Source organism: Komagataeibacter sucrofermentans DSM 15973 (assembly GCF_040581405.1).
GTDB classification, from domain to species: Bacteria; Pseudomonadota; Alphaproteobacteria; order Acetobacterales; family Acetobacteraceae; genus Komagataeibacter; species Komagataeibacter sucrofermentans.
Map to the genome: position 1 here is coordinate 1,847,976 of NZ_CP137157.1, position 47,025 is coordinate 1,895,000.

The window sequence follows — 47,025 nt, forward strand, 5'->3', positions numbered from 1 at the left end:
CAGGGCTCCGGCATCCGGGTGGCCCAGACTGCGCGCGCCATGGGTGCGGGCACGGCCCATGCGCGGCAGCAGGTCACGCGTGGCGTCCGCCGCCTTCTGCGCGGCATCCGCCGCCGCCTGCCAGGCATCGGGCAGGGAATGCCCCTGGTCGCACTCACGTTCCAGCGTTTCGACAAAAGGAACCAGCGCATCCATGAGCGTCTTGTCGCCAACCCGCGCCCGGCCCAGTTGCATGATACGTTCCATGGCGTACCGGGCACCGTGAGCCAGTTGCGGCGCATCGGGAACCGATACATCATCCAGCGCCGTACTGAAGGCACGCAGGCCTTCACCCCACAATGCGCCTGACGTGCCGCCCGCGCGGTCGGCCCATGCATCTGCCGCCGCCGCCAGCACGGTCGCAGCCCCCGCGTGGGCCTGGGCCGCCTGCCGCGCCGCCTGACGGGCCGCAGCCGACCCACGCGCCATGCCCTGCCCATGGTCGCCATCGCCCGCCACGGCATCGATACGGCCCAGTTCGCCCTCTGCCGCAGCCAGCGCCTGCGCCAGCCGCGCCATGGTTTCCGCCACGCACAGACCACCACGCTGGCCAGCCGGGGTTGCGGCCTGCGCATGGACAACAGGGGGCTCTTCCTCCATCACGCCATCAGTTGCGCCGGGTTCACCCATAATGCCCGCATGGCGCAGCACGGCCGTCTCGACCGGCGCGCGCCAGTAGCGCTCCAGTTCCTCATCCAGCCATGTCATGGTCAGCGAACAGCCCGCCATGTCCAGACTGGTCACGTATTCCCCCACCAGCGGCGCGATAACACTCAGGCCCGCCTGCGCCAGCAGGGGCGCAAGCGCCTCCCACAGCACAAACAGTTCTTCATGCTTGGTGCTGCCCAGCCCGTTGAGCACGATCGCAACCCGCCGGGGCGCATCATCGGGCAACTCCTTCAGAATACGGTCAAACAGCACATGCGCCAGTTGCGCGGGCGGCGGAATGTCCTGTTCATCTATGCCTGGTTCACCATGCACGCCAAGGCCAAGCGCCATGCGGTTTTTGGGCACGTGGAACAGCAGGTCCGCCTCACCGGGCAGGGTGCAGCCTTCAAACGCCACGCCAAAGGTGCGGGTCTGGCTGTTGGCGCGCCGGCCCACGGCCTCGACCGCATCAAGGTCAAGCCCTGCCTCGGCTGCTGCGCCCACAATCCGGAACACCGTCATGTCACCCGCAATGCCGCGCCTGCGGGCCATGTCGCCCACGTCGGCGCTGGCCACGTCATCGGTCGTGGCCAGCAGGCGGGTGTCGATCCCTTCACGGCGCAGGCGTTCGGCTGCAATGCCGAAGTTCAGCACATCGCCTGCATAATTCCCGAAGCCCAGGATCACCCCCCCGCCGCGCTCGGCCCTGCGCGCCACGGAATAGATGGCCTGCGTGGAAGGCGAGGCAAAGATGTCCCCCGCCACCGCCGCATCGGCAAAGCCTGTGCCGACATAGCCGTTAAAGGCGGGGTAGTGGCCCGAACCACCCCCCACAACCACCGCCACCTTGCCCGCCCGGCCCGGTTTTGCCCGCACGACCCCACCGCGCACCATGCGCACGATGTCACGGTGGACAAGGCTGTAGCCATGCAGCGCGGACTGGGCGAATTCGGCAGCATTGCCGCAGATTCTGGTCATTTTCATATATCCTCAGCTAACGGGAAACGTCGCATCAGGGCGTGGTCATGCCTCACGGTGCAGGTAGCGACGCGCCAGGGAATCAAAGGAGATGGCCAGCACGACAATCCCGCCGCTGACCACCGACTGCCAGTAAGGCGAGATGCCAAACAGCACGATGATGTTCTCGATCATGCCGATGATGACGGCGCCCAGCACCGCCCCCACCGGGCTGCCCAGCCCGCCTGTAGTCGCGACACCGCCGATGACGGCGGCGGCAATGGGGGCCAGCACCCACGTATCACCAATGGAGGGCTGCGCCGTGCCCAGCCGCGCCACCATCAGGATGCCTGCAAGGGCGGACAGGAAGCCCGCCGTGGCGAAGGCGGCGATACGGATGGCATCCACCCGCAGGCCCAGCATGCGCGCGGCCTCGGGGTTGCTGCCAATGGCATAGACGTAGCGCCCGATGGGCGTGCGCACCATGACAAAGGCCACCACCCCCAGACAGGCCAGCAGCACGATGAAGGGCACCGGCACGCCATAAACCAGCCCCCGGCCTAGAAAGGAGATGTCACCGGGCACGCCGGTAATCGCCACCCCTTTGGTCGCCACCAGGATCGCGCCGCCATACACGCCCGCCATGCCGATGGTCAGCACCAGCGAATGCAGCCGCAACTGCGTGATCAGCACGCCATTGAGCATGCCGCACGCAGTGCCAAGCAGCAGGCACAGCACCAGTGACAGCCACGGGTTCAGCCCCGCCTGCACCATCAGCATACCGCCCGCAATACCGGCAAGGCCGCCAATCGCCCCCACCGACAGATCGAGTTCGCCAAGGATCATCAGGATCGACTGCCCGATCGTGACCAGCCCGATAAAGGCCAGCGCGCGGGCCATGATCATCATGTTGAAGCCGGTCAGGAAATGCGGCGACAGCAGGCATGACACGCCAAAGATCAGGACAAGGGCCGCAATGACGCCACCGAGCGGGTTGCGCATGCAGCGTGCGGCCAGCCTGCGCAGGGGGGGCAGGCGCGGCGGGGTGGGCGGCGTGGTGGGGAATGTGGTTTCAAGCGACATGACGAACCTCCGGCGCGCCGATAATCGCGCCCACAAGTGTATTGATGTCGGTCGTGGCCTGATCGAACGAACCGGTGATCCGTCCGGCATGCATGGTGATGATGCGGGTGGCGCAGCGTTGCAGCTCCGCCATTTCAGACGAGACGAGAATGATCCCCACCCCTTCTTCCGCCAGTTGCTGCATGATCCGGTAGATCTGGAACTTCGTGCCGATGTCGATGCCCTTTGTCGGTTCATCAAAGATCAGCACGCGCGGCCTGCGCGCCATGGCGCGGCCGATGATCGCCTTCTGCTGGTTGCCACCCGACAGGTACATGATCTTCTTTTCCGCCGATGACGTGCGCACATCGAAGCGCTCGATGGCATCGGCCACCACGCGCCGTTCCCGGCCCGATGAAATGACGCCACCGCCCACGATCTGGTCCATGACCGATACGGCAATGTTCTCGCGCACGCTCAGCAGCGGGAAAATGCCGTGGTGCCGCCTTTCCTCAGGCAGGTAGAGCATGCCCATAGCCACGGCCCGGTCTGGCCTGCCGCGCGGGATCTCATGCCCGTCCAGCACGCACCTTCCCGCTGTTGCGCGGTGGTAGCCAAACAGGGTCTGCATAAGTTCAGACCGCCCTGCCCCCACCAGCCCGGCAAAGCCGAGTATCTCGCCCCGGCGCAGGGTGAAGGACGCATCCGTAAAGCCGGGGCCGGACAGATGCGCCACATCGATGATGACATCCTCCGTGCCCGACGCGACGCCGGGCTGAAAGCGCTCATCAAGCTGCACGCTGTTGCCGGACATGAGGCGGATCAGTTCGCCTTCATCAAGCTCCGCCATGGAATGGGTGCCCACGCTGCGCCCGTTGCGCAGCACGGTTACCGTATCCCCCAGCGCGAAAATCTCCTCCATCCGATGCGAGACAAACACGATCGCGCATCCTTCATCGCGAAGCGTGCGCAGGATGGAAAACAGGTGTTCCGTCTCGCTCGATGTAAGCGAGGATGTGGGCTCATCAAGGATCAGCACCCGGAAATCCCCGGCACTGGCCGCGCGCGCGATCTGGAGCAACTGCTGGTCGGGCACGCTGATATGCCCCACCTTCTGCCCCGGCCGGGCATGCATGCCAAAGCGGGTCATGAGCTTCTGCGCTGCCGCTTCCATTGCCGTGCGTGATACGGTCATGCGCCCGAAACCGGATCTGGCGAAGGGCATGAACATGTTTTCCGCAACCGTCATGGTGGGGAACAGGCTGAGTTCCTGCGGCACATACGCCACGCGATCAAACAGGGCGTGATCGGCCAGCGCGTCATGGCCCTCTATGTCCACGCGCCCCGCATCCGGGGTGACAAGACCGGTGAGCACCTTGATGAGCGTGGATTTGCCTGCGCCATTTTCCCCCGCGAGGATATGGACCTTGCCCGCTTCCAGCATCAGGTCGATATGGTCCAGCGCCACAACGCCGGGATAGGTCTTGCGCAGGGATGAAACGTGGAGAACCGTCATGGTCGTTACTCCATCAATATCCGGGAAAGATCAGATGTTCTTTTTGGTCAGGACATCTATGCCGGTATCTATGTATTTGGGCGTTTTCTGGCCCAGCGCGCGCTGCCATGCGGCAATGACCGCCCAGTAGCCCTGCATTTCGGGCCGGCTGGAGGCGGATGAATCCGCCACCCCGTCACGGATGAGCGCGATCATGTCGTTCAGGTTGTCCAGCCCCACTTCCTTGACCTTGCCCGTGCGCCCGCTTTCGCGGATGGCCTGGCCAATGCCCACCGGGCCTGCTGCATCGCACGCCACCCACCCGGCAAGATCGGGATGGGCCTGCATGATGGCGGAAGCCTGTTTCTGCGCGGTTTCGATACTGTCATTATCAATACCGGTCGCGACCACCCTGATCTGCGGATATTTGGCAAACGTCGCCCGTTCGCATTCCGCGCGGCGGGTATGGTTGGGGGCGGTCGGCACGCCGATCATGATCGCAACCTCGCCCTTTTCCCCGATCAGTTCCGCAAGGCGCCGGGCTGCGATCGTGCCCTGTTCACAAAAATCGGCTCCGACCGCCGTGATGTCCATCCCTTCGGGCGGGAGGGAGTCAAACACCGTCATGGGCACCTTTTCATCCACGGCCTCGAGCATGGTCGCGTGGTTGCCCTTTTCATCCAGCAGGTCGAGGATCAGCCCGTCAGGGTGGGTTGCGATCGCGCGCTCGATAATATCGTTCTGTGAAGAGACATCTGCCGTTTCTGGCGCACGGTATTCAATTTCCACCTTGCGCCCCGTTGTCTTTCCCAGCAGGTCGGCCGCTGCCTGGGCGCCGGTATTCACCTTGTCAAACCACGGGTGAACGGTTTTGGGGATCAGCACAAAACGCAGCGGCGCGTGATCATCTGCCGCGCGTGCCGCCATTGGCGCAAGCACCAGTGCTGCGGCAAGAAGAAAAGCTGTTTTCATTGTTATTGTTCTTTCGCTTTACTGCTCATCCGGCTGCACTTGCAGCCAGCATTCAGCAGGTGGTAACGGCAGGCTCAGCGTGGGTATATTTCTCGCCCAGCGCATCAATACCTGCCACATTGCGGGCTGATGGGCCCTGCGGGTCAAAGGAACAGGCGAGCCACGCATTGACGATGCTCTTGGCAACCTCCGGCCCGATCACGCGCGCGCCCATGGTAATGATGTGGGCATTATTGGACAGGGCGGCCCGTTCAGCGGAATAGGTGTCATGGGTCAGGGCCGCGCGGATGCCGGGTATCTTGTTGGCCGAAATACACACCCCGATCCCGGTGCCGCAGCACAGGATGCCCCGGTCGAATTGCCCTGACATGATGGCCTGCCCCACCCTCTCGCTCAGGCTGGCATACAGTTCGCTGCCACCGCCGGGGGGGGCGGACATGTCCAGCACGTCGTGCCCGCCGCGCTCTTTCAGGTACTGCGCAAGCATTCCCGCCATGCCGTTACCGGCGCTATCGCCACCAATGGCTATACGCATCGTTTTTCTCCCATTTGAGTAATGGAGTATCTTTTTATTAAAGTTTTACCGCGTCACTGGCGCATAATCGCGCCACCTGCAGTGTAACGCCATGATCGAGCAGGCGGTCACGCGTTGCGTGATCAAGGCCGTCATCAGTTATCACCACATCGAATTCGGACAGGTCCGCCAGGCGGTTCAGCGCGTTACTGCCAAACTTCGTGCTGTCGGCCATCAGCACGCGCCTGTCCGCACTGCGCATGAGCGCGTGCTTGGCTTTGACGATATCCTGCTCCTGATGATAGGCGTTCACGCCATGCACGGCGGATACGGACATGAACAGGGTGCCCACCCGCAATGCCCCGATCGCCTGTTCGCACATCAGCCCGAAAAATGCGTCAAAGGTGGGGTGATACCGTCCGCCCAGCGCCATAAGGCTGATGGCGGGCATGGCCGCCAGAGTGGAGGCAATGCCAAGGCTGTTGGTGACCACCGTCAGGCCGCCCATCGTGGCCAGGTGATCCACCATGCAGCATGCCGTGGTCGAATCATCCAGCGCGATTACATCACCGGGCCCGATCATACCGGCCGCCAGCGCTGCCATGGCCTTCTTTTCACGCATGGCGCGACGCCTGCGATACAGCATGCTGCTTTCGGCAATGCCGTTGGGCAGGGTTGTTACCCCGCCATGCACCCGGCGCAGCAATCCCTGTGCCGAGAGCGCCTGCAGGTCACGATGGATGGTCATGCGGCTGGTTTCAAACCGCGTGACCAGTTCATCAATCTCCACATTGCCACGGTTCATGACATAATCGACCATGGCGCGCCTGCGGGTGGCAACCGTGCCGGTTTCAGCCAGATGCAACATGTTCATGTACCACACTCCCGATAATCTGCCTGAAATCAGCGACACTCCACGCCGCGCGCCCAATAAAGACGCCATCTACATTGGCAAGCCGTGCATAGCCCGATGCATTGGCGCGTGTAACGCTGCCGCCATACAGCAGCGGTACTTCATGCCCGATTTTCTCCCCCGCCATCTCCACCAGCACCGCGCGCAGGCGTGCATGGGCATGGGCGACAAACGTGGCATCGGCTGCCTGCCCCCCTGCCCCGATGGCCCAGACCGGTTCATACGCCACCAACACCTGTGCCAGACGGACGGGCGGTACACCGTGCAGCGCAATGCGCAACTGGCGGGCCAGCACCTCATGCGTTACACCAAACGCATGTTCCTGCGCCGTATCGCCAATACACACCAGCGGGCGCATACCGTGGCGCAGCACGGCATGGACCTTCAGGTTGACGGTCCAGTCCGTTTCACCAAAATGGTCGCGGCGTTCGGAATGGCCGATTTCCACCAGTGTCGCGCCACATTCGGCCAGCATGACGGGCGAGATTTCCCCTGTCCATGCCCCTTCATCCTCCCAATGGGTGTTCTGTGCCCCCACCTGCACGGATGTGCCCTCCAGTATGGCGCAGACATCCTTGAGCGATGTAAAGGCCGGGATAACAAAAGGCTGCACCCCCACGGGCGGATGGAAGGCAGCCAGTGCGCGCGCGGCCTCGATGGCGGCGGCTGGCCCCTTGTTCATTTTCCAGCTGGTGCCAATCCATAACGGTCTGGAATGCATCACGGGTCTCCATATCTGGCAGGATGCACATACATAACAGTTTACATGATATATATATCATAAGTGGCGTTATCGTTGCGCCGCGCCTGTCATGAGAATGTTCACGTTCTCATGATCTGCAAAAATATATGCAATAATACCCTATCGTTCCAAAATAAAATTCAGGAACACAAAGTATAGGGTGAATGTCGCAATCAGCCCATGATGCCCATGCTGATCGGGCCATCGAGCAGCATGTTTTCGGTAATGCAGCGGTCAGCACCGAGCGGGCGTTCGGCACGCCGCCCCTTGCGGGCCAGGGCATCATGATAGAAACAGGTTGCTTCATCTGGCGGAAGGTTGCCATCCGTGACATGGCGCATGGCCTGCACCAGCAGCATCGGGTCATCGGCATCAACAATCTTGCGCCCGAACAGGGCCGCCCGCGCGCCACAAGCCTGAGCCTGATGCAGCAGTTCAAGGCAGTCACGCGTCGTGCCGCTGCTGCCCCCCATGATCCCTACCACCATGCGCGGATCGAATGCGCACAGTTCGGTCAGCGCAGCCGCGCCATTGAAGGGAATTTTCAGGAACTGCGGCCGTTCCGCCTGCCGCAGGCCGGCAAGGGCGCGGATAATCATGTCATTGAGGAAGACACCCCGATCCGGTTGCGCAATCCGCCCTTCATTGGGGTTGAAGACTTCAAGGAAATAGGAAAAACCATGCGCCTGCGCATCCTCGCGAAAGCTGCGGAAACATTCCAGCGCATGGGCATCGTGTTCCGCATTGCCATTGAAGGTCATGGAATACAGGCCAAGCCGGGTCTGCGCACCGGCCAGTGACGCGCTGCGAAACGGCACGGAACGCTGGGTGACATAGGGGCTGCCCCGTCCGCGCCACAGGTCGGTGGTATCATTGGCACGGATGGCAGGCTGCACGCGGCTGTCGTTAAAAGCGCCTTCGCGCACCAGCGTTTCCAGGGTGGAGGCTGAGACCAGCATGATATCGACCACATCGAGTTCCAGCATGGCGCGGATATCATCCAGATATTCATCCCGGCAGCGATAGGGCGACAGCGCGCCCATGGCGCGGTTACGCCCCATGGCGCTGATGCCTGCCGCCATATCGGCATCCTTGGCATCGGCCAGGATAAAGTCGGCACGCGTGTCGATCCCGGCGGCCATGCGGGCGATCTTGGTTTCATAGCGGTTCATTGTTCAGGCTCCGATCGGTTCGGGCTGCATGGATTTCGGGGCGGCCATGCGGGCGGCGAGATGATGTCGCGTTTCGGCTTCCTGCCAGGCCTCACGGGCCTGATGCCGGATCGTGTCGGCATCCCACCCAAGGGTTTCGCCCGCGATGGCGGCCACTTCGTGCGTGACTTCGGGCGTTAACGCGCCGGACAGGGCAATGGTGGTGCGGCGGTAGAGAATATCCGCCACATGCCGGACCTGTTCATGGCGTGCGATGAACATGATTTCCCGGCTTGTATGGGATGGCAGGCTGCGCAGGGGCGCATCGGGCGCAAGACCGCAGAACCGCGCAATTTCCTCCGCCAGCGTGCCGTAACGGCCAAACAAAACGCGCGCCCGTTCACGCGCAATGGTGCTGGTCGTGGCCAGACGGTCAATATGGGCCTCAAGGTCCGCAGGGCGGGGATAACCGCGACCGCCCCCGATTGGCAGCGACCGGGTGGAGACCTGCCGCACCCGGCCCAGACGGGGCAGGATGGTGTCCGCCACTTCCTCCGCCAGCCCGCGAAACGTTGTCCATTTGCCCCCTACCAGCGAGAACAGCGCAACCGTTCCCAGCCGGTCCTCATGCACGATATGGTCACGGCTGATCGCGCCAGGGTCGGACGCGTTACCCGCGGGCAAAGGGCGCACGCCACTGTAGCGGTAAATCACGTCGGACGCATCAAACCCGAAACCGGGGAACAGCGCGCCCAGCATATCGAGCATGTAGGACTGTTCCGCATCGGTGCAGATGGCCGCGTCCGGATCAGCAATAGGGATATCGGTCGACCCCACCAGCACGTGGCCCAGAAAGGGATAGGCCAGGCAGATCCGCCCGTCCGGTGTGCCGAAATACACCATGTTCCCGCCCAGTTCGCGCAAAAGCCCCTCATGGCGCAGCACCAGGTGCGACCCCTTTGTGCCGCCGATATAACGGGTGGGCACGCCAAGGGCGGCATTGACCTGATCGATCCACGCCCCGCCCGCATTGACCACGACGGGCGCACGCGCCCGCCATGACTGCCCGCGTGGTCGGTCATGCAGGCTCACGATGCCATCATGAAAGAACTCAACATGGGTATAGGTCGCGACATGACAGCCGTCCTGCGCCTGCACTGCATCGTGCACGCATTCATAGCCCAGCCGTTCGGGCTGGCTGATTGCTGCGTCATAATACTGCGCACAGGCCATGACGGTGCTGCTCATATGCGGCCAGCGCGCCCGGGCCTGCCGGCCTGAAAACAGGCGGTGCCGGGGCATAACGCGGGCATGACGGCCAAGGAAGTCATAGATGAGCAGGCCCAGTTCGAGCACCAGCGCCCCCCGGTCCGTCATTTTGCCGCCCAGGCGCAGGAAGCGGCGTATGGAAGGCACGATCCCGCCAAACCATGAGCGGACGGGCACGGTGGTGGGTAATGGATGAACGACATGCGGCGCATTGCGCAGCAGCAGGTTACGCTCCAGCGTGGATTGCGCGACCAGGCGGAACTCCCCGGTTTCAAGATATTTGATCCCGCCATGGATCAGGCGCGAGGGGGCGCTCGACGTGCCGCTACAGATATCTCCCCGGTCCACCAGCAGCACACGCACACCCTGCACGGCCAGTTCACGCATCAGCCCTGCGCCATTGATCCCGGCGCCGATGATGATGACATCATAATCCTTCACCGGAGGCAGGACGGTATTCATGAAGGAATTCCCCCCATGGCTGTCGCATGATGGGCGTGCAGATGCATGGCGGCAGGATGGGCCCCGGATACAGGCTCCGGCTGTAACGGTGCCGGGGGCGACATATCATACAGCGCGCGCCAGAACGGGCGCATGACCTGCGCCAGCGCCACATAACGATGATAGATGCCATCATACACCGCCACCTGCGCCGGTTGCGGGCCATAGGTCCGCAGCGACACATCCAGCCCCGCCACGGCGTGTTCAAGATCGGGCTGCATGCCCACCGCCACCGCCCCGGTCAGGGCCGCACCGAGTGCGCCTGCTTCCCGCACGGAAGAGACATCGACCGGCCTGTCCAGCACATCGGCAAACAGTTGCGCGATTGCAGGCTGGCCGCTGCCGCCACCAGATATGCCCACGCGCGCTACCGGCCCCGTCTGGCACAGTGCGCTGACATGCATGCGATGGTTGAACACCATGCCTTCCACCATCGCCTGCAACAGATCGGTCCGGTCATGCCATGACTGCACGCCAAAAAATGATGCGCTGGCAGGGGCTGCATAAGGGGAGCCGAACAGGAAAGGATGGAAAAGCGGAACCGTGCGCGCGTGACGGGCAGCGCTCAGGCGCTCTTCCACCTCGCGCATCAATATCGTCGTGGCATCCCCGTTTCCAGGCAGGAGCAGGCGTGCCATCCATTCCAGATTGCTCGACGACGCAGGCGAGATTGCCATGCAGTTCCACAATCCCCGGCGGTAGCCTGCGCGACAGGCCCAGCCCTCCCCTGTAACGGGCCTGTCGCGGAAGACCTCGTTTATAGAAAACGTACCAGCCGTAAGCGACATGTCGCCCGGCCGTGTGTGACCCATGCCCACGGCGGCGGCCGTTACATCATGCAACCCCGCCGAAACCGGCGTGCCCGCCAGCAGGCCCGTTGCTGCGGCGGCGCTGGCCGTGACCGTTCCGGCCCGTGCGCAGGAATCCAGCATGGGCGGCAGGCAGTCACGCATGGCCTCCAGGCCGAGAATATCCAGTATGGCGGCACTGTACTGCTGCGTATGCAGATCGGTAAAGGCCGTGCTGGCCTCGGTTATGTCTGTTGCGACTTCTCCCGTCAGGCACAGCCGGATCCAGTCCTTGGCAAACAGGATGGAGCCGATGGCATGATAGCGGTCCGGCTCATGCGCCCGTATCCATGCCAGCAGGGTATTGGCGGAATAGGCATAAGACCGTTGCCCCGCCAGCGGCACAAGCTGATCCAGAACCCCGCTTTGCCGCCAGTGGTCATGCAGGTCAGTCGCGCGGCTATCGAGCGACATGATCCCGCGCCCCAGCGGGTTGCCCATGCGGTCGAGCAGGAACAGCCCGTCGCCATGCGCTGTTACGCCCACTGCGGCAATGGCCTGACCGTTCAGGCCCGCATCATCGAGCGCCATGCGGATGGTTGCGGCCACGCCCTGCCAGACCTCGCCCATGTCGCGTTCGACATGGTGCGGGCGGTCCATATGCTGGGCCACGCGACTGCGCCCCGTGCCCACGATTTCACCTTCAGGGGAAAAAATGACCGCCTTGGTGGCGGTCGAGCCGCAGTCAATTCCGATAATGAAGTTCCGGCGCATCTTCGACCTCCTGCTATCGAGCAGCATGATGACGGATTCACTATGTTATATATAACAACTATAGTGTTATATATAACGCATATTAATGTGATCCCAGAGGCCGGGAACCGGACCGGATTGTGTGCAGGAGGCTGGCCAGCCATTGCGATGGCCACATTGAATGTGACACGCGTAACAGGTATCCCTTACGTTACGCGCCTACCTGTTGACCCTGCGGATGAAGATCGATTGCCAGTATGACCGACAACACGGGCCTGTCACATTCCCCGGCTTCCACGCGCCCGGCCCGACGGGGCGACAACACGGCACGCCAGCAACGCATCCTTGACCTGCTGCTTGAAACGGGCAACGCCACCATTGACGCGCTGGCCGCCCATTTTGATGTCAGCCGCATGACCATTCACCGTGATGCCAACGCGCTGGCACAACAGGGACTGGTGGAAAAGCTGCATGGCGGCCTTGCCCTGCGCAACCGCACCGCCACGCAGAAAACCGTAACCTACCGCACGGCCCTGGCCAGAGAGGGCAAGCAGGCGATCATTGCCCGCGCCATATCGCTGATCCGGCCGGAACAGGTTCTGGTGCTGGATGATTCAACCACCGTAGCCGAGATGCTGCCCCTGCTGCCCGCGCTTGCCCCGCTGACCATCATTACAAACGCCATGGGCGTGATCGAGGCACTGGCCCCCTACCCCGACCTGCGCCTGATCTGCCTGGGGGGTGATTACAACCGGCCCCGCAATGCCTTTTTCGGTTTGATATGCGAACAGGCGGCGCAGGGCCTGCATGCCAATACAATGTTCCTGTCCACGTCCGTCATCCACAATGGCACGGCCTTCCAGAGCAACCCGGACATCATCAAGATCAAGCGCGTGCTCATGGAAATCTGCGACCAGACGGTTTTGCTGGTGGACAGTTCAAAATTCCGCAAAGGCGGCCTCTACCGACTGGCGGGCCTTGATACATTTGATCATGTACTGACGGATGCCCAGATCGAACCCGCCATGTATGAAAAACTGAAAGCTGCCAATATACCACTGGAAATCTGCCAGCCCCGCGATCGATCCTAGAGGCGGCCTGCATTCACGGATTTTATTTGAATTCACGGCTTAAAGGAGCGCATGAGCCCTTAGGCCGCGGCATGCTGGTTTACGCTCATCGCGGCGATGTGCGTCAGTTTCTGGTCAGCAGATTTTTCTTCTTCAAGTGTGCGTTCCAGAACGGCCGCGCAGTCGGCACGGCCAAGCTGCCGGGCATAGGCGACAAGGCTGCCATAACGGGTTATTTCATAATGCTCGACAGCCTGCGCCGCCGAGAGCATGGCAGCATCACGCACCTCGGGATCATCGCAGTCGCTGATGATATCCTTTGCCTCGGCAAGGATTCCATCCATGGCCTGACAGGTCACGCCTTTAACAGGCTGACCATGCATCTGGAATACCTGCTCGAGCCTGCGTACATGCTCCTGTGTTTCGGTCAGATGATGCTGGAACGCGGCCTTAAGGTCCGGTTCAGTCGCCTTTTCCGCCATGGCGGGCAGGTTTTTCACGATCTGGTTTTCGGCATAATAGATATCCTGAAGCGTATGCACGAACAGATCATCAAGGGTTTTTATCGGTTTTGAAAACAGGCCCATTGTTCTTCTCCATTTTCAAAAAGATATTCGTTACCTGACTGGCGTGGGGCAGATCGGAGACTGCCAACCTCCGGGAACGCCAGCGCTATTGCTGGCGCCCCCGGTCTTCAACATATAGTCAGCTGTTTTTATGGCTCTGCTGGCCAGCTTTTACATGCTGTTCATGCGTGCCGCCCCGGGTGCCGGTAGTGTGCTGGCCCTCGTCTTTCCCACCATGCGACGTGCCGGTGTTCTTGTGGCTCTGCTCACCGGCCTTGACATGCTGTTCATGCGTGCCGCCCCGGGTGCCGGTGGTGTGCTGACCTTCGTCTTTCCCACCATGCGATGTGCCGGTGTTCTTGTGGCTCTGCTCACCGGCCTTGACGTGCTGTTCATGGCTGCCGCCCTGATTTGCCATTGGTCCATTCCTTTTTGCTGATAGAGAACGGTCGTTCATCCGACCGTCACATCACAAACCACTCGACTTGAATTCAGTTTCAAAAATTCAGCAGAAAAATTATTTTTAAAAATAAAAACAAACAGGACCAACCATATATACTTAAATTATATTATTGTAGTGGAACGTTATAATTGATGATTATTCTCCACAAACGCACGCATGTGTCACAGGCATTCTGATACAGGCTGATACAGATGGCATCAGCATGAGGATGGCGAAAGGTCGCTTTCAGGGCATGCCATCAGTCTTTACCTGCATGGCGCAGGCCTGTACCCACGCCTGCTGCCCCGCTCACTCCCGGCGCGTTTGCAATATCATTGTCGAAAAATTTTCCCATAACAGTTCCAGTATTCATCCGATGTATATTGATATGGATTCATTCTCACGACAACGGGATAAAGAATTACCGGTATTATAATGGCCGCCAGACAGACGCCAGTGAAAATTCCATACACCCGTTTTCACGCATGACGGCGCAACCAGCGGCCCCCTCATGCCTTAAACCCTGTAACTGCCCCAGACAAAACCAGATACCGCCGGAGCGATTTCCCATGACCCGTGAGTCTGTCGCCATCCCGTGTCGCCTTCAGATCAATGGCCAGAGTTACGCTGCTGACCTGCCGCCATCCGTCACGTTACTCGATCTGCTGCGCGAGCGGCTTGACCTGACCGGCACGAAAAAGGGATGCGATCATGGCCAATGTGGGGCCTGCACCGTGCTGGTAAATGGAAAGCGGGTCAAAAGCTGCCTTATCCTCGCTGTCTCGATCCCGGATGCCGCAATCACGACCATTGAGGGGATCAGCCAGAACGACCGGTTACACCCGATGCAGCAGGCCTTTATTGATTCAGATGCCTTCCAGTGCGGTTACTGCACGCCGGGACAGATCATGTCGGCCATTGCCCTGCTGGAGGAAGGTCATATCCATTCCCGCGCGGAAATCCGTGAGTTCATGAGCGGCAATCTATGCCGTTGCGGCGCCTATAACGGCATAATCGACGCCATCGAACGGGTCGTGCGCCAGCAGCACCCCAACCCGGCCGGAGCGGCGGCATGAGAAGTTTTTCGTATTCCCGCCCCTCTACCTTCGCTGAAGCCTGCCATGATTCCGAACACACGCGCTTCCTCGCAGGCGGGACGAACCTGATCGACCTCATGAAATCAGATGTCGAACGCCCGCGTCATGTGGTTGATATCGGCTCCCTGCCGATGCGCCATATCGAGGACCGGCCCGATGGCGGGCTGCGTCTTGGCGCACTTGTAACCAATGCCGATACAGCGGCCCACCCCCTTGTGACCGACCGCTACCCCCTGCTCGCCTCGGCCATCCTTGCGGGCGCCAGCCCGCAGATCCGCAACATGGCCACCAATGGCGGTAACCTGAACCAGAGAACGCGCTGCCATTATTTTTATGATCCGGCCATGGCTTGCAACAAACGTTCGCCCGGCACGGGATGCAGCGCACGGGGCGGTCGCAACCGGATCATGGCCGTGCTGGGCACCAGTGACGCGTGCATCGCCACCTTCCCCTCAGACATGTGCATTGCCCTCGCCGCCCTCAACGCCACGATCAACCTGCACGGCCCGAATGGCGAGCGCGTGGTTGGCATGCGTGACTACCATTGCCTGCCCGGTGATACGCCATGGCGCGATAACATCCTGCAACCGGGTGAAATCGTGACCGCCATCGACCTGCCGCCCGCGCCGTTCGGTCCGCACCATACCTATCTCAAGGTGCGTGACCGGCTGTCCTTCGCGTTTGCAATCGTCTCGGTAGCCGTGGGCCTGCGCATGAAGGATGGCCAGATCGAACGTGGCAGCATCGCGCTTGGTGGCATGGGCACAAAACCGTGGTGCGTGCCGCAGGCCGAGGCGCTGCTTGAGGGCCAGTCGCCGTCGCATTCGCTTTTCCGCGATGTTGCCGGGCGGTTGCTACACGGAGCCGTGGCGGACCGTGACAATGCCGCCAAGATCCGGCTGGCGCCGCGCGTGATCGAACGTGCGTTGTGGCAGGCTGCATCCGGCACGCCGCAATCCCAGACAGACAAGACCATTCGCTGAAGGATAGTCGCCATGAACGTCCTACCCACGTCTATCGGGCAACCCGTCTCGCGGATCGATGGTATTGCGAAAGTGACCGGACAGGCCAAATACGCCGCCGAACCCCACCCCCCGGGCATGCTGTATGGCGTTATTGTCAACAGCCCCATTGCACGCGGGCGGATTGAAACCGTTCATGATGCCGAGGCGCGACAGGTAGTCGGCGTGGTCGAGGTCATGACCCACCTCAACCGGCCCCATACCGCATTGTTCGAGAAATCCTACATGGATGGCCTGGGCGTGCCCGGTGCGCCCTACAGGCCGCTGCATGATGGTGAAATCCACTTCAACGGGCAGCCCGTCGCCGTTGTCCTGGCCGAAACCTTCGAGGCCGCGCGTGAGGCGGCCATGCTGGTCAGGGTCGATTATGAGCGGTGGCCGCATAATGCGGATTTTGAGGTGGCCCTGCATCAGAAATACATGCCATCGAAAACACGCAGCAATTACGTACCACCCAAACCCCGGGGGGATGCGGCTGCAGCCTATGCCATGAGCACCGTGCAGGTCGAGGGCCGCTATCATCTGGCCCCCGAACATCACAACCCGATGGAAATGCACGCCACAACTGTCATCGTTGAAGATGATGGCGCGTTGACAGTCTGGGACAAGACGCAGGGCCCGCAGGCGGTGCAGGCCTATCTGGCAAGCGCCCTTGCCCTGTCAAAGAAGCAGGTGCGCGTGCGTAACCCTTACGTGGGCGGCGCATTCGGCTCGGGCCTGCGGGCGGTGTATAATGTCTTCCTCGCCACGCTGGCGGCGAAAATGCTGAAGCGCTCGGTGCGCGTGACCCTGACGCGACCGCAGATGTTTACCCACACCTTCCGCCCCGAAGCCGTCATGGATATCGCCCTTGGCGCCAGCCGGGACGGAACGCTGCAGTCCATGATTGTCGAAGGGGTAACCGATACGTCGCGCTTCGAGCACAATATGGAAAACATCGTCATCTGGGGGCTGATCAATTACAGGTGCCCGAACGCCACGGCTGATTACAAGGTCGCACCGCGCGACACCTATACGTCCAGCGACATGCGGGCTCCCGGGGCTGCAACCGGCGTCAACCTTCTGGAAATGGCCATTGATGAAATGGCCCATGCCTGCGCCATGGACCCGCTGGCCTTCCGCCTGCACAACTACTCCGATATTGACGCCATGCATGACATGCCCCTGACCAGCAAGGCCCTGCGGGAGGCAATGGCCCAGGGCGCGCAGCATTTTGGCTGGTATGACCGCTCCATGGCGCCCGGCAGCATGCGTGATGGCCGGGAACTGATCGGCTGGGGCATGGCAACGGGCATATGGGATGCCATGTTCTCCCCCACTTCCGCCCGCGCGCGGCTGGGTCAGGATGGGCGGTTGCATATCGCCACTGCCGCTTCCGACATCGGCACCGGAACCTATACCATTCTGGCGCAGACCGCAGCTGACGCGTTCGGCATGCCGCTTGAGCGGATCGATATCGAACTCGGAGATTCCTCCCTGCCCCAATGCCCGACGGAAGGCGGATCATGGACAGCGGCCTCAGCCGGGGCGGCTGTGTGGCTGGCATGTCTCAGCCTGCGCAGGAAACTGATCGACATGCTCGCCAGAAGTAACAATGCCCCGGCATGGGTCAAGCAGGACACCGTGACGCTGGAAGGCGGCATCCTGCATGACATGACTGAAAACGGGCCGGTCAGTCTCTCTCTGCCCGATGCCCTGTCCCTGACGGGACACGACATGCTTGAAGCTGAAGAGACCGCGAAACCGGGACTACGTGGAAAAATCAGCCAGATGCGCAAGGCGCGTTTCACGCACAGCGCAGTTTTTTGCGAGGTGCGCGTGGACCCGGAACTCGGCACCGTGCGCGTAACCCGTCTGGTCAATGCTGTTGCCGCCGGGCGGATCATGAACCCGAAAACAGCCGCAAGCCAGATACGCGGCGCCATGGTGATGGCGACCGGCATGGCGCTGCATGAAGACTCCCTGATGGATGAGCGTGTTGGCCGTTTCATGAATCACAATTTTGCCGAATATCACATCCCGGCCCATGCCGACGTTCCGGACATGGACGTGCTGTTCGTGAACGAGCACGATGATGAGGTCAGCCCCCTCGGCGTCAAGGGCGTGGGGGAAATCGGCATGTGCGGCACGGCAGCCGCCATTGCCAACGCCATTTTCCATGCGACCGGCAGGCGGTACCGCAATCTGCCGATAACCCCGGGGGGATGAAGCCGGAGCATTGTCGTCACGGTGGGCGGTAACTTTATGTCCATATCAACAGAATTACGGCTGCCGCCGCCTGCCGAGCAGACCACCCTGTTTGAGGCAGCCCCTCCCTCCCCCTTTGCAACCTGACCGCTAAGCTATACTTCCAAGGTAGCTGGAGAACTCACGTATGAGAGCATGTTTTTCACTATTTGCTTTGTAAATAATATGATAATTTTCTGTTATGCTTTTTTTGCACTTTATTTCAGACAGACTTCCATTCTTAAGTTCATCCAGAACAAGAACCTTGGGCAGCAGGGCAATGCCCACCCCGCTCATGGCGGCGCCAATAATGGTCATGTACTGGTCAAACAGGGTTCCGTTGACCGCTTCAGGGGAAAAGCCCTGGTTTTCAAACCAGCATTCCCACATATCCGGCCGGGACGTGAAATGGAGCAGGGGCGCTTCCCCCATATCCTCCACACGCTTGACCCGGAACCGGGCCAGCAGGGTTGATGAGCATACGGGTATGATGGGCACGGACAGGATTTCACGCACCACCATTTCGTGGTCATCATCCGTTGGCGGGCGGATGCAGACGTCAATATTATCCTGTCGCATGTCAGACAGGAGGTTGACGTCCACATCCGGGTGCAGGACATGAAAATCCTTCAGGGCCGGCAGCAGCCAGCGTGCGCCGAGTGTTGCATCAATACCCACATTGATGGACCGCCCGCTCGGGCAGGCCCGGAAGCCCAGCGTGGCCTGCGATATGAGGGTAAGGGCGCTACGGATCTCGACAGCGTATAATTCGCCCGCACGTGTCAGCCTGACGGTCTGCCGGTCGCGCACGAAAAGGGGAGATCCCAGCCGTTCCTCCAGCATACGGATGTGGCGGCTGATGGCGCTCTGGGTCAGGTTCAGTTCACGCGCGGCGGCGGTAAAGCTCAGATGGCGTGCTGATGCCTCGAACGAGCACAGGAATGTAATGGAAGGCAGGAAACGGCGTATAAATGTCATGACCCGGTCCTCTGTTCATGAACGCAGCTGCACATGCGCACGGCGGCATGAAAGCTGTTTGCGTATGGCGTAGATGGCCAGGAAAAACAGAATCGTAATAAAACAGGACACTACGGTCGCGCGCTGGTCCGGCCGGATGAACATGGCAAGGAACGTGACGGCACTGAACGCAATGACCAGCGCCGTGCGCAGGACATGACCCAATGCCTGCCGACCTGCCTTGGCCCTGAACAGGGTGTAATGCGCGGTCGAGATCATGACATACACCACCAGCACGACCGCCCCGCTACAGTTGAGCAGGAAGGAAAACACGCCGCCGGGTGACAGGATGGAAGAAAAAGCCACCACCACGCCACACAGGCAGCTGGCAATGACCGCCTTGCGCGGTGGCGTGTCATCGGTGGAGCGGAACAACTGCGGTGCATCCCCTGACCGCGCCATTTCGGCCAGGATGCGCGATGTAATGTAAATGGAAGAATTGAGGCATGACAGTACCGCCACCAGCACCACACACTGCATGATCATGACCGTATGCGGCACCCCGATGCGCGCCAGCGTGGTCAGGAAAGGGGAATGCCCGGGCATGACATCCCTCCACGGCGTGACCAGCAGGATCAGCAGGAGCGAACACAGGTAAAAGGAACAGATGCGCAGGCCGACGCTATAGGTGACGCGGGCGATCGTCTGCTGGGGACTGGCGGAATCCCCTGCCGCGACCGTGCCAAGTTCCGCGCCCAGCATGGTGAACAGGGCCGTAGGAATGATGCCCAGTATAACGACAAACCCCTTGGGGAAGACCTGCATGTTCTCCCTCAGTGCCGGGTTGGCGTGAAGGGAAAAACCATGGTTCCATACAAGGAACACCGAGCAGAGACCAATAAAGAAAATAATGGCCAGCACTTTTACGAGCGAGAGCCAGAACTCGGTCTCACCAAATACGTGCACGGCACCAATATTGATAAGCAGCAGCCCCATGACAATACCGACCGCAAGACACCAGATGGGCAGCGGAATCCAGCCATGAAGGATGACGGCGCCGGCAATCGCCTCACTACCGATGGCGACAACCCAGAAAAACCAGTAAAGCCAGCCCGCCAGATACCCCGCGCATGGCCCGTGGCCCAGCCGGATATAGGAGACGAACGACCCCTGATTGGGAAAGGCCACAACCATCCGGCCCAGCATGGTCATGACCGCCATCACAAACAGTCCGGTTACCAGAAAGGCCACAATCGCGCCTGGCCCCGCCTCCGCTATGGCGGAACTGCTCCCCACAAACAGGCCACCGCCTATGGCGCCGCCGAGGGCGATCATCGAGATATGCCGCTGCTTGAGTTTGGATGATACTGCCACCGGCCCCTGCAATTCAGCATTTCCCTTTACAAGATCATGACCAATGGCAACCGGGCGGGAAACTGGCATCTCCTGGCCACCATCATGTTGTTAAACTGTAACATTGCATACCCAGCCCCCCCTGCAAACAACGTTTCATAATGAGATCATAACATTTAGGAATGACCACGAACGCAGGCAGGGTAATACGGATGGCGTGGGCGAAGAGGTCCGGTGCGGTTGGGCAGATCAGTGCGCCCGCATCGCGGCAAAATGCGAGGCAAGGACTTCCAGAGATTTTTCCTGTATTGTTTCATACAGTTCAAACGGATCAATCACCTTACGGCCCAGCGCTGCCTCCAGCACGGCACGCGATCCGTGGCTGTCGTAGCCCTGGCGGCTTCCATCGCCAAGGTTGGAGCGGAAAATGCCCGCGGCACTGATGGGCAGAAAATCCTCATACGTAATCGGAATGGCCTGCACCCATCGGGCCGCCAGCCAGTCGGGCAGTGTCGTGCCGGTGGCTGCGTGTGCGGCGGCTTTACCTTTTTGTGTCAGGACATAGCGGAAATAGGCAAGCTGCTGCTGCCGGAGGTCTTCCGGATCATCGGGAAAATCCCGGAAAGCCTTCCGCAGGCGCGCGTCATGGTCGTGGCCTGCGGGGTGCTCGCCCGCGCGTGCCTTGTGCAGGCAGGCATCATACAGGGCGCGGCCTTTGGGGGTCAGGGCCATGCCACGCTGTTCGATCTCGCCAAAGCGCGCAGTATGCGTGCCACGCTGTATCGTGGCGCCATCAGGGAAGGAAATGACCTCCTCCAGCGCCTTGAAGCTGGTCTGCCGGAGCAGGATGGCCTCCCTGCGGTGAGGCGGGCCTTCTATGTAGTCCTTGGCGTCGATGCCCCGGCGCACCATTTCGGCCTGTGCGGCATCAATATCAAGCACGCGCGGGGTCAGGTGGTTGATATGCGGCCCCTGAAAGGCCGCGACATCTGCCACAAGCCGATGGGCCGCATGCATCTTGCGGTAGGTCTCGATATCGACAATGGCCTGACTGTGCCAGCGGAAAATGGCCAGCATCTCGGCTAGGAATTCCTGTGCTTCATCTTCCGCCACGCCGCCGTTACGCTCGGCGTTTTCCAGCAGGGCCAGTCCACGTTCCGATATGATCTGACGCCGCTGCAGAACCTTTTGCGCCTGCGCGCGCAGGACGGGATCTTCAATCAGTTCAAGCCTGAGCAGGGAAGTAAAGATACGGAACGGGCACGCACGCAGGGCGACCTCATCCACCGGGCGGAATGCGGTTGAATGCACCGGCACGCCAGCGGCTGCAAGATCGTAATACCCGACCGGATACATGCCCAGCACCGCAAAAATACGGGCAAGCAGGGCAAGCTCGCTGGCCGTGCCCACGCGCACCGCGCCATGCCGCTCAAGGTCAAGGCGTGCGCATTCATCCATATCGGCAAGGGACTGACGCAGCGCCGGATCGTTATGCAGGACCGTGGCGTTAACATGCGCCACGATATCCAGAAGCGTGCCGTAAAGAGGCACCTCCTGACGGTACATGTCCGACATGCCCGCGGCAAACAGACCGCGCAGTGAATCTGTCGTTACAAACCGGTTCATTCCCTGCTCCCGTCAGAAGATGTGGTCCAGACACACAGGCCCCGCCCTTCAGGCCGAAGGGCGGGGCACTGGCCGTGTCAGACGTCGAATTTGACGCCCTGCGCCAGCGGCAGGGTCCTGCCGTAATTGACGGTGTTTGTCTGCCTGCGCATGTAGCCTTTCCAGGCATCCGAGCCGGATTCACGCCCTCCGCCGGTTTCCTTCTCGCCACCAAAGGCCCCGCCGATTTCCGCGCCGGATGGCCCGATATTGACATTGGCGATGCCACAGTCGGAGCCTGCGGCCGACAGGTAGCGCTCCACCTCGCGCACGTCGTTGCTGAAAATGGAAGACGACAGTCCCTGCACCACGCCGTTCTGCAGCGCGATCGCCTCTTCCAGCGTGTCGTATTTCAGCACGTACAGGATCGGCACGAAGGTTTCTTCCAGCACCGGACCAACCTGCTGCGGCATTTCAACCAGGGCCGGGCGGGCATAAAAGGACGCCGCGCCATTCACATCAACCCGGCCGCCGCCATGCACCACGCCGCCAGCCTTGCGGGCGGCCTCGAGGCTGCGTTCCATTGCGCTGAAGGCGTTGCCGTCAATCAGCGGGCCGACCAGTGCATCAGAAGTCAGCGGACAGCCGACGCTGATATTGGTGTAAACCTGCTTCAGCCTGGGCACCAGCGTGTCATAGACATCCTTGTGCACGATCAGGCGGCGCAGCGTGGTGCAGCGCTGGCCCGCCGTGCCCATGGCGCCAAAGGCCACGGCACGCAGCGTCATGTGCAGATCGGCCGAGGGGGTGACGATGGAGGCATTGTTGCCGCCGAGTTCCAGAATGGAGCGACCAAAGCGCTTGGCCACGGCCTCGCCCACGGCACGGCCCATGCGGGTGGAGCCGGTGGCGGACACAACCGGCACGCGGGCATCATCCACCAGCTGGCGACCAGTCGCGGCATCACCGATCAGCAGGGTGCTCAGCCCTTCGGGCACGCCGCCATATTCCTTGACCGCGCGCTCAAACAGCGCATGGGTGGCAAGGGCGGTCAGGGGCGTTTTTTCAGAGGGCTTCCAGATAATGGAATCACCACAGACCAGCGCAAGAGCCGCATTCCATGCCCAGACTGCCACCGGGAAGTTGAAGGCGGAAATGATGCCAACGGGCCCCATGGGGTGCCACTGTTCCATCAGGCGGTGGTCAGGGCGCTCGGACTGGATGGTCAGACCATAAAGCTGACGGGACAGGCCGACTGCGAAATCGCAGATATCGATCATCTCCTGCACTTCGCCCAGCCCTTCGGACAGGACCTTGCCCACCTCGATCGACACCAGGCGGCCAAGCGGCTCCTTGTATTCACGCAGGATATTGCCAAGGATGCGCACCAGTTCGCCGCGCTGCGGGGCGGGCACGGTGCGCCATTGGGCAAAGGCCCTGCTGGAGGCTGCGATGATGTCATCCGTCTGCTCGGAGCTGAGCGTGACCACGCTGGCAATGGTCTCGCCCGTAACGGGGCTGCGCACCTTCAGGCTACCGGTCGTCCAGGCGCTTTCAGGCACGCCGACCTGCCCGAGGAGTGTCCGGATCTCGGCGGAGAGTGTGGTCATGTTGCTTTTTTCCTTCCCGGAATTGAAGACAGGATATTGTTCTTACAGGCGATCAAAAACGGCATGCACCGCCGTTGAGCCAAAACGATAGATGTTTTCGCGCGCGATGCGCATGGGGGGCAGCCTGATATCCGTAAGGGGCAGCGGCATGTCGGCATCCGTCAGTTCACCGCAGATGCGCCGCGCGAGCGCCTGCCCGAACATGGTGCCCGGTGAAATGCCACGCCCGTTGAAGCCACTGATGGACAGCACCTGATCATCAAGCCGGTGGTAGCGTGGCACGGAATCCAGCGTCATGCCAATACGGCCATACCATTCCGATTCAAACGGGATGTCGCGCAGCATGGGGTAGATGCTGGTCAACGCCCGGCGCGCCCACTGGCGGTGAATGTTGCGCTCGATCATGCCAAGCGAGCCGACGCTGCCAACAACCAGCCTGCCCGCCTGGTCCAGACGGAAGGATGTCAGGACCTCGCGCGTGTCCCATGCACCCTGCTTTTTGGGCAGGATGAGGTCCAGATACGCAGGCGGCAGGGGGCGGGTTGCGATATTGAAATAAGGCAGGTGGATCTGCTCTTCGCGAATTTCTGGCCATAGCCTGTCGGTATAGGTATTGGTCGCGACAATGACCCATTGCGCCTTCACGCTGCCCCGGGGCGTACGCACAAGCCAGCCCCCGTCCTCGCGGTACACGCTGGATACAGGGCTTGCGGTATGGATTTCAGCCCCTTCCGCCATGGCGGCGGCAGCCAGTCCGCGCGCGTAGGAAAGAGGCTGGATCGTGCCTGCGCGGGCATCGAGCAGGGCACCCCTGAAGGCATTGCTCCCCGTAAGCCTGCGGGTCTCGCCTTCACCAAGCAGGGTTACGGGCGCGCCAAGCTGCTGCCATTCCTTCTCGCGCTGCTGCAGGTTGCGCACGCCGGCGCCATCTGGCGCGCAGTGCAGGGTGCCGGTTGGCTCCGCCTCGCACATGATGCCGTATTTCTTTACCAGCGAGAAGACGACTTCCGGCCCCTGCCCCAGCAGGGAGAGCACACGTTCGCCATAGGTCCGGCCCAGCGTGCGCACCACATCGGATGGCATGAGCCACAGCCCGGCATTGACCAGCCCGACATTGCGCCCCGAACCGCCATAACCGATTTCCTGGCCTTCGAGCACAACAACTTTCCTGCCCGCGCCGGCAAGATGCAGCGCTGCGGAAAGCCCCGTATAGCCGGCGCCAATAATGGCGACATCGGCTGTGGTCTCCTGCGTCAGGCACCCGGTAACCGGCGCGTCACAGGCACTTTGTGCCCAGAGGCCATGGCTACGGGGGTCATTTGTTACACCCATCTATTGCATCCTGATTTCCTGTGATCATTCCATCACGAATCATCAATACACAAGGAGAGAGCCTTGCCTGGGGGGTATTGTTTCTTGATTCCTTTAAAAGGCAAAACGTTATTGCATTATGCACTCATGATGAAACGGAATGACCCAACCCCCTGCCCGATCAGGGTTTTGCCTGCGTGGTCGTGCGCCAGGGCATCTTGTTATTATTCCGTTATGTCATGAAGTCAGTGATTTATAATGATTGACCCCCCACGGAAAACACCGAAAGCTCCCCGAAATAATCCGAACCCGCAACGGTTCGATGAGCCCTGTCGGGATGACTACAGACATACGGGAATGGCGGTAATGTTATCAGAAGAGCTGAAGAAAGCGGACAGACTGTCACATATTGGCGTTTCTGAAATCCTTACGATCACGCAAAGGGCAGTTGCCATGCGGGCAGCAGGCCGCCCCATGATCATTCTGGGCGCGGGGGAGCCGGACTTCGATACGCCAGACAACATAAAGGAAGCCGCATGCCAGGCCATCGCCCGCGGCGAGACCGGATACACCGCACTGGGCGGCACGCCACGGTTCCGCGAGGCCATCCGCCATAAATACCAGCATGAAAACGGGCTGACATTCGACCTGGCCGAAATCATGGGCGCAACTGGCGCCAAGCAGGTCATCTACAACGCCATGGCCGCGACCCTTGATGAAGGCGATGAAGTGCTGGTTCCCGCCCCTTACTGGACCAGCTATATTGATATCATCCGTTTCTGCGGTGGCGTGCCGGTGTGCATTCCCACGCAGGAGGAAAACGGTTTCTGTCTCACGCCCGCGCAACTCGAGCGCCATATTACACCCCGCACGCGCTGGCTGTTCCTAAACTCTCCCTCAAATCCCACCGGCTCCGCCTATACCGAGGCCGCATTGGGGGAACTGGCCGCGATCCTGCGCCGCAACCCGGCGGTGAATGTCCTGTCTGACGATATATATGAGCATATTGCCTATGACGGCTTTGTGCCCCGGAACATCCTGCAGGTGGCTCCGGATCTGCGGGGGCAGGTGCTGCTGGTCAACGGTGTTTCCAAGGCTTACGCCATGACGGGCTGGCGCATCGGTTTCGCGGCGGGGCCACGGGCCATGATCGATGCCATGCTGGTTGTGCAGAGCCAGACCACCTCGTGCCCGTGCTCCATAAGCCAGGCCGCAACGGTCGAGGCGCTGACCGGCCCGCAGGACAGCGTGCGCACATGCGTGCAGGCCTTCAGCCAGCGCCGTGACCTGGTGGTTGACAGCCTTAATGCCATAGACGGCATTCACTGCCTGCGGCCAAAGGGCGCCTTCTATGCCTTTGCAAGCTGCAGGGACCTGATTGGCAGGCGCACGCCGCACGGGCAGGTCATTGCCAGTGACAGTGACTTCATGGCCTACCTGATGGCGCATGATGTTGCGGTTGTTCCCGGCTCCTGTTTCGGCACGGAGGGGTATTTCCGTATTTCCTATGCCGCCTCCGCCGAGAACCTGCAGACTGCCATGGCCCGCATTCAGTCCGCCTGCGCGCAACTGGCGCAGCCCTGAGCGGATGCAGCCCCCGAACGCCCCGAGAGCCACCATGGCAGAAGAAAACCGCGCCATCTCCTACCTGCAGATCATCCCCGTTTTCTGCGCCGTGTTTCTGTCGGTCCTTGACTACGCCATTGCCAATATCGCGCTGCCCCAGATCTCGGCGGAACTGGCCATTCCGGCATCGCTGTCGGTCTGGGTGGTCAATGCCTACCAGCTTTCCAACGCCATGCTGCTGCTGCCTGTCGCCCGGCTATCGGACCGGCTGGGGGCAAAGCGGCTGTGTGTCGCGGGACTGCTGATCATCATTGCGGGATCTCTCCTGTGCGCAATGGCGCACACGTTTCCCGTGCTGGTGGCCGGGCGGCTGATACAGGGGGTTGGAGGGAGCTGCATCATGTCGGTCAGTTCCGCGCTGGTGCGGCAGATCTATCCCCATGCCAGGCTGGGACAGGGGCTGGCCATCAATGCGCTGGTCATCGCCTTTGGTTTTGCTGTCAGCCCGGGGGTGTCTTCCGCCATTCTCTATCTGGCCAACTGGCGGTGGCTTTTCCTGTTCAATATTCCCTATGCGCTTTTACTGCTGTTTCCGCTTTTCCGTTATGTGCCGCTCAGGATTGTCAGCCGTGCGCGGGTTGATGGCCTGCCGCTTGTGCTGACCGCGTGCTGCCTGGGCGCACCGCTGCTGTCGTTTGATATGCTGGCCCATGGCGGGCATGCCGCCCTCGCGGGTCTCGCGGCCGTGGTGATGGGGGCCTGCGCCACGGTGCTCATCCGCCGTGAGCGCGGCAGTGAAGCGCCCGTGCTGCCGGTTGACCTCTTATGCTCCCGTGATTTCCTGGCAGCTTTCATGGTGTGTTTTATTGGGTACATCACGGCCAATTTCTTCATGGTTTCAATCCCGTTTACCCTGACCACCTATTTCCATCGCACTGTCATTCATAGTGGCCTGCTCATTACTTTCTGGCCACTGGGCATGGTTATGGGTGGCCCGCTCGTGGCGCGTGCAGCGGATCGGGTGCAGGCAGGGCTACTTTCATCCTTCGGGCTGGCGCTGGTGGGCGCGGGGTTTCTGTGCCTGTATTTTCTGCCATGCAATACGGCCGACCCGGCGCTCTGTGCCCTGTTCCTTATGGCAGGGGTTGGTTTTTCCTTTTTTGTCTCGCCCAATAATAAGGCCATGATGGTGGCGGCCCCGCTGCATCGCTCCGCAAGTGCCAGCGCCATGATTTCGGTGGGCAGGATCATGGGGCAATCGGTTGGCGCTGCGTGCGTGGCCTATGTCATGCAGGCTTATGCAACCGAACGGGGTGGTCACCTCTGCCTTGTGTTTGGCGTGCTCTCGGCATGGCTGGGCGTTCTGGTCAGTGTCAGTCGGCTCAGGCGGCCTTAGCGCAGCGCGGCCGTCATGACTCCTTGCGTGGCAGTAGGCCCGCCTCCTCCCGGCACAAGGATAAAGGCACGGAGATCATTCCATTTCATAATGATCTTATACCGAAAAAACGTTTTGGATATGCTATGAAATATGCCATTTTAAAATTGGATTTTGTATTTATTGAAGAACATAAGTTTATTTAATTTTACTAAGGAATTAAGTAAAACCCGCGTTCTATTCCTATAGTTATACTTAAAATACCCCATCTTCTCTGTCTTACCTGCGTACCCAATGCCGAAAGTGGTCCATTTACCCACAGGGAATAACGACAAATGAACAACCGCGTGTTTCTGTCCAGGCTGCTTCTGATGACAACGGTCCTGTCCGGTCTGTCGTTACACCAGAGCCGCGCCGCAACGGTCGGCCGTGCGGTCAAGCCTGTTGGAAAAGTGGTGGCAGGCCATACCATGCACGCAGCGCAGCCAGCCAGGCCGCGTGATACCGGGCCTGTCCGGTCGCATGCAAACGAGAGCCTTGCCGTATCGGCCCATCGTACCGTGCGCGGCGCACATATGCTGGTCAGCAAGAAAATAATGGAAGCAGCACCCCCAGGCACCAACCCCATGGCGGCCCTCAACACCATGGCCGGCGTCAACTTTCAGTCAGCCGATGCGCAGGGTGTCAGCACCTATAGTTCGCAGTTCTTCATGCATGGTTTCCAGCAGCAGGAAATCGGCATGACGCTGGATGGCATGCCGCTCGGTGAGATGAGCTACCGCAACTATAACGGCCTGAACCCGGTGCTTGCCGTCTCATCGGAAAATGTGCAGGGCATTGATGTATCGCAGTCCGCCGGTGCGGAAAGTGTAGCGGCAACCAACAACCTTGGCGGCTCGCTGGCCTATACCAGCAGCGACCCCAAGCACAAGCTCGGCGGAAGCATCAATCAGGGCTTCGGCAGCTTTGATACCTTCCATACCTACGCACGCGTTGACAGCGGCGACCTGAACAAGACCGGCACGCGGTTCTATGCCTCTTACATGCGCAATGACCAGCAGCGGTGGAAAGGCTATGGCGAGCAGTTCTACCAGCAGGTCAATGCCAAGCTGGTGCAGCCCATCGGGCAGAGCAGTTCCGTTTCAGCCTATTTTGACTGGAGTGACCTGCATGAGCTGGAATATCAGGACATGTCGCCTGATATCATCGACCATCTCGGCCCCAACTCCGATGACTTTTACAACGGTCGCGCAAGCGGTTACCTGACGGCATACAACGCAGCCCTGGCTACCCAGACAAAGGGGAAAAGCGGCGGCTACCCCGCGGGCTACAACAAGCTGAGTGACCCGACCGATGCCTCCTATTATGAAGGTGCCACCAATGAAAATGACATCATCGGTTACCTCAAGGCCGATCTGGCGCTGACCAACAGCGTGCGCTGGACCACGACGGCATATGGTCATGGTGAATCACAGCAGACAACCTTCACCACTCCCTATGTTGGCTCCCCCAATGGCTCGCCGCTGAGCGAACTGGTCAAGCAGCCCTCCATCCGTCGGTTTGGCGTGATCTCGCAGGTCACATACGATGTGGCACATAACCATATTGGCGGCGGCGTATGGTATGAAAACAACGATTACCAGTCTCCCATGTATCAGTATGCCGAGCCCAATGTCGTAAACGGCGTGATACAGGGCAGCCCGCTTAACCCGCTGGGGCATTTCAAGAATCCGTTTGCCGAGATCTTTAACCAGAATTACAACACCAACACCTTTACGGCCTTCGTGCAGGATACCTATCGCCCGATCCGTAACCTGGCCCTGCATTTCGGTTTCAAATCAGTGCTTAATACGACACGGGTGGGTGATGGTTACCTTAACCAGAGCTACTATGGCAATATTGGCAACATCACCAGCGGCGAGAGCCAGACAGTCGCCAAGCCTTTTCTGCCGCATATCGGCGTAGACTGGACATTCCTTAAACATCATGAACTGTTCATCGATATTTCAGAGAACGTCCATACTTATGCTCAATCAGGCTTCAAGCTTTCAAACTCGCCTTTTGCCGTTACGCAGGATGCCTATAACAATTCGCGCAACAGCATCCGGCCCGAGACGGCATGGACCTATGCCATCGGCTATCGTTATCATGACAAACTGCTGAACGCTTCGGTTTACGCCTATCGCACCAACTTCAATAATCGCCTGCAGCAGATTTCGTCCGGCCCGGCTGTCAACCCTGTGTCCTCCGTGTCCAATGTGGGCGGGGTGACCATGAACGGCGTGGATGCGGCCCTGACCATCACGCCACTGCGCAACCTCGCGATCACCAACAGCATCAGCTACAACCATGCTGTCTATGACAATAACATGACGGATTCAGACGGCACGCACCTGACCCGCGGGCAGCAGGTCGTCAACTATCCGCGCTTCATGTATAAGGCCCGGCTTGCGTATGACTGGCGGGCGCTCAGCTTCTATATTGACGGGAACTACGTCGGCCAGCGTAATTACTCCTATGACGGGGATTACCGTGTGCCGGGTTACTGGCTGTCCAACCTTGGCCTGCAGTGGCATGTCAAGAAAACCACGGATACCGGCCCGCGCCTTGGTGGGTTCCTGCGTGGGCTGACGCTGTCGTTCAACCTGACCAACCTGACCAATACCCGCTATATCGCCACCATGGGCGAGAACGGCAACCCGATGACTGGCTCTTCCGCCTACACTGACCAGTCCATGCTGATTGGAACACCGCGTATGGCGTTTGGCGCCATCAAGGCGGACTTCTGATAGCGCTGCGATAGCGAACGCCATCATCGTGCCAGCGCCCGCCAGTAAAGGGCCTGGCCTTACCTGAGGCGGGCCTGCGGCATCATGCCGCCCATCATGACCCGGCCAACGCCACTGAATGGCTGGTCGGGTCATGACATGTACCCGCTCCTGTTGCAGGTTTCCGCAACGCATCTGCGTGCCAATGAAGGTCGCACCATACCCTTGTGTCATGGTCATGCTGATCCGGATCTCGGTTTGGTGCTTTTTTCAGATATGAGGCGATAGATCCCTCCGTATCGTGGAACCTGTCATTGATCCGCGTTCTGACAGTGCACCACACTACACTTATAAATATTCCTTACATATTCATAAAACGGATAATTATCTTTGCGCAGCTTATCCTGCCCAGAGATGCTGGCCTATTTCATATATTATATTGCGAATCATATATTATAATGCGATGGGTATATCATTCTGAAGCCAGAACCTTCTGTGCCATGCGCCAGAGAGGCAACCTTTCACATACCGGAACAGAAATTCATGTCAGTTCATGACACGTTCGCCCCCGCGTTTTCGTCCCGTTCCCCCCTGCGTCAGGCCATTGTGAAAGCGATCCGCAAATCCGAAGCCTTGTGTGTCGAGGCACTGACCCCTGCCGCAACCCTGAACACGGTGGAAAGCGCGCAGACACAAGCACTGGCAACGCGCCTGACAGAAAGCCTGCGGGCCGCACGCCATCCCGGCCTTGTGGAAACACTGGTGCAGGAATTCGCCCTTTCCTCAGCCGAGGGCGTGGCGCTGATGTGTCTGGCCGAAGCATTGCTGCGCATTCCTGACAGGGCGACGCGCGATGCGCTGATTGAGGACAAGATCGGCGATGGCGACTGGCTGGCGCATGTGTCACGCGACCGGCCACTGTTTGCCAATGCCGCGGCCTGGGGGCTGGCGCTTACGGGTGAAGTCGTGGCCCGGCATGATGAAAAAACCCTGAAATCCGCCCTGCTGGGCTTTGTGGCCCGGGGCGCCAGACCAGTCATCCGCAAGGCGGTTGACGCCGCCATGCGGATGATGGGCGAGCAGTTCGTGCTGGGCGAGAGCATAGGGCAGGCCCGCAAGAACAGCGCACGGCTGGAAGATGTGGGTTTTTCCTATTCCTACGACATGCTGGGCGAGGCAGCCTTTACCGCACAGGATGCCAACCGCTACCGGCAGGATTACCTTGACGCCATTCATGCCATTGGCCGCAGCGCGCGGGGTGCCAGCGTGTATGAACGCCCGGGCATTTCCATAAAACTTTCGGCCCTGCACCCCCGTTATGCCCGCGCCCAGAGTGAACGGGTCATGACCGAGCTGCTGCCCGTGGTGCAGGAACTGACCCTGCTGGCGCGCGGTTACAATATCGGTATCAATATCGATGCCGAAGAAAGCGAACGGCTCGACCTGTCGCTCGACTTGCTCGAAGCACTGTGCCACACGCCCGGCCTGGAAGGCTGGAACGGGATTGGCTTTGTTGTGCAGGCCTACGGCAAGCGTTGCCCGTACGTGCTGGATTACATCATCGACCTTGCCCACCGTAGCAAGCGGCGCCTGATGGTCCGGCTTGTCAAAGGGGCCTATTGGGATAGCGAGATCAAGAAAGCGCAGGTCGACGGGCTGGCCGACTTTCCGGTCTATACGCGCAAATGTCATACCGACATCAGCTACATTGCCTGCGCGCGCAAGCTGCTGGCGGCGCGTGATGTGATCTTTCCGCAGTTTGCCACGCATAATGCCCGCACGCTGGCCACCATCTACACATTGGCTGGTGAACCGTTTGAGGTGGGTTCGTATGAATTCCAGTGTCTGCATGGCATGGGTGAGCCTCTGTACCGGCAGGTGGTCGGCCCGACCAAACTCAACCGCCCGACCCGTATCTATGCCCCGGTTGGCACGCATGAGACCCTGCTGGCCTATCTGGTACGCCGCCTGCTGGAAAATGGAGCAAACTCCTCCTTCGTGAACCAGATCGGTGATGAATCCATTCCGGTTGCAAATCTGGTGCAAGACCCGCTGGCCGTGGCCCGCAGCTTTATCCCTTATGGTGCCCCCCACCCTGAAATACGCAGCCCCTGCGACCTGTTTGGCACAGAACGCCGCAATTCCGCAGGTCTGGATCTGGCCGATGACCGGGTCCTGTCGGAACTCACGGCCGGATTGCAGGCAGCCCCGAAAAGCTGGAAAGCCACATCCCTTGTTATGGGCGCACAGCCTGAGGGCGCGGCCTTGCCCGTTACCAACCCTGCCGACCGCCGCGATCAGGTCGGAACGGTCATCCCGGCAACACCGGAGGTTGTCAGGCAGGCCATGACCGCCGCACAGGCCGCCTGCACCGACTGGGCCGCAACCCCGCCCGCAACCCGTGCCGACATTTTGGAAACAGCATCCGGCCTGCTGGAATCCCGTCAGGACGAACTGCTGGCCCTGCTCTCGCGCGAGGCAGGAAAATCCCTGCCAAACGGCATTGCCGAAGTACGCGAGGCCGTGGACTTCCTTCGCTATTATGCCGCCACCATTCGCCGGGATTTTGATAACGCCACCCATGTGCCCCTGGGCACGGTGGCGTGCATCAGCCCGTGGAATTTTCCGCTGGCCATCTTTGTAGGCCAGATTGCCGCAGCCCTGGCCGCAGGCAATGTAGCTGTCGCCAAACCGGCGGAAGAAACCCCGCTGGTTGCAGCCCTGGCCGTAGGGATATTGCATGAAGCCGGCGTGCCGGCAGGTGCCGTGCAACTGCTGACCGGTGAAGGCGATATCGGGGCGGCGCTGGTGGGTGATGACCGGGTTATGGGCGTGATGTTTACCGGTTCCACTGCCGTGGCGCAGACCATCAACCGCCAGCTTGCAACACGGCGCACACAGACGGGCCAGCCTGTACCGCTGATTGCGGAAACAGGCGGCCAGAACGCCATGATTGTTGATTCCTCTGCCCTGGCGGAGCAAGTGGTGGCGGATATCGTGGCATCAGCCTTTGACAGCGCAGGGCAGCGCTGCTCCGCCCTGCGGCTGCTATGTGTGCAGGAAGACTGCGCCGATCATGTCCTGACCATGCTGCGTGGCGCCATGCGGGAGCTGAACATGGGCAATCCCGCCCTGCTTTCCACCGATGTCGGTCCGGTCATTACGGCGCAGGCGGCACAGGTCATTACCCGGCATATCGACGCTTTCCGCCAGAAAAAAGCACCAGTCTTTACCCTGCCCATGCCGCAGGCCTGTGCAGAGGGCAGCTTTGTGCCGCCTACCCTGATCGAAATCCTGAACGTGCAGGAAATGGGCAGCGAAGTGTTTGGCCCGGTCCTGCATGTCTTGCGGTATTCCCACCGCAATCTCGATCAGTTGCTGGCTGATATCAATGCAACCGGATATGGCCTGACCTTCGGTCTGCATACCCGCATTGAATCCACGGTGAAACATGTGCTGTCACGGGTGGAGGCAGGCAATCTGTATGTAAACCGCAATACGATCGGGGCGGTCGTGGGCGTGCAGCCTTTTGGCGGGCGCGGCCTGTCAGGCACGGGACCAAAAGCGGGCGGCCCGCTCATGCTGCGCAGGCTGCTGGCACAGGCGCCTGCCCTGCCTGTGCTGGTGCAGGGGCAGACACAGATGGCCATGACCATATGGACAGACTGGCTGGGCGGACAGGGAGAAACGACTGCGGCAGCCACGGCCATGACCCTGCGCGACAGGCCGCTGAGCGGGGGCACGCTGCCCCTGCCCGGCCCGGTGGGGGAGGAAAACCTCTATAAGCTGACAGCCCGCGGCAATGTGCTCTGTATCGCAACAGGCAAGGCGGCGCTGTATGACCAGATCTCGCTTGTGCTGGCCGGGGGCAATACGGCCCTTGTGCTGGGCAATGCCGTGCCGCGCACATGGTACGCCACATTGCCTGCTGTCGTGCAGGCCCGGGTCAGGTCGGTAGACAGCGCCACGGACGAACCCTGTGCTGTAATCCTGAGCGAAAAGGATGATACGGCCTTCTCCACGGCCCGGCAGGCGCTGTCGGCTGGAGACCACCCGATCATCTCCGCATGGCTGACCGGCGACGGCCTGCCCGGTGCTGAATACGTGCTGGAGGAGCAGTCCGTCAGCATCAACACCACGGCTGCGGGTGGCAATGCCAGCCTGATGACACTGAACTGAAACCAGTGCCGGCCTGTCTGTCATGATGGGTCGGCTGCACCAGCCTTCATCCTGACTGTCTGCCTGAAAGCCTACGAAAGGCAGACCCTGCCCCGCCGGGTGAGCGTATTATACGCCCTACATCCGGCGCAGCACGGCGTGACCCGGAACGCGCGAGCGCAGCCAGATCAATGCGACGGATTCTGGTCACGCAGCATATGTTTCATATGCCAACTCTCTATCCCTGCCCGTAGACTACCGATAAAGTCGCACCGCCTGCGCCTGAACAGCTATGCTGGTGCGGAATTTGTCGCCTCATCCCCTGAAAAGGACCGAAACGCCATGTTGCCATCTTCCATTTTCGATGCGGGCAACGGGCAGAAACGCGGCGTAGCCTCGGTCATGATCAGCACGGCGTTACGCAACGCCATCCTGTCCGGTGCATTACCCGCAGACCAGCCCCTGCCCCAGTCAGAACTGGCGACGGGCTTCGGTACCAGCATCATTCCCGTGCGGGAGGCGCTCAAGCAGCTGGAAGCCGAAGGGCTGGTCATGTTCATGCCCAACCGGGGGGCCATGGTGACGGGCATGACAGAAGAAGACATTATAGAATATTCGGAAATTCGTGCCTCGCTGGAAGAAATGGCGGCCCGGCATGCCGTCAGCCGGATGTCGCGCGTTGACCTTGCGCGGATAGAAGATGCCTATGATGCCTTCGTGCAGGGGGCCGCGCAGGCCACGGGCCGGCATCGTTCGGGTGAACTGAACCGGGCCTTTCACAATGCGATCTATGCCGCAGCGCAGCGCCCGCGCCTGCTGGAAATGATTGATGACCTGCATATACGGCTCAACCGGTATATTCGCAGCCACCTGGAAATTGCAGGTCGCAAGGAAGCAACGGATATCGAACATGAAGCCATCATGCAGGCATGCCGCCGGCACGATGCGGAAGAAGTCGCGCGTTTGACAAAGCAGCATATTCTTGAAGCCGCCAATATTTCCGTAAAAGTCATTCGCGGGCGTATGTCAGCACCCTGAAAAACCGGATGGAACCATTATGGAGGCGATCCGTGAACTGAACTGCCCCGGGTTTACCGGAGAGTAAAACTCTCGGAGGATGAGCCTTATGGTAGAGAAGAAGAAGACATCACGTTATTCGCCTGAGTTCCGTGAGCGCGCCGTGCGCCTTCTGGACGAGCATCGCTCGGATTACCCGAGCCTATCGGCGGCCTGTCGCGAGATTGGTGGCAAGCTTGGCTGCTCGGACGACAGCCTGCATGACTGGTGGAAGCAGGCCCGACGGGACGCTGGGGCGCAACCGGGGCCGACCTCGGCCGAGACGGCACGGATCAGGGCGTTGGAGCGTGAGGTCCGTGAACTGCGTCAGGCCAATGAGATCCTGAAGAAGGCTTCGGCTTATTTTGCTCAGGTAGCGCTCGACCGCCCGTTTCGCAAATGATCGCGTTTATTGAAGCCTACCGTGCCGATTACGGGGTCGAGCCAATCAGAAGTGGTCCCCATTTTTCGGACAGGGCGATAAGCTATCATCTGACCTGAACGAGGACGGGTTTTATGGGCAAGGTTACGCGGAAACGGTATGCGGCGGAGTTCAAATCACGGGTTGCCCTGGAGGCGATCCGTGGCGAACTGACGCTGGCGGAACTGGCGTCGAAACATGGCGTGCATCAGACGATGATCGCCCAATGGAAGCGCCAGGCGATCGAAGGCATGGCAAGCCTTTTTTCTGGTAAGTCAGTAACGGAACCTTCAGTCAGCCCTGCTGATGTAGAGAAACTGCACGCCAAGATCGGCCAGTTGCTGGTGGAACGGGATTTTTTGCGGGATGCCTCTGCTCGGTTGGGCGTGATCAGAGGCGGCAGATGATTGACCCGAAGCGAGCGCGCCTGCCGATAATCCGGCAATGCACGCTGCTGCAACTCAACCGGTCGGGCGTCTACTATCGACCTGTGCCACAGAGCGAGGCCAATCTGGAGCTGATGCGGCTGATCGACGCCCAGTTCCTGGAAACGCCGTATTATGGCTCACGGCAGATGACATGGTATCTGCGCCGCCTGGGACATGAAGTGGGCCGCAAGCGGGTCCGGCGGCTCATGGCGATCATGGGCCTGCGGGCGATCTACCAGAAGCCGCGCACGACCGTGCCCCATCCGGAACATCGGAAATATCCATATCTGCTACGGGATCTGGTCATCAATCGGCCTGACCAGGTCTGGTGTTCCGATATCACATATATTCCCATGAAACGGGGATTTCTCTATCTTGTGGCGATCATGGACTGGTTCACGCGCAAGGTCCTGTCCTGGCGTCTGTCGAACACGATGGACGTGGCGTTCTGTATCGAGGCGCTACAGGATGCCCTCATGCGCTATGGCGCCCCGGACATTTTCAATACTGACCAGGGGTCGCAATTTACGACACCCCGTTTCACCGGGATACTGGAAGAGCGTCAGATCCGCATCAGTATGGACGGGCGTGGGCGATGGCTGGATAACGTGTTCATCGAGCGTCTGTGGCGGTCGCTGAAATATGAATGCGTCTACCTGCACGCGTTCGAGACCGGATCAGAACTGAGGGCCGGGCTTGGCAGATGGATCGCCCATTATAACGAAAGGCGTCTGCATGCGGCGCTGGCTGGACGAACGCCCGATGAGGCGTATCATAACGTGCCGACGCCCTCTGGTCCGGGGTTAACCCCGGACCAGAGGGCCAACAGCAACGCCGTCAGAAGGGCGGCATAACAACAACCGGGTATAGCTTATCAAGCCCGCAAAACTGTCCGAACGGACGGGACCACCTCAATGCGCCTGTCGTCATCCTCCGCGTCATGGACAAGATCAATGCCAGCCGCTGCACGGTAATCTTCACATGCGGCATGTCGCATTGCCGGATCAGCATAGCAGCGACGGTATTCGGCCATCACGCGCGGATCAACGGAATCCGGTATCTTGATCTGTCCCGCTATGTGATTTTCCAGAAAGAAATCCGGATCAGCACTGATCAGCTTTTCCGGCAACGGATAGGGCTGGATCAGGAAAAACCACCAGAAATAACGCCGCGCAAACTCCATATCGGTCCGGGCATACATCGTGGCAGTCGGCGCAATATCGATTACGACCAGTTTCTCGACTGCCTGCGGTGCATCGAGTGCCAGACGATGTGCCACACGACCGCCCCGGTCATGCCCAATAACCCGAAACCGATCAAAACCAAGCGCCTTCATGACGCCTATCTGATCGGCAGCCATAGCCCGTTTGGAATAGTTGATGTGCTCAGGGCCTCCGTCAGGTTTCTCACTGTCGCCGTATCCCCGCAGATCCGTGGCCACAACTGTGAAGCGCTCCGCCAGTGCTGGTGCGACCTTGTGCCAGGTCAGATGCATCTGGGGATGACCGTGCAGCAGGAGCAGAGGCGGGCCCTTCCCGCCTATTGCCGTACGAATACGCATTCCACCCACATCAATGTCACGCCACTGGAATCCGGGCAGTAAGCCCGGGAACTCTCTAATAACGGCGACCATCATAAATAACCTTTTCTTATGACCCAACAGAGAAACCGAATGCTAAAGAAATAATATTTCATTCAAAGGCGTGAGCGATATCATCTATCAGAACGATTTTTGCATAGCCAAATGCCAGCGTCACGCCTACAATGTCGTGCGTCCTTGACAATAGCCTCGGCTACCGATCATCGGCCACGGAAACGGCTAACCCATCATAGTTGGCTTCTGTTCCACTTTACTTGACCTACGCCCAACCCGACAGGCTGCTAGAACCTGTTAGATCTTGAAATTCTCCCCATATTTTAGGGAAGGAAGAAGGAGACGGGACAAACATTTTTATGGACGAGACGTGGACGATCTGGCGCCCTCTCTGATCGAAGCGGTTCGCTCGATGAGTAAGACACCACCCATGAACTGCCAGTGGCGTCAGTCATGTTCAACAGCCCTTCTACCATTCCCTTGTGGGTGGTGGCGGACATCGGGAACCGGTCTTCCGCAGGCATACGATGTGGCAGAGTGTCTGGCGATGAGCACATATTTACCAAAGCTCGCAATTTCTACTGAATAAAGGCTCTCTGGAATGTCCACACCATCACTTGGCAACGATGAGGTCTTGAGAGACGTTTTTGATTATTTCCTCCCCCGTTACAATTTTTCCGAATGTCACACGATAACCATTCAGGGTCAGCCTTCTGATATTCTTGATGCCATCGCAGACTATCAGGTTCAAGATGACCCGCTTATACGCTCCGTTATTTCCCTCCGAGAACTTCCAGGACGATTGTTAAAGCACCTGTCAGCCCCACCATTGGATCTGGATGATTTTACCCTTCTGGCCCGTACGGAACACACACTTGCCTATGGTCTGGCGGGAGCATTCTGGCGTGCTGATTATGGACTTTGCTCCCTTCCCTCTCCCGATGCTTTCAGAGCCACAAAACAGGGAGATATCTGTAAACTGGTTCTTGGCTTTACTGTCGCGCCCATCAGCAAGAGCAGGTGTCGCCTCATAACCAAAACACGTGTTCTCTGCCTCAGTGACAAGGCCAGACGATACTTTACGCCTTACTGGTTTCTGATCCGTCCCGTCAGCGGATTGCTACGCCGTCGCATGCTCTGGAATATTCGCAGGGTTATAGAACAGAACTAAAGAAGTCATATCCAGACTTTCAGCCTGCCTTATCATTTTCAGAGCAGTTTCATCATACCCACCGGAAGTCTCTGTCCTTACTGATGTAAAAATAACAGAGTAATAAGGCGAATCGGGTGTTTCAACGATACTCATAAAACACCTGCCCTTTCCGATATAGACAGAGAGAAACTATCCAGAAACGCCTTAATCCTTTCACGATTTTGAGGATCAGACAGCACTTCGGATATTTGATCGGGCGTCAAGTTCATGAGACTGAACCGGAGAAAAACATCATAAGAGAAGTTGCTGCTGACCGTGCCGAATACAGTGCGCAAATCGACAAGCATGTCGTCTCCCCGATGCGAAGCATGCATCAGGGCAATCGGTTTTGTCGTAAGAAGATTACCGGAGACAAGCCAGTCAATGGCATTCTTCAGTCCCCCAGGAATGCTCCGTACATATTCAGGGCTGGACACGATCAGGCCGTCACTCGCGGCGACCTGGTCCATGAAGTCACATACCGGTGGTGGAAGTTTATCCGTTTCCAAATCCGGCGAGAAGACCGGAAGCGCGCCCACCTGATCAAACACTGAGATAGAAAATATCGCTGGCGCCATGAACGACACGGCGCGCAGCATCGCGGTATTTGTCGAGTTGTGTCGTGCGCTGCCTGAAATAGCCAATATTTTCACGATAACGCTTCAATTGTCATGTTCATATAAAGCCCTGAATCTCTGTTAGAGGATAACACCTTATTCCGAGCTATGGATTATCTCGCGTGTCGGTATGACTTTTGCATAGGCGAATGCCAATGCCGCCATATAGGCAACATGTACCTGCTTTGCCGGAACTGCTGTCTCGTTGAACGCCAGATCACGCGTGGCGATCGCGTCATGTACCACGGTCACATCATATCCGAGATCGACTGCAGCACGGACAGTCGCGTCGATGCAGACATGACTCATGGCGCCAAGAACCGTCAGTTGCCTGATGCCCTGCCTATCCAGAAGCGTCTTCAACTCCGTATCCCTGAACGCATTGGGATGATGTTTGAGCACAACCGGCTCTCCATTCTCCGGTAACACCCGTTCGTTGATCTGCGCGCCAACTGATCCCGGAACAAAGAATGGCGCATCGCTGCTTTCAAACTCATGCTGGATATGAATGACCGGCCTTCCGGTCTCCCGGAACTGCGCAAGCACACGTCCTGCGTTGGCGGCAGCCTCTTCGATCCCCACCAGCGGCCACCGTCCGCCGGGAAAATAATCGTTCTGAAGATCAATGATGATCAGCGTGTGATCGGACATGGCTCTTCTCCCCACTCGTGCACCATATTTTACACGACGCTAACGCCATCCTGATCATGACCCCACTGGCAGAAATGACAAAAACAGGGTCATATCTGACAAATGAACCGTCAGCCTGCACTGGACATTATCCTTGTCGCCTACCCTTCCGCCCAGAAGGCCGCGCTTTACGGGCTGGTCGACCTGTTCGCTGTCGCGGACGAACTGAGCCGCAAACGTCTGGAAAGGGCTGCTCCCGTATTGCGGGTTTTATCCATGGATCCGGATCGGTTCTCAGGCGGCAGTTTCGGCAGAGCAGAAGGTAGCACTTCTCTGCCCGACGCACCGTCCGTCGTAATCATTCCACCCAGCCTGACCGGACCACCCAACCCGGAAACCGTTCCAGAACTTTTGACCTGGCTTCGCACTTGTCATGAAGGCGGTAGCATCCTGGCAGCCGTCTGTGCCGGAACATTCCTCCTTGCTGCCACGGGCCTTCTGGACGGAAGACCGGCCACCACGCACTGGAGTGCCGCCGCAAGACTACAGCAGGCCTTCCCGGCCATCAGGATTGATCCGGATCGCCTGCTGGTAGATGATGGTGACATTCTGACAGTTGGCGGCATCATGTCTTGGCCAGATCTGGGCCTGCGGCTGATTGACAGACTACTCGGTCCCGCCGCAATGCTGAAAACGGCCCGTTATCTGCTGATTGATCCGCCCCGGCACGATCAACGCCAGTATCGGCACTTCGCGCCAAACCTGACGCATGGTGACAGGACTGTCCTTAAGGTCCAGCACTGGCTGCGTACGGAAACAGCCCGCGACGCCACAGTCGCCGATATGACAAGGCTGTCAGGGCTGGAGGAACGGACTTTCCTGCGTCGTTTCCACAAGGCGACCTCTCTTACGCCACTCGCTTATCTGCAACATCTGCGGGTGGAGAAAGGCCGGGACCTTCTGGAAGCCACGACCCTGCCGCTGGACCAGATTGCCTGGGAGGTCGGGTATCAGGACAGTGGGGCTTTTCGCAAGATTTTCACGCGGCTTTTGGGGCAGACACCCGCAGACTATAGGAGGCGTGTCAGTCCGGCGGGCGACAGCCGGTAATAAAAACAACCCTATTTTTACTTATGATATGTTGATCACGACCTTGCCCATGCCACGTGTCCCCGCAAAATAATGATACGCATCTCTCGCCTCATCGAAGGAAAAAACGCGATCAATCAGCGGGTGCAGACGATGCGCCCTGAGAGCTGCGTTCATCCCTGCAAACATCTCACCTGATCCAACATTGACCCCTTCGAGCAACAGATTTCGCCGCATGATATTGGCAGGATCAATCTGGCCGCCTGTCAGCACACCGATCAGGTGAATGGCTCCCCCGAACCGGCAGGCCTGCATCGAGTGAGGCAACGTGCCTGCGCCCCCGACTTCGACGACATGGTCAACGCCGCCACGCTCAGCAATGATCCGTCCCCATTCCGGCTGTTCTCGATAATTGAGCGTCTCCTGCGCCCCCATGTCACGCATCCGCACGAGTTTATCATCGTCAGAGGACGTTGCGATCACATGCGCGCCCGCCAGAACGGCAAACTGGAGCGCAAAGAGTGAGACGCCTCCCGAGCCAAGCAGAAGGACGCGCTGACCGGGGAGAAGCGTGCGCGCGCCACCAAACAGCGCATGCCAGGCCGTGAGGGCAGCACAGGGCAGCGTTGCCGCTTCCTGAAAAGTCAGGTGATCTGGAATCTCGATCAGGCCATCCTCATCAAACAGGCGATATTCCGTCAGGACCCCATCAACCGGACCACCAAGCGCCGAGGCCGCCATCCGTTCTGATAGCGCACCGCCGGCCCAGTCCTGAAAGAACAGGCCCGCGACACGATCGCCCACCACATGTCGCGTCACACCATCGCCAATGGCCACGACTTCTCCGGCACCATCGGAAAGCGGCACGAGATCGACTGTTTTGGCACGGGGCAACCGTCCTCTGGCGACGGTCAGATCCCGATAATTCAGCGAGGCCGCGCGCATCCTGACCAGAACCTGCCCATAAGCAGGCGTAGGCATCTGCCTCTCCTGCTGGACCAGTTCCTCGATACTGCCCAGGATCGGAAACAGATAAGATTTCATGATGCCAGAGCCTCCCCGATGTGTCGGATGGCATACCCGGGTCTGGACCGACGCGATACGCCATCGTCTTTACTGCACTCGCCGTCCATCATAGTGCCGGCCTCCTCCAGCGCCTCATCAGATTTTCCTGATGACAGTATCCTGCGCCTGAATGACCTCGCCATCTGCATCCCGCACGATCAACGGTGCCAGAGGGTCTTCCCTCTTTCCGGTCGACCCATTCCTAATGTGGCGCAGGGCTGTTGTAGATTTCCTGAAGGGAGAAAATGCGCATCACTTCCGGTCAAATCTCGCTGGGAAAATAAAGCGCGTTAGGTCAGCCATTGCGCGGCATGCGTGTAAACCCGCTTCCTGACTCCACCATGACGATCAACAGGGCACCAATCAGCAGAACTGTCGCTGCCCACGGAATGACGGTCGTGCCAAGATGGTCGAGTAGCAGACCCCCGACGATCCCGCCGCCGGCAATGGCCGTGTTCCATACGGTCACGATCATAGACTGGGCGATATCGGCCCCCTCGCCTGCTGCACGCGCGGACGCCGTCTGGAACAGCGTGGCCGCGCCACCAAAGGCCAGCCCCCACAGAACTGTCCCCGCATAGACTGCAATCGGACTGGTCCCTGCAAAACCCAATATGCAACCGGCAATCATGAAAAGAGCGATACTGGCCAGGACCATTACTCGCAGCCAGTGATCGATAAGGGCGCCGATCAGCCAGATGCCGACCAGAGCGGTAAGACCGAATACCAGCAGCACCATATCTACCTGTCCGCCCATGCCGACCTGCAGCAGGAAAGGCGCGATATATGTATAGAGGATATTGTGGGCCAGGACGAACAGTAGCGTGACAGACAGGATTGTCCGCACACCCGGCATCAGGAACACATGCCTGAGCGTCAGACGTCGTCCCTGACCTTGGCCCGGAAAATCCGGCACCGCTGCCACGACCCAGCCCAGCAGACCGACCGTCAGCGCAGTCATGATACCGAAAGTGTAACGCCAACCAACCATCGTTCCAAGGAGGGTGCCAAGAGGGATGCCAAACGACAGGGCAAGAGGTGTCCCGACCATTGCCACAGCAATGGCCCTTCCCTGCAAAGCGGGTGCCACCATCCGGCTGGCGTAGCCCGCCAGCAGCGCCCACAGCAGTCCGGCCGATACCCCTGCCAGAAAACGGGCGGCAAGGGTAAGGACATAACTGGTTGAGATGGCCGTGATCGTATTGACGACAGCAAAACCACCGATGGCCAGAAGCAGCAGCCTGCGCCGTCGCCAGCCCTGCGTGGCGCTGGTCAGCGGGATGGCCGCGACAAGGGAACCGATTGCGTAAAGTGTGACAAGCTGCCCCACCATCGCATCCGATACGTTCAGACTCCTGCCCATCTGGGGCAGCAGGCCTGCCGGCAGAGCCTCGGTCAGGATGGTGATGAACCCGGCCGTGGCCAAAGCCAGGAGGCCTCCCAGTGGCAGACGTCCCGATGTGGACAGATTGCATTCAATCGTTTCTGAAGTCATGGAATCACCCACCCCAAAGCATGTCGTGGCGCAAAGCTGTCTGTCGCTTTGCCGCCGCTCGTTGCCCTCACGATAAGATGGTCCCCACTCCGGATTAATCAGGCTATAGTTCCATACATAATGGACGAATGTGTCCGTAATGGCCGGATCATGCGATGGACAGTCTGGGCGCTCTTCCCATTTTCATACAGGCTGCGGAAACACGCAGCTTCACGGCCGCCGGTCAGCAACTGGGCCTGTCCGCCTCTGCGGTCGGCAAGGCCATTGCACGTCTTGAAGGGCGTCTCGGCGTCAGGCTGTTTCATCGCAGCACGCGAACGATCACGCTGACTCAGGAAGGGCATCTCTTTCTGGCGCGCTGCCGTCGGATCCTGGGGGAAGTCGCGGCTGCCGAACAGGAACTGGCCGATACACACGCCACACCATCGGGACGTCTGCGCGTGAGCCTCCCCATGGTGGGCATGCTGCTGATGCCTGCCGTCAACGCCTTTATCCGGACCTATCCGGAAATCGAGCCCGATCTTGATTTCACCGATCGCCTTGTGGATGTCATCGGCGAAGGCTTCGATGTGGTTCTCCGGACTGGCGATGCTGCGGACTCACGCCTGATGACCCGTGTCGTCGGCACATTCCATCACCGGCTGGTTGCCAGTCCTATCTATCTGGAGCGCCATGGCACACCCATCGAACCGGCTGATCTGGTGCATCATGTCTGTCTGCGCCACAGATATCCCACAACCGGAAAACTGGAAGCATGGCCACTGCGGCAGGATCGCCCGGCTGGGGCCATTGAACCCCCGGCAACCGTTATTGCCTCGGCGCTGGAACCACTGATCAGCATGGCCGAAGCCGGGCTGGGTATCGTCAGCCTGCCGGACTTCGTGCTTCACGAGCATCTCAGGACCGGACATCTCGTTCCTGTGCTATCCGACCATACCGCACATTCAGGAGTCTTCCGTCTTCTGTGGCCGTCCAGCCCCTATCTCCCACCGAAACTCCGGGTGTTTATCGAGTTCATGACGGCGAATCTGTTCCCGTCCAAATGACCTTGCTCTGGCGGTTCAAGCACACGTGAAATCAGCCCAACCTACGCTGCGCTTTCACTCCCATCTGCATCCTATGTGCATCCTGCGCGTATGTGCCAAACGCAGAAAGCCGCCCTTGCGGACGGCTTAACATGCTGATTATATTGGATAAATTTTGGTTGCGGGGGCAGGATTTGAACCTGCGGCCTTCAGGTTATGAGCCTGACGAGCTACCGGGCTGCTCCACCCCGCGGTTGTGGGGGAGACTGGAAGACCTGGCGGCGACCGACTTTCCCGTGCCTTAAGGCACAGTATCATGGGCGCTGGGGGTTTTCACGGCCGAGTTCGGGATGGGATCGGGTGGATCATTCCCCGCCATGGCCACCAGGTCATCGAGTCTCCCCGTATGGGGTTGGACTTGATGTGGATGGGTTGGTGTTTTTTGTATGACTATGTATTGAGAGTGGATGACTGCTGTGCATGTGTGTTGCCACGATTGTGGCGATGGAATGAGCCTATTGGGCGATTAGGACCAGTCAGCTGCACGCATTACTGCGCTTCCACACCTGGCCTATTGACGTGATGGTCTATCACGGCCCTTGGGGAGACCTTGTTTTGAGGTGGGTTTCCCGCTTAGATGCTTTCAGCGGTTATCCCGTCCACACTTAGCTACCCGGCTGTGCCGCTGGCGCGACAACCGGTGCACCAGAGGTATGTTCATCCCGGTCCTCTCGTACTAGGGACAAATCCTCTCAAGTCTCCAACACCCACGGCAGATAGGGACCGAACTGTCTCACGACGTTCTAAACCCAGCTCACGTACCACTTTAATCGGCGAACAGCCGAACCCTTGGGACCTGCTCCAGCCCCAGGATGTGATGAGCCGACATCGAGGTGCCAAACCTCCCCGTCGATGTGGACTCTTGGGGGAGATCAGCCTGTTATCCCTAGAGTACCTTTTATCCGTTGAGCGATGGCCCTTCCACGCGGGACCACCGGATCACTATGGCCGACTTTCGTCTCTGATCGAGCTGTCACTCTCACAGTCAGGCGGGCTTATGCCATTGCACTCGACAGCCGGTTTCCGACCGGCCTGAGCCCACCATCGCGCGCCTCCGTTACACTTTGGGAGGCGACCGCCCCAGTCAAACTGCCCACCATGCAGGGTCCCGGACCTGGCTAACAGGCCTCGGTTAGACATCAGAAACAGTCAGGGTGGTATTTCAAGGATGGCTCCACCGGAACTGGCGCCCCGGTTTCAAAGCCTCCCACCTATCCTACACAGAATGTCTCTGATGCCACTGCAAAGCTGCAGTAAAGGTTCATAGGGTCTTTCCGTCTGACCGCGGGTACCCCGCATCTTCACGGGGAATTCAATTTCGCTGAGCCGATGCTGGAGACAGCGGGGAAGTCGTTACGCCATTCGTGCAGGTCGGAACTTACCCGACAAGGAATTTCGCTACCTTAGGACCGTTATAGTTACG

General features: G+C 59.5%; 35 protein-coding genes, 1 tRNA gene, 2 rRNA genes, 1 pseudogene and 1 other annotated feature (2 of these 40 running past the window's edge). Of the genes and pseudogenes, 14 read left to right on the forward strand and 25 right to left on the reverse strand.

The genetic code is table 11. From position 1 onward, the window contains the following. The 10 genes from R5N89_RS08890 to R5N89_RS08935 form a co-directional block, all read right to left on the reverse strand. On the reverse strand, positions 1-1,665 hold the 5' portion of the coding sequence (locus R5N89_RS08890; RefSeq protein WP_110567678.1) for a dihydroxyacetone kinase family protein. The gene continues 126 nt to the left of window position 1, outside the view; the window shows 1,665 of its 1,791 coding nt (coding positions 1-1,665); it begins with the start codon at positions 1,663-1,665; the stop codon falls past the left edge of the window. A 45-nt stretch (positions 1,666-1,710) separates the two neighbouring features. Then, positions 1,711-2,727: an ABC transporter permease gene (locus R5N89_RS08895; protein WP_110567446.1), complete on the reverse strand. Its 1,017-nt coding sequence runs from the start codon at positions 2,725-2,727 to the stop codon at positions 1,711-1,713. After that, the gene (locus R5N89_RS08900) at positions 2,717-4,222 is read right to left on the reverse strand and encodes a sugar ABC transporter ATP-binding protein (RefSeq protein WP_110567444.1); all 1,506 of its coding nucleotides are present in this window, start codon (positions 4,220-4,222) and stop codon (positions 2,717-2,719) included. Before R5N89_RS08900 ends, R5N89_RS08895 begins: the two co-directional genes overlap by 11 nt. Before the next feature lie 30 nt (positions 4,223-4,252). Then, complete coding sequence (locus R5N89_RS08905; protein ID WP_110567442.1) at positions 4,253-5,173, reverse strand: substrate-binding domain-containing protein; 921 nt, start codon at positions 5,171-5,173, stop codon at positions 4,253-4,255. 52 nt (positions 5,174-5,225) lie between these two features. After that, a complete protein-coding gene (locus tag R5N89_RS08910) occupies positions 5,226-5,708 on the reverse strand; it encodes an RpiB/LacA/LacB family sugar-phosphate isomerase (protein ID WP_110567441.1) in 483 nt (160 codons plus the stop codon). 37 nt (positions 5,709-5,745) lie between these two features. Continuing rightward, complete coding sequence (locus tag R5N89_RS08915) at positions 5,746-6,561, reverse strand: DeoR/GlpR family DNA-binding transcription regulator (protein WP_110567439.1); 816 nt, start codon at positions 6,559-6,561, stop codon at positions 5,746-5,748. Next, positions 6,539-7,321 carry a triose-phosphate isomerase gene (locus R5N89_RS08920; RefSeq protein ID WP_110567437.1) on the reverse strand — a complete coding sequence of 261 codons (783 nt, stop codon included), beginning with the start codon at positions 7,319-7,321 and terminating at the stop codon, positions 6,539-6,541. Before R5N89_RS08920 ends, R5N89_RS08915 begins: the two co-directional genes overlap by 23 nt. A 194-nt stretch (positions 7,322-7,515) precedes the next feature. Continuing rightward, the gene (locus R5N89_RS08925; protein WP_110567435.1) at positions 7,516-8,514 is read right to left on the reverse strand and encodes a hypothetical protein; all 999 of its coding nucleotides are present in this window, start codon (positions 8,512-8,514) and stop codon (positions 7,516-7,518) included. Positions 8,515-8,517: 3 nt separating this feature from the next. Continuing rightward, positions 8,518-10,224, reverse strand: coding sequence for a glycerol-3-phosphate dehydrogenase/oxidase (locus R5N89_RS08930; protein WP_110567433.1), 1,707 nt, complete (start codon positions 10,222-10,224; stop codon positions 8,518-8,520). Next, positions 10,221-11,825: an FGGY-family carbohydrate kinase gene (locus R5N89_RS08935; protein ID WP_110567431.1), complete on the reverse strand. Its 1,605-nt coding sequence runs from the start codon at positions 11,823-11,825 to the stop codon at positions 10,221-10,223. The genes R5N89_RS08930 and R5N89_RS08935 overlap by 4 nt, the downstream gene beginning before the upstream one ends. A 236-nt stretch (positions 11,826-12,061) precedes the next feature. On the opposite strand from R5N89_RS08935, the gene R5N89_RS08940 reads away from it, so the two are divergent. Beyond that, positions 12,062-12,895: a DeoR/GlpR family DNA-binding transcription regulator gene (locus R5N89_RS08940; RefSeq protein ID WP_110567429.1), complete on the forward strand. Its 834-nt coding sequence runs from the start codon at positions 12,062-12,064 to the stop codon at positions 12,893-12,895. A 59-nt stretch (positions 12,896-12,954) separates the two neighbouring features. Here the strand turns inward: R5N89_RS08940 and R5N89_RS08945 are convergent, their stop codons facing one another. Further along, complete coding sequence (locus R5N89_RS08945; protein ID WP_110567427.1) at positions 12,955-13,461, reverse strand: ferritin-like domain-containing protein; 507 nt, start codon at positions 13,459-13,461, stop codon at positions 12,955-12,957. Positions 13,462-13,579: 118 nt separating this feature from the next. Continuing rightward, on the reverse strand, positions 13,580-13,858 hold the full coding sequence (locus tag R5N89_RS08950; RefSeq protein ID WP_110567425.1) for a hypothetical protein: 279 nt from the start codon (positions 13,856-13,858) through the stop codon (positions 13,580-13,582). A gap of 593 nt (positions 13,859-14,451) precedes the next feature. Between R5N89_RS08950 and R5N89_RS08955 the strand changes: the two genes are divergently transcribed. From R5N89_RS08955 to R5N89_RS08965, 3 genes are read left to right on the forward strand one after another with little or no spacing between them, the layout of a single operon-like run. Next, complete coding sequence (locus R5N89_RS08955) at positions 14,452-14,958, forward strand: (2Fe-2S)-binding protein (protein WP_110567423.1); 507 nt, start codon at positions 14,452-14,454, stop codon at positions 14,956-14,958. After that, positions 14,955-15,962 (forward strand): xanthine dehydrogenase family protein subunit M, encoded by a 1,008-nt coding sequence (locus tag R5N89_RS08960; RefSeq protein ID WP_110567421.1) that lies wholly within the window; start codon positions 14,955-14,957, stop codon positions 15,960-15,962. Before R5N89_RS08955 ends, R5N89_RS08960 begins: the two co-directional genes overlap by 4 nt. A gap of 12 nt (positions 15,963-15,974) precedes the next feature. Beyond that, positions 15,975-18,209, forward strand: a complete 2,235-nt coding sequence (locus R5N89_RS08965) for a xanthine dehydrogenase family protein molybdopterin-binding subunit (RefSeq protein ID WP_110567419.1) — start codon at positions 15,975-15,977, stop codon at positions 18,207-18,209. 129 nt (positions 18,210-18,338) lie between these two features. Here R5N89_RS08965 and R5N89_RS08970 read toward each other — a convergent pair whose 3' ends face one another. The 5 genes from R5N89_RS08970 to R5N89_RS08990 form a co-directional block, all read right to left on the reverse strand. Continuing rightward, a complete protein-coding gene (locus tag R5N89_RS08970; RefSeq protein ID WP_110567417.1) occupies positions 18,339-19,205 on the reverse strand; it encodes a LysR substrate-binding domain-containing protein in 867 nt (288 codons plus the stop codon). Positions 19,206-19,220: 15 nt separating this feature from the next. Beyond that, the gene (locus tag R5N89_RS08975; RefSeq protein ID WP_244192064.1) at positions 19,221-20,558 is read right to left on the reverse strand and encodes an amino acid permease; all 1,338 of its coding nucleotides are present in this window, start codon (positions 20,556-20,558) and stop codon (positions 19,221-19,223) included. A gap of 228 nt (positions 20,559-20,786) precedes the next feature. Continuing rightward, positions 20,787-22,163, reverse strand: coding sequence for a VOC family protein (locus tag R5N89_RS08980; RefSeq protein ID WP_110567414.1), 1,377 nt, complete (start codon positions 22,161-22,163; stop codon positions 20,787-20,789). Between the two features lie 77 nt (positions 22,164-22,240). Then, positions 22,241-23,752: an aldehyde dehydrogenase family protein gene (locus R5N89_RS08985; RefSeq protein ID WP_110567412.1), complete on the reverse strand. Its 1,512-nt coding sequence runs from the start codon at positions 23,750-23,752 to the stop codon at positions 22,241-22,243. 42 nt (positions 23,753-23,794) lie between these two features. Then, complete coding sequence (locus R5N89_RS08990; protein WP_110567410.1) at positions 23,795-25,084, reverse strand: FAD-binding oxidoreductase; 1,290 nt, start codon at positions 25,082-25,084, stop codon at positions 23,795-23,797. Between the two features lie 432 nt (positions 25,085-25,516). On the opposite strand from R5N89_RS08990, the gene R5N89_RS08995 reads away from it, so the two are divergent. The 7 genes and pseudogenes from R5N89_RS08995 to R5N89_RS09025 all read left to right on the forward strand — a co-directional run bounded on the left by R5N89_RS08995 (position 25,517) and on the right by R5N89_RS09025 (position 37,689). Further along, the gene (locus R5N89_RS08995; RefSeq protein ID WP_306345102.1) at positions 25,517-26,647 is read left to right on the forward strand and encodes a pyridoxal phosphate-dependent aminotransferase; all 1,131 of its coding nucleotides are present in this window, start codon (positions 25,517-25,519) and stop codon (positions 26,645-26,647) included. A 34-nt stretch (positions 26,648-26,681) separates the two neighbouring features. Next, positions 26,682-28,025 carry an MFS transporter gene (locus R5N89_RS09000; protein ID WP_167400821.1) on the forward strand — a complete coding sequence of 448 codons (1,344 nt, stop codon included), beginning with the start codon at positions 26,682-26,684 and terminating at the stop codon, positions 28,023-28,025. 350 nt (positions 28,026-28,375) lie between these two features. Then, positions 28,376-30,793, forward strand: a complete 2,418-nt coding sequence (locus R5N89_RS09005; RefSeq protein WP_244192063.1) for a TonB-dependent receptor — start codon at positions 28,376-28,378, stop codon at positions 30,791-30,793. A gap of 522 nt (positions 30,794-31,315) precedes the next feature. Continuing rightward, on the forward strand, positions 31,316-34,951 hold the full coding sequence (gene putA / locus R5N89_RS09010; RefSeq protein WP_110567402.1) for a bifunctional proline dehydrogenase/L-glutamate gamma-semialdehyde dehydrogenase PutA: 3,636 nt from the start codon (positions 31,316-31,318) through the stop codon (positions 34,949-34,951). A gap of 321 nt (positions 34,952-35,272) precedes the next feature. Next, positions 35,273-35,968, forward strand: a complete 696-nt coding sequence (locus R5N89_RS09015; RefSeq protein WP_110567400.1) for a GntR family transcriptional regulator — start codon at positions 35,273-35,275, stop codon at positions 35,966-35,968. An 88-nt stretch (positions 35,969-36,056) separates the two neighbouring features. Further along, positions 36,057-36,436 (forward strand): annotated as a pseudogene (locus R5N89_RS09020) (transposase); the annotation flags it as partial. Then, positions 36,344-36,450: a sequence feature (AL1L pseudoknot), on the forward strand. Its footprint overlaps the pseudogene before it by 93 nt. A gap of 52 nt (positions 36,451-36,502) precedes the next feature. Then, positions 36,503-37,689 (forward strand): IS3 family transposase gene (locus tag R5N89_RS09025; RefSeq protein WP_110570281.1). Its coding sequence is split into 2 segments (ribosomal slippage): positions 36,503-36,773 and positions 36,773-37,689, totalling 1,188 coding nucleotides; the frame shifts between segments, so codons are not numbered across the junction. Positions 37,690-37,709: 20 nt separating this feature from the next. Here the strand turns inward: R5N89_RS09025 and R5N89_RS09030 are convergent. Further along, complete coding sequence (locus tag R5N89_RS09030; protein WP_373320410.1) at positions 37,710-38,471, reverse strand: alpha/beta fold hydrolase; 762 nt, start codon at positions 38,469-38,471, stop codon at positions 37,710-37,712. Positions 38,472-39,030: 559 nt separating this feature from the next. On the opposite strand from R5N89_RS09030, the gene R5N89_RS09035 reads away from it, so the two are divergent. Continuing rightward, a complete protein-coding gene (locus tag R5N89_RS09035) occupies positions 39,031-39,600 on the forward strand; it encodes a hypothetical protein (RefSeq protein WP_208624744.1) in 570 nt (189 codons plus the stop codon). 131 nt (positions 39,601-39,731) lie between these two features. Here the strand turns inward: R5N89_RS09035 and R5N89_RS09040 are convergent, their stop codons facing one another. Continuing rightward, positions 39,732-40,274: an NADPH-dependent FMN reductase gene (locus R5N89_RS09040; RefSeq protein ID WP_110570232.1), complete on the reverse strand. Its 543-nt coding sequence runs from the start codon at positions 40,272-40,274 to the stop codon at positions 39,732-39,734. A 60-nt stretch (positions 40,275-40,334) separates the two neighbouring features. Beyond that, positions 40,335-40,889 carry a cysteine hydrolase family protein gene (locus tag R5N89_RS09045; protein ID WP_110570238.1) on the reverse strand — a complete coding sequence of 185 codons (555 nt, stop codon included), beginning with the start codon at positions 40,887-40,889 and terminating at the stop codon, positions 40,335-40,337. 102 nt (positions 40,890-40,991) lie between these two features. Here R5N89_RS09045 and R5N89_RS09050 point away from each other — a divergent pair, with 102 nt between their 5' ends. Continuing rightward, the gene (locus tag R5N89_RS09050; protein WP_110570233.1) at positions 40,992-41,978 is read left to right on the forward strand and encodes a GlxA family transcriptional regulator; all 987 of its coding nucleotides are present in this window, start codon (positions 40,992-40,994) and stop codon (positions 41,976-41,978) included. Between the two features lie 21 nt (positions 41,979-41,999). Here the strand turns inward: R5N89_RS09050 and R5N89_RS09055 are convergent, their stop codons facing one another. Continuing rightward, positions 42,000-43,001: an NAD(P)-dependent alcohol dehydrogenase gene (locus R5N89_RS09055; RefSeq protein ID WP_110570234.1), complete on the reverse strand. Its 1,002-nt coding sequence runs from the start codon at positions 42,999-43,001 to the stop codon at positions 42,000-42,002. A 316-nt stretch (positions 43,002-43,317) separates the two neighbouring features. After that, positions 43,318-44,517 carry an MFS transporter gene (locus tag R5N89_RS09060; RefSeq protein WP_110570235.1) on the reverse strand — a complete coding sequence of 400 codons (1,200 nt, stop codon included), beginning with the start codon at positions 44,515-44,517 and terminating at the stop codon, positions 43,318-43,320. 155 nt (positions 44,518-44,672) lie between these two features. Here R5N89_RS09060 and R5N89_RS09065 point away from each other — a divergent pair, with 155 nt between their 5' ends. Further along, positions 44,673-45,563 (forward strand): LysR family transcriptional regulator, encoded by an 891-nt coding sequence (locus R5N89_RS09065; protein WP_110570236.1) that lies wholly within the window; start codon positions 44,673-44,675, stop codon positions 45,561-45,563. A 155-nt stretch (positions 45,564-45,718) separates the two neighbouring features. On the opposite strand, the gene R5N89_RS09070 is transcribed toward R5N89_RS09065, so the two are convergent. The 3 genes from R5N89_RS09070 to R5N89_RS09080 all read right to left on the reverse strand — a co-directional run. Then, positions 45,719-45,795 (reverse strand) — tRNA-Met (locus R5N89_RS09070). 20 nt (positions 45,796-45,815) lie between these two features. After that, a 5S ribosomal RNA gene (rrf, locus tag R5N89_RS09075) occupies positions 45,816-45,931 on the reverse strand. Between the two features lie 116 nt (positions 45,932-46,047). After that, positions 46,048-47,025: ribosomal RNA gene (locus tag R5N89_RS09080) — 23S ribosomal RNA — on the reverse strand (it continues 1,763 nt past the right edge of the window).

Coding starts and splice junctions, on each gene's coding strand:
- R5N89_RS08940 (WP_110567429.1), top strand. CDS start 12,062: ATGACCGACAACACGGGCCTGTCACATTCCCCGGCTTCCACGCGCCCG.
- R5N89_RS08995 (WP_306345102.1), top strand. CDS start 25,517: ATGCGGGCAGCAGGCCGCCCCATGATCATTCTGGGCGCGGGGGAGCCG.
- R5N89_RS08965 (WP_110567419.1), top strand. CDS start 15,975: ATGAACGTCCTACCCACGTCTATCGGGCAACCCGTCTCGCGGATCGAT.
- R5N89_RS08915 (WP_110567439.1), bottom strand. CDS start 6,561: ATGAACATGTTGCATCTGGCTGAAACCGGCACGGTTGCCACCCGCAGG.
- R5N89_RS09015 (WP_110567400.1), top strand. CDS start 35,273: ATGTTGCCATCTTCCATTTTCGATGCGGGCAACGGGCAGAAACGCGGC.
- R5N89_RS09055 (WP_110570234.1), bottom strand. CDS start 43,001: ATGAAATCTTATCTGTTTCCGATCCTGGGCAGTATCGAGGAACTGGTC.
- R5N89_RS08925 (WP_110567435.1), bottom strand. CDS start 8,514: ATGAACCGCTATGAAACCAAGATCGCCCGCATGGCCGCCGGGATCGAC.
- R5N89_RS09000 (WP_167400821.1), top strand. CDS start 26,682: ATGGCAGAAGAAAACCGCGCCATCTCCTACCTGCAGATCATCCCCGTT.
- R5N89_RS08950 (WP_110567425.1), bottom strand. CDS start 13,858: ATGGCAAATCAGGGCGGCAGCCATGAACAGCACGTCAAGGCCGGTGAG.
- R5N89_RS08955 (WP_110567423.1), top strand. CDS start 14,452: ATGACCCGTGAGTCTGTCGCCATCCCGTGTCGCCTTCAGATCAATGGC.
- R5N89_RS08900 (WP_110567444.1), bottom strand. CDS start 4,222: ATGACGGTTCTCCACGTTTCATCCCTGCGCAAGACCTATCCCGGCGTT.
- R5N89_RS08990 (WP_110567410.1), bottom strand. CDS start 25,084: ATGGGTGTAACAAATGACCCCCGTAGCCATGGCCTCTGGGCACAAAGT.
- R5N89_RS08895 (WP_110567446.1), bottom strand. CDS start 2,727: ATGTCGCTTGAAACCACATTCCCCACCACGCCGCCCACCCCGCCGCGC.
- R5N89_RS09030 (WP_373320410.1), bottom strand. CDS start 38,471: ATGATGGTCGCCGTTATTAGAGAGTTCCCGGGCTTACTGCCCGGATTC.
- R5N89_RS08930 (WP_110567433.1), bottom strand. CDS start 10,224: ATGAATACCGTCCTGCCTCCGGTGAAGGATTATGATGTCATCATCATC.
- R5N89_RS09050 (WP_110570233.1), top strand. CDS start 40,992: ATGAACCGTCAGCCTGCACTGGACATTATCCTTGTCGCCTACCCTTCC.
- R5N89_RS09060 (WP_110570235.1), bottom strand. CDS start 44,517: ATGACTTCAGAAACGATTGAATGCAATCTGTCCACATCGGGACGTCTG.
- R5N89_RS08960 (WP_110567421.1), top strand. CDS start 14,955: ATGAGAAGTTTTTCGTATTCCCGCCCCTCTACCTTCGCTGAAGCCTGC.
- R5N89_RS09005 (WP_244192063.1), top strand. CDS start 28,376: ATGACAACGGTCCTGTCCGGTCTGTCGTTACACCAGAGCCGCGCCGCA.
- R5N89_RS08920 (WP_110567437.1), bottom strand. CDS start 7,321: ATGCATTCCAGACCGTTATGGATTGGCACCAGCTGGAAAATGAACAAG.
- R5N89_RS08905 (WP_110567442.1), bottom strand. CDS start 5,173: ATGAAAACAGCTTTTCTTCTTGCCGCAGCACTGGTGCTTGCGCCAATG.
- R5N89_RS08945 (WP_110567427.1), bottom strand. CDS start 13,461: ATGGGCCTGTTTTCAAAACCGATAAAAACCCTTGATGATCTGTTCGTG.
- R5N89_RS08980 (WP_110567414.1), bottom strand. CDS start 22,163: ATGAACCGGTTTGTAACGACAGATTCACTGCGCGGTCTGTTTGCCGCG.
- R5N89_RS08985 (WP_110567412.1), bottom strand. CDS start 23,752: ATGACCACACTCTCCGCCGAGATCCGGACACTCCTCGGGCAGGTCGGC.
- R5N89_RS08910 (WP_110567441.1), bottom strand. CDS start 5,708: ATGCGTATAGCCATTGGTGGCGATAGCGCCGGTAACGGCATGGCGGGA.
- R5N89_RS08935 (WP_110567431.1), bottom strand. CDS start 11,825: ATGCGCCGGAACTTCATTATCGGAATTGACTGCGGCTCGACCGCCACC.
- putA (WP_110567402.1), top strand. CDS start 31,316: ATGTCAGTTCATGACACGTTCGCCCCCGCGTTTTCGTCCCGTTCCCCC.
- R5N89_RS09065 (WP_110570236.1), top strand. CDS start 44,673: ATGGACAGTCTGGGCGCTCTTCCCATTTTCATACAGGCTGCGGAAACA.
- R5N89_RS09045 (WP_110570238.1), bottom strand. CDS start 40,889: ATGTCCGATCACACGCTGATCATCATTGATCTTCAGAACGATTATTTT.
- R5N89_RS08970 (WP_110567417.1), bottom strand. CDS start 19,205: ATGACATTTATACGCCGTTTCCTGCCTTCCATTACATTCCTGTGCTCG.
- R5N89_RS09035 (WP_208624744.1), top strand. CDS start 39,031: ATGTCCACACCATCACTTGGCAACGATGAGGTCTTGAGAGACGTTTTT.